54 protein-coding genes and 1 pseudogene (2 of these 55 only partly in view) are annotated in these 55,513 nt (G+C 64.0%); 38 read left to right on the forward strand and 17 right to left on the reverse strand.

The window, feature by feature from the left end; genetic code table 11:
* Window positions 1-228 carry the 3' portion of an Imm45 family immunity protein gene (imm45, locus tag DPM33_RS08675; RefSeq protein WP_112096993.1) on the forward strand. It extends 210 nt beyond the left edge of the window, so 228 of the gene's 438 nt are visible here — the last part of the coding sequence; its start codon lies off the left edge, out of view; its stop codon occupies window positions 226-228.
* Complete coding sequence (locus DPM33_RS08680; protein WP_112096994.1) at window positions 228-1,202, forward strand: WD40 repeat domain-containing protein; 975 nt, start codon at window positions 228-230, stop codon at window positions 1,200-1,202. Before imm45 ends, DPM33_RS08680 begins: the two co-directional genes overlap by 1 nt.
* A 136-nt stretch (window positions 1,203-1,338) precedes the next feature.
* On the opposite strand, the gene DPM33_RS08685 is transcribed toward DPM33_RS08680, so the two are convergent.
* Complete coding sequence (locus tag DPM33_RS08685; protein WP_112096995.1) at window positions 1,339-1,785, reverse strand: hypothetical protein; 447 nt, start codon at window positions 1,783-1,785, stop codon at window positions 1,339-1,341.
* 142 nt (window positions 1,786-1,927) lie between these two features.
* On the opposite strand from DPM33_RS08685, the gene DPM33_RS08690 reads away from it, so the two are divergent.
* The 6 genes from DPM33_RS08690 (at window position 1,928) to DPM33_RS08710 (ending at window position 8,798) form a co-directional block, all read left to right on the forward strand.
* A complete protein-coding gene (locus tag DPM33_RS08690; RefSeq protein WP_112096996.1) occupies window positions 1,928-3,307 on the forward strand; it encodes an aspartate aminotransferase family protein in 1,380 nt (459 codons plus the stop codon).
* Between the two features lie 11 nt (window positions 3,308-3,318).
* A complete protein-coding gene (locus DPM33_RS08695; RefSeq protein ID WP_112096997.1) occupies window positions 3,319-4,725 on the forward strand; it encodes a glutamine synthetase family protein in 1,407 nt (468 codons plus the stop codon).
* A 100-nt stretch (window positions 4,726-4,825) separates the two neighbouring features.
* Window positions 4,826-6,061 (forward strand): putative DNA modification/repair radical SAM protein, encoded by a 1,236-nt coding sequence (locus tag DPM33_RS08700; protein WP_112096998.1) that lies wholly within the window; start codon window positions 4,826-4,828, stop codon window positions 6,059-6,061.
* A 2-nt stretch (window positions 6,062-6,063) separates the two neighbouring features.
* A complete protein-coding gene (locus DPM33_RS08705) occupies window positions 6,064-7,533 on the forward strand; it encodes a UdgX family uracil-DNA binding protein (protein ID WP_112096999.1) in 1,470 nt (489 codons plus the stop codon).
* Window positions 7,534-7,843: 310 nt separating this feature from the next.
* Complete coding sequence (locus DPM33_RS36880) at window positions 7,844-8,230, forward strand: transposase (protein WP_245442054.1); 387 nt, start codon at window positions 7,844-7,846, stop codon at window positions 8,228-8,230.
* Window positions 8,145-8,798, forward strand: coding sequence for an IS630 family transposase (locus DPM33_RS08710; RefSeq protein ID WP_245442055.1), 654 nt, complete (start codon window positions 8,145-8,147; stop codon window positions 8,796-8,798). Before DPM33_RS36880 ends, DPM33_RS08710 begins: the two co-directional genes overlap by 86 nt.
* 34 nt (window positions 8,799-8,832) lie before the next feature.
* On the opposite strand, the gene DPM33_RS08715 is transcribed toward DPM33_RS08710, so the two are convergent.
* The 4 genes from DPM33_RS08715 to DPM33_RS08730 form a co-directional block, all read right to left on the reverse strand.
* On the reverse strand, window positions 8,833-10,092 hold the full coding sequence (locus DPM33_RS08715) for a glycerate kinase type-2 family protein (protein ID WP_112097000.1): 1,260 nt from the start codon (window positions 10,090-10,092) through the stop codon (window positions 8,833-8,835).
* Window positions 10,089-10,592: a heme-degrading domain-containing protein gene (locus DPM33_RS08720; RefSeq protein WP_112097001.1), complete on the reverse strand. Its 504-nt coding sequence runs from the start codon at window positions 10,590-10,592 to the stop codon at window positions 10,089-10,091. The genes DPM33_RS08715 and DPM33_RS08720 overlap by 4 nt, the downstream gene beginning before the upstream one ends.
* A 75-nt stretch (window positions 10,593-10,667) precedes the next feature.
* The gene (gene guaD / locus DPM33_RS08725) at window positions 10,668-11,981 is read right to left on the reverse strand and encodes a guanine deaminase (protein WP_112097002.1); all 1,314 of its coding nucleotides are present in this window, start codon (window positions 11,979-11,981) and stop codon (window positions 10,668-10,670) included.
* Between the two features lie 2 nt (window positions 11,982-11,983).
* The gene (locus DPM33_RS08730) at window positions 11,984-13,210 is read right to left on the reverse strand and encodes a urate hydroxylase PuuD (RefSeq protein WP_112097003.1); all 1,227 of its coding nucleotides are present in this window, start codon (window positions 13,208-13,210) and stop codon (window positions 11,984-11,986) included.
* Window positions 13,211-13,572: 362 nt separating this feature from the next.
* On the opposite strand from DPM33_RS08730, the gene DPM33_RS08735 reads away from it, so the two are divergent.
* From DPM33_RS08735 to DPM33_RS08745, 3 genes are all read left to right on the forward strand, one after another.
* Window positions 13,573-14,493: a LysR family transcriptional regulator gene (locus tag DPM33_RS08735; RefSeq protein WP_112097004.1), complete on the forward strand. Its 921-nt coding sequence runs from the start codon at window positions 13,573-13,575 to the stop codon at window positions 14,491-14,493.
* A gap of 107 nt (window positions 14,494-14,600) precedes the next feature.
* Window positions 14,601-15,572 carry an LLM class flavin-dependent oxidoreductase gene (locus tag DPM33_RS08740; protein WP_112097005.1) on the forward strand — a complete coding sequence of 324 codons (972 nt, stop codon included), beginning with the start codon at window positions 14,601-14,603 and terminating at the stop codon, window positions 15,570-15,572.
* On the forward strand, window positions 15,569-16,819 hold the full coding sequence (locus tag DPM33_RS08745) for an LLM class flavin-dependent oxidoreductase (RefSeq protein WP_112097006.1): 1,251 nt from the start codon (window positions 15,569-15,571) through the stop codon (window positions 16,817-16,819). The genes DPM33_RS08740 and DPM33_RS08745 overlap by 4 nt, the downstream gene beginning before the upstream one ends.
* Here the strand turns inward: DPM33_RS08745 and DPM33_RS08750 are convergent.
* Entirely contained in the window at window positions 16,816-17,664 is an 849-nt protein-coding gene (locus tag DPM33_RS08750) for a PhzF family phenazine biosynthesis protein (protein ID WP_112097007.1), read from the reverse strand. The two genes, DPM33_RS08745 and DPM33_RS08750, sit on opposite strands and share 4 nt — an antisense overlap.
* 230 nt (window positions 17,665-17,894) lie before the next feature.
* Here DPM33_RS08750 and dps point away from each other — a divergent pair, with 230 nt between their 5' ends.
* Window positions 17,895-18,383: a DNA starvation/stationary phase protection protein Dps gene (dps, locus tag DPM33_RS08755; protein WP_112097008.1), complete on the forward strand. Its 489-nt coding sequence runs from the start codon at window positions 17,895-17,897 to the stop codon at window positions 18,381-18,383.
* 34 nt (window positions 18,384-18,417) lie between these two features.
* On the opposite strand, the gene xdhC is transcribed toward dps, so the two are convergent.
* The 4 genes from xdhC to uraH all read right to left on the reverse strand — a co-directional run bounded on the left by xdhC (window position 18,418) and on the right by uraH (window position 23,683).
* Complete coding sequence (gene xdhC, locus DPM33_RS08760) at window positions 18,418-19,419, reverse strand: xanthine dehydrogenase accessory protein XdhC (RefSeq protein ID WP_112097284.1); 1,002 nt, start codon at window positions 19,417-19,419, stop codon at window positions 18,418-18,420.
* A 62-nt stretch (window positions 19,420-19,481) separates the two neighbouring features.
* Complete coding sequence (gene xdhB / locus DPM33_RS08765; RefSeq protein WP_112097009.1) at window positions 19,482-21,830, reverse strand: xanthine dehydrogenase molybdopterin binding subunit; 2,349 nt, start codon at window positions 21,828-21,830, stop codon at window positions 19,482-19,484.
* Window positions 21,830-23,305, reverse strand: a complete 1,476-nt coding sequence (gene xdhA, locus DPM33_RS08770; protein WP_112097010.1) for a xanthine dehydrogenase small subunit — start codon at window positions 23,303-23,305, stop codon at window positions 21,830-21,832. Before xdhA ends, xdhB begins: the two co-directional genes overlap by 1 nt.
* 3 nt (window positions 23,306-23,308) lie before the next feature.
* On the reverse strand, window positions 23,309-23,683 hold the full coding sequence (uraH, locus tag DPM33_RS08775) for a hydroxyisourate hydrolase (RefSeq protein ID WP_112097011.1): 375 nt from the start codon (window positions 23,681-23,683) through the stop codon (window positions 23,309-23,311).
* A 177-nt stretch (window positions 23,684-23,860) separates the two neighbouring features.
* Between uraH and puuE the strand changes: the two genes are divergently transcribed.
* The 14 genes from puuE to DPM33_RS08845 all read left to right on the forward strand — a co-directional run bounded on the left by puuE (window position 23,861) and on the right by DPM33_RS08845 (window position 38,936).
* A complete protein-coding gene (puuE, locus tag DPM33_RS08780) occupies window positions 23,861-25,285 on the forward strand; it encodes an allantoinase PuuE (protein WP_112097012.1) in 1,425 nt (474 codons plus the stop codon).
* 10 nt (window positions 25,286-25,295) lie between these two features.
* Window positions 25,296-26,156: a bifunctional allantoicase/(S)-ureidoglycine aminohydrolase gene (locus DPM33_RS08785; RefSeq protein ID WP_112097013.1), complete on the forward strand. Its 861-nt coding sequence runs from the start codon at window positions 25,296-25,298 to the stop codon at window positions 26,154-26,156.
* The gene (locus DPM33_RS08790) at window positions 26,153-26,644 is read left to right on the forward strand and encodes an ureidoglycolate lyase (protein ID WP_112097014.1); all 492 of its coding nucleotides are present in this window, start codon (window positions 26,153-26,155) and stop codon (window positions 26,642-26,644) included. The genes DPM33_RS08785 and DPM33_RS08790 overlap by 4 nt, the downstream gene beginning before the upstream one ends.
* Window positions 26,645-26,655: 11 nt before the next feature.
* Window positions 26,656-27,249: a nucleoside deaminase gene (locus tag DPM33_RS08795; protein WP_112097015.1), complete on the forward strand. Its 594-nt coding sequence runs from the start codon at window positions 26,656-26,658 to the stop codon at window positions 27,247-27,249.
* Window positions 27,250-27,314: 65 nt separating this feature from the next.
* Complete coding sequence (locus tag DPM33_RS08800; RefSeq protein ID WP_167448997.1) at window positions 27,315-27,734, forward strand: type II toxin-antitoxin system MqsA family antitoxin; 420 nt, start codon at window positions 27,315-27,317, stop codon at window positions 27,732-27,734.
* A gap of 79 nt (window positions 27,735-27,813) precedes the next feature.
* On the forward strand, window positions 27,814-29,799 hold the full coding sequence (locus DPM33_RS08805) for a CocE/NonD family hydrolase (protein ID WP_112097016.1): 1,986 nt from the start codon (window positions 27,814-27,816) through the stop codon (window positions 29,797-29,799).
* Window positions 29,800-29,949: 150 nt separating this feature from the next.
* A complete protein-coding gene (locus DPM33_RS08810; RefSeq protein ID WP_112097017.1) occupies window positions 29,950-31,536 on the forward strand; it encodes an ABC transporter substrate-binding protein in 1,587 nt (528 codons plus the stop codon).
* Between the two features lie 16 nt (window positions 31,537-31,552).
* Window positions 31,553-32,512 (forward strand): ABC transporter permease, encoded by a 960-nt coding sequence (locus tag DPM33_RS08815; RefSeq protein ID WP_112097018.1) that lies wholly within the window; start codon window positions 31,553-31,555, stop codon window positions 32,510-32,512.
* Window positions 32,513-32,524: 12 nt separating this feature from the next.
* On the forward strand, window positions 32,525-33,349 hold the full coding sequence (locus tag DPM33_RS08820) for an ABC transporter permease (protein ID WP_112097019.1): 825 nt from the start codon (window positions 32,525-32,527) through the stop codon (window positions 33,347-33,349).
* The gene (locus tag DPM33_RS08825; RefSeq protein ID WP_112097020.1) at window positions 33,349-35,004 is read left to right on the forward strand and encodes an ABC transporter ATP-binding protein; all 1,656 of its coding nucleotides are present in this window, start codon (window positions 33,349-33,351) and stop codon (window positions 35,002-35,004) included. The genes DPM33_RS08820 and DPM33_RS08825 overlap by 1 nt, the downstream gene beginning before the upstream one ends.
* A gap of 137 nt (window positions 35,005-35,141) precedes the next feature.
* Complete coding sequence (locus tag DPM33_RS08830) at window positions 35,142-35,981, forward strand: alkaline phosphatase family protein (protein WP_112097021.1); 840 nt, start codon at window positions 35,142-35,144, stop codon at window positions 35,979-35,981.
* Between the two features lie 273 nt (window positions 35,982-36,254).
* Entirely contained in the window at window positions 36,255-36,821 is a 567-nt protein-coding gene (locus DPM33_RS08835) for a sigma-70 family RNA polymerase sigma factor (protein ID WP_112097022.1), read from the forward strand.
* Window positions 36,818-37,486 carry an anti-sigma factor gene (locus DPM33_RS08840; protein WP_112097286.1) on the forward strand — a complete coding sequence of 223 codons (669 nt, stop codon included), beginning with the start codon at window positions 36,818-36,820 and terminating at the stop codon, window positions 37,484-37,486. The genes DPM33_RS08835 and DPM33_RS08840 overlap by 4 nt, the downstream gene beginning before the upstream one ends.
* Complete coding sequence (locus tag DPM33_RS08845) at window positions 37,476-38,936, forward strand: S8 family serine peptidase (protein WP_112097023.1); 1,461 nt, start codon at window positions 37,476-37,478, stop codon at window positions 38,934-38,936. Before DPM33_RS08840 ends, DPM33_RS08845 begins: the two co-directional genes overlap by 11 nt.
* Before the next feature lie 105 nt (window positions 38,937-39,041).
* On the opposite strand, the gene DPM33_RS36145 is transcribed toward DPM33_RS08845, so the two are convergent.
* The 5 genes and pseudogenes from DPM33_RS36145 to DPM33_RS08865 form a co-directional block, all read right to left on the reverse strand.
* Entirely contained in the window at window positions 39,042-39,212 is a 171-nt protein-coding gene (locus DPM33_RS36145) for a hypothetical protein (RefSeq protein WP_167448999.1), read from the reverse strand.
* 91 nt (window positions 39,213-39,303) lie between these two features.
* A complete protein-coding gene (locus DPM33_RS08850) occupies window positions 39,304-39,855 on the reverse strand; it encodes a hypothetical protein (protein ID WP_112097024.1) in 552 nt (183 codons plus the stop codon).
* 404 nt (window positions 39,856-40,259) lie between these two features.
* Window positions 40,260-40,536, reverse strand: a pseudogene (locus DPM33_RS36885) (transcriptional regulator); the annotation flags it as partial.
* Window positions 40,537-40,562: 26 nt separating this feature from the next.
* A complete protein-coding gene (locus DPM33_RS08860; protein WP_112097025.1) occupies window positions 40,563-41,909 on the reverse strand; it encodes an NAD(P)/FAD-dependent oxidoreductase in 1,347 nt (448 codons plus the stop codon).
* A gap of 146 nt (window positions 41,910-42,055) precedes the next feature.
* A complete protein-coding gene (locus DPM33_RS08865; protein ID WP_112097026.1) occupies window positions 42,056-43,078 on the reverse strand; it encodes a LacI family DNA-binding transcriptional regulator in 1,023 nt (340 codons plus the stop codon).
* A 45-nt stretch (window positions 43,079-43,123) separates the two neighbouring features.
* Between DPM33_RS08865 and DPM33_RS37390 the strand changes: the two genes are divergently transcribed.
* From DPM33_RS37390 to DPM33_RS08890, 6 genes are all read left to right on the forward strand, one after another.
* Window positions 43,124-43,255, forward strand: a complete 132-nt coding sequence (locus DPM33_RS37390) for a hypothetical protein (RefSeq protein ID WP_281004789.1) — start codon at window positions 43,124-43,126, stop codon at window positions 43,253-43,255.
* 184 nt (window positions 43,256-43,439) lie between these two features.
* Window positions 43,440-44,795, forward strand: a complete 1,356-nt coding sequence (locus DPM33_RS08870) for an ABC transporter substrate-binding protein (protein ID WP_112097027.1) — start codon at window positions 43,440-43,442, stop codon at window positions 44,793-44,795.
* Between the two features lie 192 nt (window positions 44,796-44,987).
* Entirely contained in the window at window positions 44,988-46,001 is a 1,014-nt protein-coding gene (locus DPM33_RS08875) for a carbohydrate ABC transporter permease (RefSeq protein ID WP_112097028.1), read from the forward strand.
* 1 nt (window position 46,002) lies between these two features.
* Window positions 46,003-47,157, forward strand: coding sequence for a carbohydrate ABC transporter permease (locus DPM33_RS08880; protein ID WP_112097029.1), 1,155 nt, complete (start codon window positions 46,003-46,005; stop codon window positions 47,155-47,157).
* A 4-nt stretch (window positions 47,158-47,161) separates the two neighbouring features.
* Entirely contained in the window at window positions 47,162-48,826 is a 1,665-nt protein-coding gene (gene bglA / locus DPM33_RS08885) for a beta-galactosidase BglA (protein ID WP_112097030.1), read from the forward strand.
* Window positions 48,827-48,861: 35 nt separating this feature from the next.
* A complete protein-coding gene (locus DPM33_RS08890; RefSeq protein WP_112097031.1) occupies window positions 48,862-49,974 on the forward strand; it encodes an ABC transporter ATP-binding protein in 1,113 nt (370 codons plus the stop codon).
* Window positions 49,975-50,048: 74 nt separating this feature from the next.
* Here DPM33_RS08890 and DPM33_RS08895 read toward each other — a convergent pair whose 3' ends face one another.
* Complete coding sequence (locus DPM33_RS08895) at window positions 50,049-50,279, reverse strand: DUF680 domain-containing protein (protein WP_112097032.1); 231 nt, start codon at window positions 50,277-50,279, stop codon at window positions 50,049-50,051.
* Window positions 50,280-50,346: 67 nt separating this feature from the next.
* Window positions 50,347-50,553 (reverse strand): DUF680 domain-containing protein, encoded by a 207-nt coding sequence (locus DPM33_RS08900; protein WP_112097033.1) that lies wholly within the window; start codon window positions 50,551-50,553, stop codon window positions 50,347-50,349.
* Window positions 50,554-51,160: 607 nt separating this feature from the next.
* On the opposite strand from DPM33_RS08900, the gene DPM33_RS08905 reads away from it, so the two are divergent.
* The 6 genes from DPM33_RS08905 to DPM33_RS08930 form a co-directional block, all read left to right on the forward strand.
* Window positions 51,161-51,589: a PqqD family protein gene (locus DPM33_RS08905; RefSeq protein WP_112097287.1), complete on the forward strand. Its 429-nt coding sequence runs from the start codon at window positions 51,161-51,163 to the stop codon at window positions 51,587-51,589.
* A 37-nt stretch (window positions 51,590-51,626) separates the two neighbouring features.
* Window positions 51,627-52,673, forward strand: a complete 1,047-nt coding sequence (locus DPM33_RS08910; RefSeq protein ID WP_112097034.1) for a serine kinase — start codon at window positions 51,627-51,629, stop codon at window positions 52,671-52,673.
* Window positions 52,673-53,425 carry a glycosyltransferase family 2 protein gene (locus DPM33_RS08915; RefSeq protein ID WP_167449000.1) on the forward strand — a complete coding sequence of 251 codons (753 nt, stop codon included), beginning with the start codon at window positions 52,673-52,675 and terminating at the stop codon, window positions 53,423-53,425. The genes DPM33_RS08910 and DPM33_RS08915 overlap by 1 nt, the downstream gene beginning before the upstream one ends.
* A 64-nt stretch (window positions 53,426-53,489) precedes the next feature.
* Window positions 53,490-54,242 (forward strand): glycosyltransferase family 2 protein, encoded by a 753-nt coding sequence (locus DPM33_RS08920; protein ID WP_112097035.1) that lies wholly within the window; start codon window positions 53,490-53,492, stop codon window positions 54,240-54,242.
* Window positions 54,242-54,919: a glycosyltransferase family 2 protein gene (locus tag DPM33_RS08925; protein ID WP_112097289.1), complete on the forward strand. Its 678-nt coding sequence runs from the start codon at window positions 54,242-54,244 to the stop codon at window positions 54,917-54,919. The genes DPM33_RS08920 and DPM33_RS08925 overlap by 1 nt, the downstream gene beginning before the upstream one ends.
* Window positions 54,919-55,513, forward strand: partial view of a nucleotidyltransferase family protein gene (locus DPM33_RS08930; protein WP_167449001.1) — the beginning only. It continues 878 nt past the right edge of the window; only the first 595 of its 1,473 coding nucleotides appear in the window; the start codon lies at window positions 54,919-54,921; its stop codon lies beyond the right edge, outside the window. The genes DPM33_RS08925 and DPM33_RS08930 overlap by 1 nt, the downstream gene beginning before the upstream one ends.

The following is a 55,513-nucleotide window of genomic DNA, read 5'->3' on the forward strand; positions in this document are numbered from 1 at the left end:
GGCCTGCCATTCCTGTATTTTCCCAAAGAGAGCCAGGGAAGCGGCAAACTGTCCCTGGAGACCAGCTGGCTCCTCAAAAACTGGGACAAATGGTTTGTGTATAGCTATCACACCGACGAAAACGAGAAACTGATTGCCCTTCCCCTCGAAGGCACACTGATTGCCCTTCCCCTCGAAGGCACATTGATCAAAAGACGGTCCAAACCCGCGCCACGATTAAAGATCTGATGCCCACAGTTGCCCCCCTTGATCTCGAAGGCCATTGCGTCGCCGCCGTCTTCCTAAACGACGTGCCGCATTTCGCCGTGGCCGACGGCGCTATCCATCGCCTGGACAATGGGCATAAGACGGTGCAGGCCAATGACGGGCTGCTTGCCGCTTTCCATGACGCGGCCAACGACCGGCTGATCAGCGGCGGCGAGGACGGCAAGGTGTTTGCCGTAAGGGCCGGCGGCGAGGTGAGCGAACTGGCCAGCGCCGGCAAGAAGTGGGTCACTAGCGTCACCACCGGGCCGCAAGGCACAATCGCCTATGCCTCGGGCAAGACCGCTTTCGTGCGTTTCGCCGACGGCAAGATCAAGGAATTCAAGCATCCGCGCTCGGTGGAGGGGCTCGCCTTCTCACCCAAGGGCATGCGCTTCGGTGTCGCCCGCTACAATGGGGCGACGCTGCATTTTCCGGCGGCGGAGGGCAAGCCTGTCGAGCTCGAATGGGCCGGCGCCCATACCGGCATCACTTTTTCGCCGGATGGGGCCTTCCTCGTCACCACCATGCAGGAAAACGCGCTGCATGGCTGGAAGCTCGCCGACGGCAAGCACATGCGCATGAGCGGTTACCCCGGCAAGGTGAAGAGCCTGTCGTGGAGCGTGAAGGGCAAATGGCTGGCAAGCTCCGGCGCGCCGGCGGCGATCGTCTGGCCCTTCTCAGCTAAGGACGGCCCGATGGGCAAGGCGCCGCTGGAGCTCGGCACGCGCGGCAACACGATGGTGACCTGCGTCGCCTGCCATCCGAGCCAGGATGTCGTGGCTGTCGGCTATGAGGACGGCATGGTGATCGCGGCGCGTTTCGCCGACGCCAAGGAAGTGCTGCTGCGCCGCCCGGGCAAGGGCGCCATCACGTCGATGATGTGGGACAAGGAGGAGCGCCGCGTCGTCTTCGGCAGCGCCGCCGGCGATTGCGGCGTCATCGATATTACTGCGTAGGCAATAGGCAGTAGGCAGTAGAAAGAGAGACCCTACTGCCTACTGCCTACTGCCCTACTGCCTACTGCCTACTGCCTACTGCCTACTGCCTACTGCCTACTGCCTACTGCCTACTGCCTCAACGGTTGCGGTTTGATCATTCGGCGCCGCAGGAAACATCGCCCTTGAATTGCACGGGATCGCTGCTCATGCCGGCCGTGCCGTCATTGACCGACAGCGTGTAGTGTCCGTCATAGGTGCCTTCATCCTTGGCCTTGGTCATGATCGTCAGTTCCACCGAACGGTAAGTGTCCTTGGCTCCATGCTCGCGGTAGACGAGCAACCGCAAATCCTCGCCGGCCAGCCAATATTGCGCCAGGTTCTGGTCCTCGAACACCGTCTTGCGCAGGCTGTCGGCGGCGGGACGGTCCTTGATCTCCAGGTCGCCGCGGAAGTTGAAGGTCGGCCCGCCAAGACCCCGGGTCACGCCGGCGTCGAGCTGAAAGGCAACCTTGGGGTCATCGACCGAGCACCAGAGAGCGCCGGAAGCGAAACCGGCATCCGCTGAAGCAAGCAGCGCAGTAGCGCAAAGAACAGTCCGCATTTCCCCCTCCTCCATGCCTGCCCCATTGAGGCCCTTACGGCAATGCTTGGTCAAGACCGCTGATCCAACACCCACCCCCGGCGCGGCCAATTGCGGTTTTGCCAACCGGTTGGCAGAGTGCCGCGCCAACAGAGGGGTTTTCATGCAGGCATCGGATTCACGGACTTCCATCGGCGGCATCGACATCGCCCGCATCGCCGAATTGCGCGAGGCGGAGGCGGCCGCCTTCCGCAAGGCTCGGCCGAAATCCGAAGCGAAATTGGGCAACGGCATTGCCGGCTTCCTCGGCGGCGTGCCGATGCATTGGATGACCGACTGGCCGACGCCGTTCCCGATCCTCGTCGACGGCGCCAAGGGCGCCACCATCACCGATGTCGACGGCAACAGGCTCGACGATTTCTGTTTGGGCGACACCGGCTCGATGCTCGGCCATTCGCCGCCGGCTGTCGCGCGCGCCATCCGCCGGCAGGCAGCGCGCGGCCTGACCTATATGCTGCCCAGCGAGGATGCGCTGGAGATCGGAACGCTGCTGCAGCGGCGTTTCGGCCTGCCCTATTGGCAGATCGCCACCACCGCGACCGACGCCAACCGCTTCGCGCTGCGCGTCGCCCGCGCCGTGACGGGACGCGAAAAGATCTTGGTCTTCAACGGCTGCTACCACGGCTCGGTCGACGAGACGATGGTGCGGCTGATCGACGGCAAGCCGGTGAACCGCCCTGGACTGGCGGGCGAATTCCGCGACCTGACGCGCGCGACGAAGATCGTCGAGTTCAACGACATTGCCGCGCTCGAAGCCGCACTTGCGGATCGCGACGTCGCCTGCGTCATCACTGAGCCGGTGCTGACCAACTCCTGCATGGTGCTGCCGGAAGCCGGCTTCCACGACGCGCTGCGGCGGCTGACCCGCGCTGCCGGCACGCTGCTTCTGATTGACGAGACGCACACGATTTCGACCGGTCCCGGCGGCTACACGCGCAAATACGGGCTGGAGCCGGACCTGTTCGTGCTCGGCAAGCCGGTGGCGGGCGGCGTGCCGGCGAGCATCTGGGGCATGAGCGAGGAGGTCGCCACCCGCTACGGCGCCTACAACCGGACCAAGGAGCCCGGCTATTCCGGCATGGGCACGACGCTGTCGGCCAACCCGCTGCAATTCGCGGCGATGCGCGCCACGCTGGAAGAGGTGATGACGGAGGAGGCTTACGCGCATATGGACCGGCTGGCGCGACGGCTCGATGCGGGGCTTTCCGCCGTCATCCAGCGCAACAAGCTACCCTGGCATGTCGCGCGTGTCGGAGCGCGCGTCGAGTTCATCTGCGCGCCCGGGCCGCTCAAGAATGGCGGCGAGGCGGAAAAGGCGCATGCGCCGGAACTGGAAGCCGCCATCCATGTCGCGCTGGTCAATCGCGGCGTGCTGATCGCGCCGTTCCACAACATGATGCTGATTTCGCCGACAACGACTTCCGCGCAAGTGAGCCGGCTGGTCGCCGCCTTCGCCGCGGTTGCGGCCAGGCTTACGGCATGAGACAAGCGGCGATGGACAACCCGAACGCCGTTACCACGTCCCCTTCCGGCTCGACGCCCGCCGAGGCCAAGGCCTTTCTCGACGCGCATCCCGAGATCGAGGCGTTCGACATCGTGCTGACCGACGCCAACGGCATCGGGCGCGGCAAGATCGTTCGCCGGCACGAGTTGATGGGCATTTTCGAGAACGGCCGGCATCTGCCGATCTCGATCCTCGGCCTCGACATCACCGGCGAGGATGTGCACGAGACCGGACTGGTGTGGGACACCGGCGACGGCGACCTGCGGGCCTGGCCGATCCCCGGCACGTTGGTGCCGCTCTTCGGCACCAACCCGCCGCGTGGCCAGGTGCTGATGTCCATGCATCATCTCGACGGCCAGCCGATGACTTCCGATCCGCGGCTGGTGCTGGCAAGACAGGTGGAACTGCTGGCGGCGCGCGGCCTGCATCCGGCCGGCGCCTTCGAACTCGAGTTCTTCCTGTTGTCGAACGAACGCGACGCGGACGGCAAGGTGCAGCCTGCCCGCGCGGTGCTCGACGGTCGACGTTCGGCGAAGACCGAGGTCTATTCGGTCGACCACCTGCACGGCATGGAGCCGCTGTTTTCCGACATCTACGCCGCCGCCAGGGCGCAAGGCATTCCGGCCGAGACCGTGATCTCCGAATACGCACCCGGCCAGTACGAACTGACGCTGAACTACCGCAAGGACGTGATGCGGGCGGCCGACGACCTCGTCTTGCTGAAGCGGCTGGTGCGGGCGCAGGCGCGGCGGCACGGCGTCACCGCCTGCTTCATGGCCAAACCGATCGAGGCCTATGCCGGATCCGGCATGCATTTCCATGTCTCGCTGCAGGACGATGCCGGCCGCAACGTCTTCACCGAGGCCGCCGGCGAAAAATGGTCGCCGAAGCTGCTCAACGCGCTAGGCGGCCTGATCCAAACCATGGCGGAATCGATGCTGGTCTTCGCGCCGCACGCCAATTCCTGGCGCCGTTTCGTCTCGCAATCCTACGCGCCGGTGGCACCGACATGGGGCGTCAACAACCGGTCGGTGGCGTTGCGCGTGCCGGCGGGCGACGCCAAAAACCGTCGCATCGAGCACCGGCCGTCCGGCGTCGACGCCAATCCCTATCTGGTGGCGGCGACGGTGCTGGCCGGCATCATCAAAGGCCTGGACGAAAAGCTGGATCCGGGGCCTGAGACAACCGGCAACGGCTACGAGCAGGCAACCGAGAAATCCAGGATGCCGGCCGACTGGCGCGCCGCGATCGAGGCGGCCAGGACCTCCGATTTCCTGAAATCGGCGCTCGGCGCCGACCTGCATCGCACCTTCGTGGCAATCAAGCAGGCGGAATATCTGCGCGTCGCGCGCACCGTCAGCGAGCTGGATTATCACCTCTATCTGCATGAGGTGTGAGCTCTCCCCAAAATGACATTAGAGCGCGCGGCGATCACAAATTGCCGCGCCCCTATCAAAAGCTATAGCCAACGCGCAATTGAGAACATATCATGAACAAATGACTGCGCTATCCCTTCGCGAGAAACTGGCGATCCTGTCCGATGCCGCCAAATATGATGCTTCCTGCGCCTCTTCCGGTTCGGCGAAGCGCGACTCGCTGAAATCGGGCGGCATCGGTTCGACCGAGGGGTCCGGCATCTGCCATTCCTACGCTCCGGACGGGCGCTGCATCTCGCTCTTGAAAATCCTGCTGACCAATTTCTGCATCTACGACTGCAGCTACTGCATCAACCGCTCGTCCTCGAATGTGCGGCGCGCCCGCTTCAGCGTCGACGACGTGGTGCAACTCACCATGGATTTCTATCGGCGCAACTACATCGAGGGGCTGTTCCTATCGTCAGGTGTCATCCGCTCGCCGGACGAGACGATGGGCGAGATGGTCGAGGTGGCGCGGCGGCTGAGGATCGAGGAAAAGTTCGGCGGCTATATTCATCTCAAAACAATCCCCGAAGCCTCGGCCGGATTGATCGAAATGGCCGGTCTCTACGCCGACCGGCTGTCGATCAATGTCGAACTGCCGACCGACGAGGGCGTGAAGAAGCTGGCGCCGGAAAAGAAACCGGAAACGATCCGGCTTTCGATGGCGAAACTGCGCCGCAAGATCGAGGAGAAGGCCGAGCCGACCTTGCAGAGCCGCAAGCGAGAGCGTTTCGCGCCGGGCGGCCAGTCGACGCAGATGATCGTCGGCGCCGACAGGATGTCCGATGATGGCATCCTGCGCGCCAGCGCCCGGCTCTATGGCAGCTATCATCTCAGACGCGTTTACTATTCCGCGTTCAGCCCGATCCCGGATTCGTCGTCATCGCTGCCGCTGCAGAGGCCGCCGCTGATGCGCGAGCATCGGCTTTACCAGGCGGACTGGCTGATGCGCTTCTACGGCTTCTCGCAGCCGGAGATCCTGGCCGGCAGCGCGGACGGCATGCTGGACCTTGCGATCGACCCCAAGCTTGCCTGGGCGCTGCGCAATCGTGGCCGGTTCCCGGTCGACGTCAACCGCGCCGAGCGCGAAGCGCTGCTGCGCGTTCCGGGCCTTGGCACCAAGGTCATCGACCGGATCATCGAGACGCGTCGCTATCGCCGGCTGCGGCTCGAGGATGTCGGCCGCATCTGCCACTCGGTCGCCAAGCTGCGGCCCTTCATCATCGCTGAGGGATGGTCGCCGGGCGCGCTGACCGACAAGGCCGGTTTGCGCCAAGTGATCACCGGCTCCTGCGAGCAGCTGTCGCTGTTCTGACCATGGCACGGATCCAGCTCGACCTCGCCACCCATCTCGTCCGGCTCGACAGCGAGACCGACTTTGCCGGCTGGCGCGACGCGGCGCGCCGGCTGGCGACGAACGACATCGCGCCGGAGGATATCGCTTGGCAGGTCGTGCTCGAGGATGACTTTCGCGGCGATGATTTGCCGACTGCCAAGCCTGAAGCGCGGTTGGTCGTGCCGCGCGACTTCGTCGAGCGGGCCGAGACCGTCATCTGCCATTGCGACCCCGAGCGCTTCGGCCTTCTCTACCGACTGCTTTGGCGACTGCGTTCCGAGCCGAAGCTGCTTTCGATCGCTTCCGACCCGGATATCCGGCGGCTGGAGGCGATGGAAAAGGCGGTCGGCCGCGACATCCACAAGATGCGCGCCTTCGTGCGCTTCCGGAAGATCGGCGAGGGTGAGGACGATCGCTATGTCGCCTGGTTCGAGCCGGAGCATTTCATAGTCGAGCGCAATGCCGATTTCTTCGCGCGCCGCTACACCGGCATGCGCTGGACGATTCTCACCCCGCACGCTTCGGCCGACTGGGATGGGGAACGTCTGGCGATCGGCCCCGGCGCCGGCAAGCGCGATGCGCCGGCCGAGGACGACGCCGAAACCCTGTGGCGGACCTATTTCGAAAACATCTTCAACCCGGCGCGGCTCAAGGTGAAGGCGATGCAGAAGGAGATGCCTAAGAAATATTGGCGGAACCTTCCCGAGGCCTCGCTCATTCCAGACCTGATAGCAGGAGCGGACAAAGCCGCGTCAGCCATGATCGCCCGTATGCCCAGCACGCCAGCACCGCACCACGCCAAGGTCCAGGCCAAGCACTGGCCGACGCCCGCGCCTGCCGACGCGAATGAATCTGATGGCGCCGAGACGATCCCGGAACTGCGCGCATTGGCGAAAGGCTGCCATCGCTGCCCGCTCTGGCGCGACGCCACGCAGACCGTGTTCGGCGAAGGACCGGAGAGTGCCGATGTGATCTTCGTCGGCGAGCAACCCGGTGACCAAGAGGACCTTGCCGGAAAGCCGTTCGTCGGCCCGGCGGGCAAGGTGTTCGACGCTATCCTGGACGACGCCGCGATCGACCGCCGCAAGGTCTATGTGACCAATGCGGTGAAGCATTTCAAATTCGAGCCGCGCGGAAAAAGGCGCATCCATTCGAAGCCGAATGCCGGTGAAATCCAGGCCTGCCGCTGGTGGCTGGACAAGGAACTCGACCTCATCGAGCCGAACCTCGTGGTGGCGCTCGGCGCAACGGCCGCGCAGTCACTGCTCGGCAAGGCGGTCCCGATCACCAAGATGCGCGGCGAGGTGGTCGAACGCGAGGACGGGTTGCGCGTGTTCCTCACCATCCATCCGTCTTTCATCCTGCGTATCCGCGAGCCGGAGGACAAGGAGGCCGAGCGGGAGCGGTTTTTGGATGATATGCGGAAGGTGAAGGAGTTGATGGCTGCGTGATAGCGCGCTTCCAGTCGCTTCGCTTCTCTTCAATCACTCATGCAATACCGACTAAGCGGCGACCCATCTGCGCTGCCCCTCATTGCCCTGCCGGGCATTTCTCCCCGTATAGTGACGGGGAGAAAGGGCTGTCGCGCAGCGCTTCGCTAATCGCCGGCGTAGCGCGGCCTTCGCCTTCTCCCCGTTCACGGGAGAAGGTGCCCGAAGGGCGGATGAGGGGCAGCGCCGACGCTCGTTAAAGCGTCTGACGTGATTCAGGATTCCCATTGAGGTGGTTGCATGATTCATTGCGGTTCGAAGGAGAACCGCGATGGGCAAGCCGTTAGCGATGGCGTTGCGTGAGCGTGTTGCTGCGTATGTCGATGAGGGTCATGGACATCGGGAGGCGGCCCGGCATTTTCGTGTTTCGCCTCGGTTCGTGAACGAACTGATGAAGCTGCGGCGGGCGACTGGTTCGCTGGAGCCGCGCCGCCAGGGCCATGCGCCGGGCTTTGGCAAGCTTGCGCCGCACGCCAGCTTTGTGCGGGAGCGAATGGCGCAAGCCGGCGAACTGACGCTGGACGAACTGTGCGTCGAGCTGGAAGGCCGCGGTGTCGTCGTCCACCGCTCCAATGTCGGCCGTCTGCTGCACCGTCTCGGGCTCAGCCATAAAAAAAACGCTGCAGGCCAGCGAGCAGGAACGTCCCGACATCCGTAAGGCGCGCGAACTGTGGACCGCGCGGCGCAAGCGCTTCTTCGCCAAGGCCTTGCCGCGCCTCATCTTCATCGACGAGACGTCCACCAACACCAGGCTGACCAAGCGCACCGGCTGGTCGCCCAAGGGCAAGCGCTACAGGACGCACGCTCCCTTCGGCAAATGGCACACGCAGACCTTCATCGCCGGTCTGCGCTGCCACGGCATGGTCGCGCCGTGGATCGTCGACGCGCCGATGAACGCCCGGCGCTTCGAGACCTGGATCGAGACGCAACTGGCGCCCGAGCTTCAGCACGGCGACATCGTCATCCTCGACAATGTCGGCTTCCACAAAAGCGAGCGGGCGGCCGAACTGGTGCGCCGGCGCGGCGCGTGGCTGCTGTTCCTGCCGCCATACTCCCCCGACCTCAACCCGATCGAGATGGCCTTCTCAAAACTCAAAGCCTTGCTACGCAAAAAGGCAGCTCGAACCTTCAAGGCTCTCTGCGACGCCCTCGCCGACATCTGTGACCTGTTTGACCCCACACAGTGCAGAAACTTCTTCAAAGCTGCCGGATATGAGGCAAATTAAACGCGACACGCTTTAGACGACACGGCGCCGTCGTCTAACGAACCAGAATGGCCCTTAAATCATTCACATTCGTGCCCGTCGGCCCAGGCACGAACAAATCTCCAACCGCAGTGAACGCCGTCCAGGCGTTGTTGCCGGCGAGCATCGCCTTGGCGTCGATGCCGGCCGCACGCATGCGCGCCACGGTCGAGCCATCGGCGAAAGCCCCGGCGTTGTTTTCCGAGCCGTCGATGCCGTCGGTGTCGGCGGCCAACGCGTGGATACCGTTCACGCCATCGATGCCGATGGCGAAGGCGAGCAGGAATTCGGAGTTGCGGCCGCCCTTACCTTTTGCCCGCAAGGTCACCGTCGTCTCGCCGCCAGAGAGGATCAGTACCGGCTTGCTGAAGGGCCGGTTGCGGGCCGCCACTTCGCGGGCAATCGCGGCGTGGACGCCGCCGACTTCGCGCGCCTCGCCTTCGATGGCGTCCGACAGGATGACAGCCTCGATGCCTTGCCTTTTTGCCTCGGCAGCGGCGGCTTCAAGCGAGACGCCGGCCGAGGCGGTCAGATGCACTTCATTGCCGGCGAAGCGACGATCGTCGGGACGCGGCGCATCCGCCGCCGGCGAATTGATATGCGCCATGACGGAAGCCGGTAGCTTCATGCCATAGGCAGCGATCGAAGCCAGCGCGTCGGCGCGGCTGCCGGTGTCAGGAACGGTCGGTCCCGAGGCGACCAGCGCCGGATTGTCGCCGGGAATGTCGGAGACGACCAGCGACACCACGCGCGCCGGATGCGCCGCGGCGGCAAGGCGGCCACCCTTGATGGTAGAGACATGCTTTCGGATGGTGTTCATCGCCGATATCGGCGCGCCGGAGGCAAGCAGCGCCTCGTTGACGGCGATCTCGTCGGCCAAGGTCAGACCGGGCGCCGGCGACGGCAGCAGCGCCGAGCCGCCACCGGAAATCAGCGCCACCACCAGATCGTCGGCTGTCAGACCCTGTACTTTCTCCAGCAAGCGGCGCGAGGCTTCGAGGCCGGCGGCATCCGGCACCGGATGCGCCGCCTCGATGATCTCGATGCGCTCGCATCTGGCGCCATAGCCGTAGCGAGTGACGACCAACCCATCGATCGGTCCGTCCCAGACCTTCTCGAAGGCCGCCGCCATCTGCGCCGAGCCTTTGCCGGCGCCGATGACGATGGTGCGGCCCTTGGGCTTTGCCGGCAAATGATTGCGGATCGTCTTTTCCGGATCGGCAGCGGCGACGGCGGCGTTGAAGATCGAAATGAGGAACGATTTAGGATCGGTCATTTTTCTTCCGGCGGCAGCACGAGCCCGTTGGCATCGATGTTCAGATACGCGCAGAGCGCATCGACCACGACGCCATGGTCCTCGCGCTCGGGCAGGCCCGAGACAGCGATGACGCCGATCACGCCGGCGCCCTTGACGGTGACCGGAAAGCCGCCGCCGGCCAGCACATAGTCGGCGATATCCAACCCTTCGCCTACCTTGAAGGTGCGGTCCGGCCGCTGCTGCTCCAGCACAAGACGATAAGTGCTTCTGAGATAGCGCTTCACGACATTGATCTTGCGCCGTGCCCAATCGGGATTGGAGGCATTCGAGCCCGGCATCGCCGCGTAAAACAGCGGCCGGTCCCACAGCCTGATGTCGACGATAATCGGCAGGTTTTCCTTCAGCGCCCGATCCCGGATCGCCGAGCCAATCTCGAAGGCCACGGCCTCGTCGAAGGCCGAAAAGACCAGCGTCGCTTCCTGTGTCTTGATCAGAGCGATGTCGTCGGCGGCAGGCATAGCGTTCCCCTGTCAAATGTCGACGCACGCTTTGGCCGATGGCTGACGCGGGGTCAAGCGAAGAGCGCCCTTTATCTATGCGACAATCGCGCTCTTCGCCGGCCGGCCCGCCACATAGACCTCGCGCACGGCGCGGTCGTCGCCCAGCGTCTGCAGCAGGAAAAGCTCTTCCGCCAGCGTCTCCACCGTCTCCATCCTCAGCCGCATTGCCGGCGTGGCATGGGCGTCGAGCACGACGATGTCGGCGTCGGTGCCTTCATCCAGCGTGCCGACCTTGTCTGCCACCGACAGCGCCTCGGCATTGCCGCGCGTCAGTTGCCAGAAGGATTGGAACGGGTTGAGCTTCTCGCCGTTCAGCGCGATCACCTTGTAGCCTTCGTCCATGGTGCGCAGCATCGAATAATTGGTGCCGCCGCCGACGTCGGTGGCGGCCGCGATCCTGAGCGGCTTCTCGCGGCGGCGGAAGCGCTGGTAGTCGAACAGGCCCGAGCCGAGGAAAAGGTTCGAGGTCGGGCAGAACACCGCCACCGAGCCCGACCGCGACAGCGCGTCCGCCTCACGCTCGGAAAGATGGATGCAGTGGCCGAACAGGCTCTTTTGGCCGAGCAGGCCGTAACGCTCATAGACGTCGGTATAATCGCGCGACCAGGGATAGAGCTCCTGGGTGAAGGCGATCTCGGCGTGGTTTTCCGACAGATGCGTCTGCATGTGGAGATCGGGATATTCGCGGCAGAGCGCGCCGGCCATCTCCATCTGCTCGGGCGTGGACGTGATGGCGAAACGCGGTGTGACGGCATAGAGCTGGCGGCCCTTGCCGTGCCATTCGGTGATCAGCGCCTTGGTATCGTCATAACCGGTCCGCGGCGTGTCGAGCACGCCTTCCGGCGCGTTGCGGTCCATCATCACCTTGCCGGCGATGTTGAGCATGTTGCGCTCATGCGACTCGGCAAAGAAGGCTTCAGCCGAAGCCTTGTGCACCGAGCAATAGGCAGCGACCGTCGTCGTGCCCTGGCGCAGCATCTCGTCGAGGAACAGCCTGGCGATGCGGCGCCCGTGCTGCGCGTTCTGGAATTTCGACTCTTCGGGAAACGTGTATTTGTTCAGCCAATCGAGCAGTTCGGCGCCGTAGGAGGCGATGATCTGCATCTGCGGCACATGGACGTGGGCGTCGAGGAAACCCGGCAGGATGAGGTGCGGGCGATGGTCGATCGTCTCGACACCGGCACCGGCCTTCTTCAGGACGTCCGCATAGGAACCGGCGGCAATGATCTTGCCGTTGTCGATCAGCAGCCCGCCATCCTCCTCGTAACGCCAGGCGGAATGGTCATCGACCGTGTCAGGCCAACGCAGGAAGGACAGCGTGCGGCCGCGCAGAAGGTTTGAGGTCATGCTTACTTTCCGGCCCCTTCGAACCAGGCGACCAGCAGGGCGCGTTCCTGGTCGGTGATCTGGGTGACGTTGGCGGGCGGCATGGCATGCGCCCGGCCGGCCTGGATGTAAATCTCGCGGGCATGCTCGGCGATGCGCTCATCGGTGTCGAGCAGCACGCCCTTCGGCGCATGGTAGATGCCTTCATACGCCGGCTCTTCCGTATGGCACATGGAGCAGCGGCCAAGCACGGTGTCGCGCACCGCCGGGAAATGCGCCGAGGCGATGTAGACCTGGGCGGCGGCCGACGCGGCGGAAGCCTTCGGCTCGCCGGTCAGCACCTTCGGCACTGTCGACAGCCAGATGATGATCATGAACAGCACCGCCGCGCCCAGCCACGTCCAGTGCGGGTTGCCCTTCCTGGCATGCACCGTGTTGAAATAGTGCCGGATCAAGACGCCGATGATGAAGACCAGCGAGGCGATGACCCAGTTGAACTCGGTGCCGAAGGCCAGCGGATAGTGGTTCGACAGCATCAGGAACAGGACCGGCAAGGTCAGGTAGTTGTTGTGCAGCGAGCGCTGCTTGGCGATCTTGCCGTATTTCGGGTCCGGCTTGCGGCCGGCGATCAGGTCGGCGACGACGATCTTCTGGTTGGGGATGATGACCATGAAGACGTTGGCCGACATGATCGTGGCGGTGATGGCGCCGAGATGTAGGAAGGCGGCGCGGCCGGTGAACAGATGCGTCAGTCCCCAGGCGATGAACACCAATACGCCGTAGAGCACCAGCATCAGCCCGGTGTCGCTATTGCCGAGCGGCGAGCGGCAGAGCAGATCATAGACGATCCAGCCGACGCCGATCGTTGCCAACGACAGCAGGATGCCGACCGGCACCGAGACGTTGAGCACATTCGGGTCGATGAGGAACAGGTTGGCGCCACCATAATAGACGAGGCAGAGCATGGCGAAGCCCGACATCCAGGTGGCGTAGGATTCCCATTTGAACCAGGTGAGATGCTCCGGCATTTCGGCCGGCGCCACGAGGTATTTCTGGATGTGGTAGAAGCCGCCGCCATGCACCTGCCATTCCTCACCGAAGGCGCCGGCCGGCAGGCCGGGACGCTGGCGCAGGCCGAGATCGAGCGCGACGAAATAGAAGGACGAGCCGATCCAGGCGATGCCGGTAATGACATGCAGCCAGCGGACGGCGAAGCTCAGCCAGTCCCAGAAAATCGCGAAATCCATCATTGTGTCGCCCCTGGGAGATCGCCCCTGCCGATGAGAGCGACTTTACGGTCTGCCGCGCAGACGAAAAGAGGCGAGGTACGCGATGACTTTCAAAAAAAAATGGAAAATAGTACGCTTGCTCAAGATGTGCTGAGATTCAGGTCAGGCCGAGCCGAAAATGACGGGTTTCGAGAACCGGCCTACGCCGGCCGTAGCCTTCATAGGGCGGAGACGCTTATGAGGGCTTCGGCCGGCGAAGGCCGGAGCGGAACGTACTTCAGGTACGTGAGCACCGGAAGCGCAGGAACCCGGCGTTTGCAGGCTGGCATCACCTGAATATCGACGCATCTGGACGCAGCCGTTTGAGAGCCACGTGACCCGCCATGGCCTATCTCGACAACATCGCCGTCTTCGTGCGCGTCGTGGAGCTCGGCAATCTGTCGGCCGCGGGACGCGATATGCGCCTGTCACCGGCGGTTGCCTCGAACCGCATCAAGGAACTGGAGAAGCATCTTGGCGTGCGGCTCTTCAACCGCACGACAAGGCAGTTGATGCCGACGGAGCACGGCACGGTGTTCTATACCGGCGCCAAGCAGGTGCTGGATGCGATCACCGAGGCGGAGGCTGCGGTGGCGGCGCTTTCGGGCCAGCCGCGCGGCACGATCCGAGTTATGGCACCGCTCGGCCTCGGCCGACGGCTGATCGCCTCCGGCATCCCCGACTTCCACGACAAATATCCCGATATCGAGGTGCGGCTGAGGCTCTCCGACCACAATGTCGACATCATGAAGGAAGGCATCGACGTCGCCTTCCGGCTCGGCATCATCGAGGATTCCAGCCTGCGCATGCGCGGCGTCATGGAATGCGAACGCGTGCTGGTGGCGGCGCCGAAATATCTGGAAACACGCGGCGAGCCGCTGGAGCCACAGGAACTGGTCGGCAAGAAACATGACTGCCTGATGCTGCGCTACGCCGGCACGCGCGAATTCGTCTGGACGCTGCAGACGCCGAGCGGCGTGCAGAAATTCGAAGTGCACGGTCCCTACGACACCGACGACGGCGATGTGCTGACCGGCTGGGCGCTGTCGGGGCGCGGCATCATCAACAAGCCGCGTTTCGAGGTCGAACCTTTCATCCGCGACCAGCGGCTGAAAGTGATCCTGGCCAAGACGCCGCCGACGCCGGTGCAGCTTGCGGCCGTCTATCCGCACAAGAAACTGCAGGATCCGAAGGTGCGGTTGCTGCTCGACTTCATGGCCGAGCGCTGCCAGCGGCTGATCAAGGACATTCTGGCCGGCAAGTAGGTCGCTGGCCGGCACGTGGCAGGCTCGTGGCCCATCCGGGCCGGTTGTCTTGCGCGAGAGCCAGCCTAGGTTGGTAGCGACATCGCCGGCAGCCGATTGGGCACCACATGCATCTCGCCGTCTCGCTCGACATTGCTTCCGTCACGGGGCGGGCTGGCCTGACATTGGCAGAGATCGCCGGCTTCGTGCGTAAGGTCGAAGCGGCCGCTGTCGACATGGTCGCCATCTCCGACTCATGGCCAAGCGGCAAGCCGTCCACCAGCCCGTTCGAAGCGACCACGCTCATCGCCGCGCTGGCGACGGTGACCGAAAAGATCGGCCTCGTCGCCAGCGCCTCGACGCTCATGCACCAGCCCTACAATCTGGCGCGCCGTTTTGCTTCGCTGGACATCATCAGCCATGGCCGGGTCGGCTGGAACGCGACGATGCGGCAGAATCCGCGCGAGGCAGTGAATTTCAGCCGCCCGGAAGGTTTCTCCGACGCAGATTTTCGCCGTCGAGCGCAAGAATATATCGGCATTGTCCAGGGGCTGTGGCGCGGCTGGGACGCGGACGCCTTGCTGTTCGACAAGGCGGGCGGCCGGTTCCACGATCCCGGCAAGATGCATATGCTCGACCATAAGGGCGAGTTCTTCTCGGTGCGCGGGCCACTGAACATCGCCCGCTCGCCACAGGACACGCCGGTGCTGGTCATGTCCGGCCTTGTGGAAGCGGAGTTCGATTTCGCGGCCCGCTTCGCCGACGTCATCCTGCTCGGCGATGGTTCACCGGCGAACGTGAAGGCCGCTTGCGACGACTTGAAACCGCGCGCGATCGCCGCCGGACGCGAGCCGAAAGCGCTCAGGGTATTGGCTACTATCCTTCCTGGACCTCAACTCACGGCCGACAGGCTGGATGACTGGTTCGAAACGGAACCCTGCGACGGCCTCAACTTTACCTTGCCGGCCGATCTTTCGGCGCTCGACGACTTCGCCGATCGCATCCTGCCGAACCTTCGCCGCCGCGACCTCGCCCGCCCTGCCCGTACCGGCGCGACGCTGCGTGGCAATCTTGGGCTCGGCACGGGAGGCGAACGATGAGCGCGCGCCAGATGAAGCTAGGCCTGTTCCTGTGGGCGACCGGCCACCACATCGCCGCCTGGCGCCATCCGGACGCACATGTGACGGCTGGCATCGACATCGACCATTACATCGCGCTGGCGCGGACCGCCGAAGCGGGGAAGTTCGACATGGTGTTCTGCGAGGACGCCGCCGGCCTGCGCGAGGCCAATGTCAACATCGCCAGCCAGACCTCGCGTTCGATCGGCTTCGAGCCGATCAGCCTGCTTTCGGCACTGGCCGCGCGGACCGAGCGCATCGGCCTCGTATCGACCGCTTCGACCAGCTACAACGAGCCCTACGGGCTGGCGCGGACCTTCGCGTCGCTCGACAATCTGAGCGGCGGGCGCGCAGGGTGGAACCTCGTCACTTCGGCCAGCCCCATCGAAGCGGCGAATTTCGGCGCGACGGGTCTCAGGCCACATGCCGACCGTTATGCGCGGGCGCGCGAATTCGCCACCGTGATCACCGGCCTGTGGAACAGGCGCGCCGCCGGCCATGACGGGGAGAGCTTTTCGGTTCGTGATCCGCTCGACATACCGCCCTCGCCGCAAGGCGCGCCGGTGATGGTGCAGGCCGGCGCCTCCGACGACGGCAAGGATCTTGCCGCGCGCACCGCCGATGTCGTGTTCTCGGCGGCGCAGACTTTCGAGGAGGCCAAGGCCTTCTACGACGACCTCAAGGCTCGGCTCGCCGCCTACGGACGCCAGCCGGACGACGTGAAGATCATGCCCGGCGTGGCGCCGATCGTGGCGGCAACGAAAGCCGAGGCGCAGGCCAAATATGACGCGCTGCAGGAGCTGATTCCCGACGATGTCGGCGTGGCGCTGCTTTCCAGCTACCTCAGCATTTCCGATCTTGGGCGCTATCAGATTGACGGGCCGCTGCCCGAACTGCCGGAGAGCGAAGGCATGAAAAGCCGGCAAGCGCTGGTCATCGAGCAGGCGCGCCGCGACGGCCTGTCGATCCGCGAGCTGGCGCGCTATTTTGCCGGCGCTCGCGGCCATTGGCGGGTCGTCGGTACGGCTGCGCAAATTGCCGACGAATTGCAGGCGCGTTTCGAAGGCGGCGCAGCCGACGGCTTCAATGTCATGCCGTCCTGGTTTCCTGGCGAGCTCGACGCCTTCGCCACGATGGTGGTGCCGGAACTGCAGCGGCGCGGCCTGTTCCGCAAGGACTATGAAGGCCGCACGTTGCGCGAGCATCTCGGCCTTAAACGATCGGTTTAAGCCGCTTCGGCCCGCGAATCCATCAGGCGGGCCGTCCCGGACACCCTGATCGAGCTGCCCGGCGCCGACGGAATATCGGCATGGAGGCGTGAGCGCATGCCCATGTCCTCGCCCTGGACGATGTCGATCGCGCCGCCATGCGGCCAGCCGAGATCACGCAGATAGCCGGCAAAGGCAGCGGTCGCGGCACCCGTCGCCGGGTCCTCATAGACGCCGCCGGAGGCGAAGGGATTGCGCGTGTGGAAGCGGCGCGGCGCCTCGGCACAGGCGAGCAGGATAGTGACCAGGCCTTCGCGCCGCATGAAGGCCTGACCCTGTTTCAAGTCATAGGCCATGGCGGCCAATGCTTCGCGTGACTTGAGCGCCAGCACCAAGTGATCGGCGCCGCCATGGATCAGCGCCGGCGGAATGGCCGGGTCGAGATCGCCCGGCTGATAGCCGAACAGCGCCAAGGCCTCGCCGGCAAGTTCCGATGAAGCCGGCCGGCTGCGCGTCGGCGGCGACTGCAACGCGGCGGCGAAATTGGCGCCGGCGCGAAACCCTTCGACGGTGATGTCGGCCTGGTTGAGGGTGAGCCTGAAAATACCGTCGCCGAACTTTCTGACCAGCGCCGCGCCCAGCGCGATGGTGGCGTGGCCGCAAAACGGCACCTCCGACTCCGGCGAAAAATAGCGCACGCGCCAGCCATCGCCGGCGGGCGCCGCAAAGGCGGTTTCGGAAAAACCGACTTCGGCCGCGACGCGCTGCATGTCCGCGGTATCGGGCAGCGCCTCGCCGATCACCACGCCGGCGGGATTGCCGCCGGTGTTCCCATCCGAAAATGCCGCTATGCGCAATACGTCCATATCGTCGCCTCGTGTTCATCGCTCTTGTTCGTCAGGCGCGCAGAAAAACACGGTTCGGCCACGTTTGAGAAACGAAGAAAACGACGAGGAGCTGTGAGCGGGAGTCATACCTTCGGATAGGTGTCCTCGGCGGAACGAAACCCGGCCATCGCCGTTTTGCAAACCGACGGCCGCGCCGGCCGCCTCGATACCAATCCTCAGCAATCGACCCAGCGCGACAGGAGCCGACCATGGACGCCATCGTCACCAAGAACGACCTCAAATCCGATGCCAAAAAGGAATCGATCGACCTGCTCAACGCCCGGCTTGCCGACGCCATCGACCTGGCGCTGATCACCAAGCAGGCGCATTGGAACGTCAAGGGACCGCAGTTCATCGCCATCCACGAGATGCTCGACGAATTCCGCGAGGAGATCGACGGCCATGTCGACATCATCGCCGAGCGCGCCGCCCAGCTTGGTGGCACCGCGCACGGCACCTCGCAGGACGTGGCGAGGACGACGAAGTTGAAGCCCTATCCGACCGACATCCACAAAACAAAGGATCATCTGGCGGCGCTGATCGACCGCTATGCCGCGGCGGCCAAGCTGACCCGCGAGGCGATCGACGAGGCGGACGAGGCCGGCGACCGCGACACCGCCGACATCTTCACCGCCTATTCGCGCTCGCTCGACAAATTGCTGTGGTTCCTCGAAGCGCACACGCAGGAAAAAGAATAGCCAAGCCAGCTTCCCGAGATGGCCGGTTGTTGGATCAGCCGGCCATCGCCTTATCGGCTCCGGCTGAGCGTGGCGCTTCCACGGCGTGCGACACCAGCGCCGTCATGATCTCGGCGGCGGCAAGTGCCGCGATCACCGGCGGGCGCTTGTCCTTCACGGCGCTGCCGCCGATCGGCGAGACGAGCCGGCTGAACTGCGCTTCGCTGCCCTCGGCCGACTTCAGGAACCAGTTCCGGAAGGTGGCTTTCTTGGTCTTGGAGCCGATCATGCCGACATAGGCGGTGTCGTCGCGTTTCAGCGCCTCGGCGACGATCAGGAAATCCAGCGCATGGTCGTGGGTGAGGATAGCGAAGGCGGACCTGGCCGGCGCTTCGCGCACCACGGCCTCGGGCATCGGCGTCAGCCGCGCCTCGACCGTTTCGGGCATGCCTTCCAGTGCCTCCGATCGGGTCTCGACGACGACGACGTGGATCGGCAGCAGCGAAAGCGACGCGGCGAGCGCCTGGCCGACATGGCCCCCGCCAAAGAGGTAGACATTCGGCAGGCGCGCCTCTTCCGATTGAGCGTTGGCGATCAACTGCCGTTCCAGCGAGCCATCGACCAGGCGGATCAGCACCTCGACGCGGCCGCCGCAGCATTGGCCGATCTCCGGCCCGAGCGGCACGTCTAGCGTGGCGCAGACCTCGTCGACCTCGATGCGGGCTTCCCCCCCCCTTGAGGGGAGGGTGGCGGCGGAGCCGCCGGGTGGGGTCGCTGCGGCAGTGCTCGACGCCTTGCCGGTGCCTTCTGAGACGCCCCCCTCTGGCCGCTTCGCGGCCATCTCCCCCTCACGGGGGGAGAGCATCTGCCGCGCCTTGTCGATCGCCATATATTCGAGCTGGCCGCCGCCGATGGTGCCGAAAATCGACGATGCCGAGACAAGCATGAAGGCGCCGGCCTCGCGCGGCGTCGAGCCCTTGGTGGCCGCGACCTCGACCAGCGCGATCCGGCCGGCATGGCCAAGAAACGCCCTCAACTCTTGCACCTTCGAGTTCATCGTCTGCATTTCCACGTTGGAAATATAGCGTTTTTCGTCCCGATTTGCACGTTTAGCCTGATTCAGATCGGCTTTGCCGCTTCCCGCTTCAACCTTTCGATAGCCATCAGCACCCGCTCCGGCGTCGCCGGCGCATCGAGGCGCGGGCAGATCTCGTGATCCGCGACGCTCGCGACGGCATCGGAGAGCGCGTGCAGAACCGACATGCCGAGCGGGAAAGGCGGTTCGCCGACGGCCTTGGAGCGATGCACGGTCGGCTCGTTCGCTTCGGACCAGTCGGCCAGCGCGACATTGAAGATTTTCGGACGGTCGGAGGCGAGCGGAATCTTGTAGGTCGACGGCGCATGGGTGCGCAGCCGGCCCTTGTCGTCCCACCACAATTCCTCGGTGGTCAGCCAGCCCATGCCCTGGATGAAGCCGCCCTCGATCTGGCCGAGGTCGATAGCGCGGTTCAGCGAACGGCCGGTCTCGTGCAGGATGTCGGTGCGCTCGACGACATATTCGCCGGTCAGCGTGTCGACCGACACTTCCGAGCAGGAAGCGCCATAGGCGAAATAATAGAAAGGGCGGCCCTCGCCCTTGTCGCGGTTCCAGTGGATTTTCGGCGTCTTGTAGAAACCGGCCGCCGAAAGCTGGATGCGGGCCATATAGGCCTGCTTGACGAGGTCGCCGAACGGTATCTCCTGGTTGCCGATGCGCACCCGGTTGGGCAGGAATAGCACCTGGTCGCGCGGCACTTGGTATTTTTCCGAGGCGAAATTGGTCAGCCGGTCCTTGATCTGGCAGGCGGCGTTCTGCGCCGCCATGCCGTTGAGGTCGGAGCCAGAGGATGCCGCGGTGGCCGAGGTGTTCGGCACCTTGCCGGTGGTGGTCGCGGTGATCTTCACCTGGTCGAGGTCGATCTGGAATTCCTCCGCAACCACCTGCGCCACCTTGAGATAAAGGCCCTGCCCCATCTCGGTACCGCCATGGTTCAGATGCACCGAACCGTCGGTGTAGACATGCACCAGCGCGCCGGCCTGGTTGTAGTGCGTGGCGGTGAAGGAGATGCCGAACTTGACCGGCGTCAGTGCCAGCCCGCGCTTGATGAGGCGGCTGTTGTTGTTGAAGGCGCTGATCTCGCGCCGGCGCCGCGTATAGTTCGAGCTCGCCTCCAGCTCGGCGATGATGCGCTGGATGACATTGTCCTCGACCGTCTGGTGGTAGGGCGTGACGTTGCGGTCAGTGGTACCGTAGAAATTCTTCTTGCGGATCTCGAGCGGATCCTTGCCGAGCGCGAAGGCCACTTCGTCGATGACGCGCTCGGCGCCGACCATGCCTTGCGGACCGCCGAAGCCGCGGAAGGCGGTGTTCGAGACCGTGTTGGTGTAGAGCGGCGCCGACTGGGCATGCACCGCCGGCCAGAAATAGGTGTTGTCGCAGTGGAACAGCGCGCGGTCGGTGACCGGGCCTGAGAGATCCGACGAGAAGCCGCAGCGCGCGGCGAACATGAAGTCGACGCCGAGGATGTTGCCGTCGTCGTCGAAGCCGACCTCATAGTCGATGAGGAAATCGTGCCGCTTGCCGGTCGCGGTCATATCGTCATCGCGGTCGGGCCGGATCTTGACCGCGCGATGGTGGCGCTTGGCGGCGATCGCGGCGAGTGCGGCGAACTGGTTGCCCTGCGTTTCCTTGCCGCCGAAGCCGCCGCCCATGCGGCGGATTTCCACCGTGATGGCGTTGCTCGGGATACCCAGCGCATGGCTCACCATATGCTGGACTTCGCTCGGATGCTGGGTCGAGGAATAGATGGTGACGTCCTGGTCCTCGCCGGGGACGGCCATGGCGATATGGCCTTCAAGATAGAAGTGTTCCTGGCCGCCGAGGCGCATCTTGCCCTTGAGCTTGCGGGGCGCTGCCTTGATCGCCGCCGCCGCATCGCCGCGCTTCAGCGTCAGCGGCGGCGTGACCAGCTTGTCCTTCTTCGGGTCGAGCGCGCCGATGTCGGTGACGAAGGGCAGATGCTTGTATTCGACCTTGGCCAGCCGGGTGGCGCGGCGGGCTTGTTCGCGCGTCTCGGCGATGACGCAGAAGATCGGCTGGCCGTAGAACTCAACCTTGTCATCGGCGAGCACCGGCTCGTCATGGCGGCCGGTGGGCGAAATGTCGTTCTCGCCAGGTACATCCTTCGCCGTGAGCACATCGACGACGCCGGGGGCGGCGCGCACTGACGAGAGGTCGATCTTCGTGATCGTCGCATGCGTCGCGGCCGACAGGCCAAGGCAGCCGTGCAGCGTGCCCGCCGGCTCCGGCATGTCGTCGATATAGACCGCCGTGCCGCTGACATGCTTGTGCGCGGAATCGTGGCGCTGGTCGCTGGCGACGCCGCCGGAGATCTTCTGCGCCTTGAGGTTGGGGACATGCTTGGTCATCAGGCGGCCTCGTAGCGGGAGACCTGGAACGGCGCCTTGGTGCCGGTGGTCTCGACATAAAAGCGCAGCAGAAGGTTCTTCGCAGCCAACGCCCGATATTCGGCGCTTGCCCGCATGTCGGTCAGCGGCGTGAAGTCCCTGGCGTATTCGGCCATCGCGGCTTCCACCGTCGCTTCGGTCCAGGCCTTGCCGATCAGCGCCTTTTCGACCGCTGTAGCGCGCTTCGGCGTTGCCGCCATGCCGCCATAAGCGATGCGGATGTCGGCCACGGCGCCGTCCTTGGCCAGGCTCAGGTAGAACGCGCCGAGCGCCGCGGTGATGTCTTCGTCCCGGCGCTTGGTGACCTTGTAGACAGCAAATTTTGCACCTTTTGCCGGCACCGGAACATGCACCGCCTCGACGAATTCGCCGGGCTGCCTATCCTGCTTGCCATAAGCAATGAAGAAGGTTTCGAGCGGGATCGTGCGGCGCTTCTTGCCTTTGCGCAGGGTGAGTTGCGCGCCGAGCGCGATCAGCGGCGGCGGCGTGTCGCCGATCGGCGAGCCGTTGGCGATGTTGCCGCCGATCGTGCCCATGTTGCGCACCTGCTCGCCGCCGATGCGGTCGACCAGTGGGCCCAGGGCCGGGATGCGTTTCGACAGGGTCTCGAAGGCTTCGGTGTAGGTGACGCCGGCGCCGATTGTGATAACGCCGTCCTTCTCCGACATCGTACGCAGGCCGTCGATACCGCCGATGAAGATCGCCGGCGAGATGTCGCGCATATGCTTGGTGACCCAAAGGCCGACATCGGTCGAGCCGGCAATGATGGTGGCGCCCGGCTCCTTCTCGAGCACGGCGGCGAAATCGTCGACATTGGCCGGCACGATCAGCCGCGCCTTGCCGGAGCCAATCTCGACCCTGGCGCCGTCGCGCAATGCCTTCAGCCGCGCCGTGATGTCCTTGCGCTCCACCGCCAGCGGATCCTTGGCCACCTTGCCGTAGCTGGAAATGGCGTGCGCGGCGCGCATGATCGCCTCGTAGCCGGTGCAGCGGCAGAGATTGCCCTGCAGCGCCTTTTCGATCGCCGCATCGGAGGGGTCGGGCGTCTTCATCCACAGCGCATAGAGCGACACCACGAAGCCCGGCGTGCAGAAGCCGCATTGCGAGCCGTGGAAATCGACCATCGCCTGCTGCACCGGGTGAAGTTTTTCGCCATCGCCGCGCAGATGTTCCACAGTGACGACATGGGTGCCGTCGAGCGAGCCCATGAAGCGGATGCAGGCGTTGACGCTTTCATAGACCAGGCCTTCGGCGGAGAGCTTGCCGACCAGCACCGTGCAGGCGCCGCAGTCGCCCTCGGCGCAGCCTTCCTTGGTGCCGCGCAGCGAACGGCTGAGCCGCAGCCAGTCGAGCAACGTCGCGTCGGGTGCGACGTCACCGAGCGCGATGTCGGCACCGTTCAGGATGAACCGTATCTCGTTGCGGGTCTTGGCCATGTCTCAGCTCCCCCGATAGGTCGAGTAGCCATAAGGCGAAATCAAGAGCGGCACATGGTAATGCCGCGCTTCCGCCATGCCGAAGCGGATCGGCACGATGTCGAGGAAGGCTGGCTCAGGCAGGCTGTTGCCCTGGCCGCGCAGATAGTCGCCGGCGGCAAAAACCAGCTCATACTCGCCGGTGCGGAAATCAGCGCCTGCCAAGAGCGGCGCATCGCAGCGGCCGTCGTCATTGGTGGCGACGGTCTTGAGATGTGTGCGGCTCTTTCCCTCGATGCGAAACAGCTCGATCGACAGGCCCTTTGCCGGCCGGCCGGTTGCCGTGTCGAGCACATGGGTCGTCAGGCGACCGCCATCGGCTTTCGACGTTTCTGCCACTGGCCGCCTCCCATCTCGGTACAGTCCAACGTTTTCAAGTCAATTGTGCGCCAATTAAAGGCGATGCATAAGCCCGGGTCGAGCGGAGTGCGGCAAAAAGCACTTTCAAAAATTTTCGGGGGAATGCAGCAGCACTCCTTTCGATATCCTCAACGCAACAATCGGGCAGGAGCGGCAATGCGTTACGAACGGGACATGCGCGGTTACGGGGCCAATCCGCCGGACCCGAAATGGCCGGGCGGCGCGCATGTCGCCGTGCAGTTCGTCGTCAACTACGAGGAAGGCGGCGAGAACTGCGTGCTGCATGGCGACAAGGCTTCCGAAGCCTTCCTGTCAGAGATTGTCGGCGCGGCCCCTTGGATGGGCCAGCGCCACTGGAACATGGAATCGATCTACGAATACGGGGCGCGGGCCGGTTTCTGGCGTCTCTACCGGCTGTTCACGGAGGCCGAGGTGCCGGTGACCTGCTACGGCGTCGCCACTGCGCTGGCACGCTCGCCCGACCAGGTAACGGCGATGCAGGAAGCCGGCTGGGAGATCGCCTCGCACGGGCTGAAATGGATCGACTATCGCGACCACGCGGCCGAGGACGAGCGGCGCGATCTCGAAGAGACGATCAAGCTGCATTACGAGGTGACGGGCGCACGGCCGACTGGCTGGTACACCGGTCGCACCTCGGTCAACACGGTGCGGCTGGTCGCCGAGGAAGGCGGCTTCGACTATGTCTCCGACACCTATGACGATGAATTGCCCTACTGGTTCGATCGCGACGGGCTGGAGAAGCCGCAGCTCGTCATCCCCTACACGCTCGACGCCAACGACATGCGCTTCGCGACGCCGCAAGGCTTCAATTCGGGCGACCAGTTCTTCGCCTATCTGAAGGACAGCTTCGACACGCTTTATGCCGAGGGCAAGGCGGGCCGGCCGCGCATGATGAATATCGGCCTGCATTGCCGGCTGGTCGGCCGTCCGGGCCGGGTGGCGGCGCTGAAGCGTTTCGTCGACTATGTAAAGTCGCATGACAAGGTCTGGCTGACACGCCGCATCGACATCGCCAGGCATTGGCGCGACACGCATCCCTACGAGGCGCCAGGGCTGCGCCCGTCGCGGATGGAGTTCGAGAAATTCGTGCATGCCTTCGGCGGCGTGTTCGAGCATTCGCCCTGGATCGCCGAGCGCGCCTTCGAACTGGAGCTCGGCCCGGCGCATGACAGCGCCGGCGGCCTGCACAACGCGCTCTGCCGCGTCTTCCGCGCGGCGAGCGAAGCCGAGCGGCTTTCCGTGCTCAACGCCCACCCGGACCTCGCCGGCAAGCTCGCCAAGGCGAAGCGCCTGACGCCCGAATCGACCAAGGAACAGGCTTCCGCCGGGCTGGATGCGCTGACCGACAAGGAGCGCGAGCTGTTCTCGAAACTCAACGCCGCCTATGTCACCACTTTCGGCTTCCCGTTCATCATCGCCGTCAAGGGCAAGACCAAGGACGAAATCCTGGCGGAGTTCGAGACACGCATCGGCAACAGCCGCGGCGTCGAGTTCGAAACCGCCTGCAAGCAGGTCGAGCGCATCGCACTGCTTCGGCTCAAAGACATGCTTCCGTTATAGGTTTCAACACATGGATATGATGAAAATGGCCGAGCGAACCTATTATGCGCCGCATGGCGGCCATCCGGGCCAGAACGAGCTTTTGACGGGCCGCGCCGTCTTCACCGAGGCCTATGCCGTCGTCCCCAAGGGGGTGATGCAGGACATCGTCACCAGTCCGCTGCCGTTCTGGGACAAGACGAGGGCCTGGATCATCGCAAGGCCGCTGTCGGGCTTTGCCGAGACCTTTTCGCAATATATCGTCGAAGTCCTGCCTGGCGGCGGCAGCGACCGGCCGGAACTCGATGCGGGCGCCGAAGGCGTGCTGTTCGTCGTCGAGGGCGAACTCACCGTATCGCTTGCCGGCAAAAAGCACCTGCTTGCCCCCGGTGGCTTCGCCTTCCTGCCGCCGGCGAGCGGCTGGACGGTTCGCAACGAGAGCGGCGCCGCCGTGCGCTTCCACTGGATCCGCAAGGCCTATGAGGCCGTCGACGGGCTCGACGTGCCGGAAGCCTTCTTCTCGAGCGACCGGGACGTTGCGCCGAGCCCGATGCCTGGCACGGAAGGCCGCTGGGCGACGACCCGCTTCGTCGACCCGGCCGACATGCGCCACGACATGCATGTCACCATCGTTACGCTGAAGCCGGGCGCGGTCATTCCCTTCGCCGAAACGCATGTCATGGAGCACGGGCTCTATGTGCTGGAAGGCAAGGCCGTCTACCGCCTCAACCAGGATTGGGTCGAGGTCGAGGCCGGCGACTTCATGTGGCTGCGCGCCTTCTGCCCCCAGGCCTGCTATGCCGGCGGCCCAAGCAATTTCCGCTATCTGCTCTACAAGGACGTCAACCGTCACGCCAAGCTTGGCGGCACCCTTGGGGGCAACGCGCGGTGAGCCGCATCGTCGCCCGGCCGCTGACGCGTGAAGATTTCGCGCCTTTCGGCGACGTCATCGACATGGGCGGCGACAACCGCTACCCGATCAATGGCGGCCGAGCGATGCGCTATCACGACCTCGCCACGGCTGAAGCCGCCGGCCCGAATGCGCGGGTGCTGATCTCGATGGTGCGCGGCACGCCTTACGAAATGCCACTGAAGCTCACCATGGTCGAGCGCCATCCGCTCGGCAGCCAGGCTTTCATCCCGCTGTCGCCGCGGCCCTTTCTGGTGGTCGTATGCCATGACGCCAAGGACGGGCCGGGCGAGCCGCAGGCCTTCCTCGCCGCGCCCGGACAAGGCATCAACTACCGCCGCAATCTGTGGCACGGCGTGCTGACGCCGATCGGCGAGGAACAGGATTTCATCATCGTCGACCGCGGCGGCGACGGCTCCAATCTCGAAGAGTTTTACTTCTCGCACCCTTACGAGATCCACCTTCCCTGAAAGCCTTTCCCATGACCGACGTTTCGCTGATCGACCGCCTGCTCGACGTGATCGAGCACGACATCGTGCCAAAGACCGCCGAAGGCGTCGCGCACGGCAACAAGCTATTCGGCGCCGCCATCCTGAGGAAAGGCGACCGCTCGCTGGTGCTGGCCGAGACCAACAACGAGATTGAGAACCCGCTGTGGCATGGCGAGGTGCACTGCCTGAAGCGCTTCTACGAGATGCCGAAGGCCGAGCGCGTCGACACCAGGGACGCGCTGTTCGTCGCCACGCACGAGCCCTGCTCGCTCTGCCTGTCGGCGATCACCTGGACCGGCTTCGACAATTTCTACTATCTCTTCAGCCACGAGGATTCGCGCGACAGTTTTGCAATCCCGCATGACCTGAAGATCCTGAAGGAGGTCTTCACCCTCGATCCCGGCGGCTACAATGCCGAGAACGCCTATTGGAAAAGTTCTTCGATCCGCCGGCTGGTGCGGGGTCTGCCGGAAGCTGAGCGCGAGCGGCTGGAGGCGCGCATCGGTAAGATCTCTGCACGCTATGACGAATTGTCGGACACTTATCAGGCAAGCAAGGGCGATAACGACATTCCGCTGAACTAACTTAGTTCTAGGTCAGTCGCGCCCTCTTGAGTTGCCCCCTTTATGGTGGCAAACTTGACGCCGACATGGCGATGAACAAAACCCCTAAACCCACGACCATGATCTCTCCCGAAACCGGAGAAACGCTGACGCGCGGCGTGCGCCCATTCACCGTTGCCTGCAAGGGCGAGAGCATTACGGTCGACCTGCCCGGCTACTATCCGGCTTCGGATGGCGAGAGTGTGCATGTCGGGGAGGACATGGCTGCCGTCGATGCCGCGCTGCGTTTGCTCAAGGAGAAGATCGACGGCGTCCCGGCTCCGGCAACCATTCGGCGCATGCGCACAAAACTCAAGCTGTCCCAGCGCGAGGCGGGGTCCCTGTTCAAGGTCGGCGAGAATGCGTTCGACAAATATGAAAGAGGCCTTATCGAGCCGAGTGGCCCGACCATTCAGCTGATGACATTGCTAGAAAAACACCCCGAACTGATCGACGAATTGCGCTAGCGGCCCAGGTCGCATTTTTTGATGCTCCAGTCGCGAATGGCGATTGAAAGTCGCGGCGCCGCGGAGCGTTATGCGGCCCATGAAAACCGTCACCGAATTCCTCCGCAAAGTCGTCGAAATTCCCGATATGGGCATCGTCATGCCGGATGGCTGCCGGCTGTCGGCGCGCATCTGGATGCCGGAGGACGCGGTGGACAATCCGGTGCCCGCGATCCTCGAGCACCTGCCCTACCGCAAGCGCGACGGCACCATCTTCCGCGATCAGCTGACGCATCCCTATTTCGCCGGGCACGGCTACGCCTCGATCCGCGTCGACATGCGCGGCAACGGCGATTCCGAAGGGCTGATGGGCGACGAATATTCCGAGCAGGAATTGCAGGATGCCTGCGACGTCATCGCCTGGGCGGCGGCGCAGCCCTGGTGCAACGGCAATGCCGGCATGATGGGCATTTCCTGGGGCGGCTTCAACTGCCTGCAGGTGGCGGCCAAGCGGCCGCCGGCGCTGAAAGCGGTGATCAGCCTCTGCTCGACCGTCGACCGCTATGCCGACGACATCCATTACAAGGGCGGCTGCCTGCTGCTCGAAAATTTCGGCTGGGCCTCGACGATGCTGTCCTATTCGTCGCGGCCGCCGGATCCGCTGATCGCCGGCGGCAATCGCTGGCGCGACCTGTGGCTCAGCCGGCTCGAGAACCAGCCATTCCTTTTGCCGCTGTGGCTCAGCCACCAGCATCGCGACGCCTATTGGAAACGCGGCTCGATCTGCGAGGACTTTTCGGCGGTCAAGGCGGCCGTGCTGTCGATCGGCGGCTGGCATGACGGCTACCGCAACACGATCTCGCACCTCGTCAGCAACATCCAGGCGCCGGTGAAAGGCATCGTCGGTCCCTGGATCCACAAATACCCGCATTACGCCGGACCTCAGCCGGCCATCGGCTTCCTGCAGGAGGCGCTGCGCTGGTGGGACCGCTGGCTGAAGGGCGCTGAGACCGACGTCGAGAACGATCCGGACTATCGCGCCTATCTGATGGACAGCGTGCGGCCGGCGCGCTGGCACCCGGAGCGACCGGGCCGCTGGGTGGCGGAGCAGGAATGGCCGTCTGCCAACATCAAGGTCGAGGCGATCGAGCTCATTTCCGACGGCGCCAAGCCCGCGATCGTCGCCTCGCCGCAGACCTGCGGACTTGCCGGCGGCGAATATTTTCCGTTCACCTTCGGCCCGGAACTGCCGGGCGACCAGCGTCCCGACGATGCGCTGTCGGTTTGTTTCGACGAGCCGGAACTCACCGAAGCGATCGACATCGTCGGCGCGCCGGAGCTCGAGGTCCGAATTGCCTCCGATCGGCCCCAGGCCAACATCGCGGTGCGCCTCTGCGACGTGCATCCTGACGGCGCCTCGGAGCTGATCTCCTACGGCGTGCTCAATTTCACGCACCGCAACTCGCATGAATTCCCGCAAGCGCTGGTGCCGGGCGAGACCGTTTCGGCGCGCGTCGTGCTGGACCAATGCGCCTACCGGGTGCCGGCCGGCCACAAATTGCGAATCGCCGTTTCGACCGCCTATTGGCCGATGATCTGGCCGTCGCCGGAGCCGGTGACGCTCGATGTGTCGAAGGCGACGCTCCGGCTGCCGTTGCGACCGCTGGCAAAGGCCAGCGAGGTTTCCTTCCCCGAGCCGGAAGGCGCGACGCCCTGGGCGACAGAGACGGTTCGGCCCACCAGTTCGGAACGGCATATCGACCGCGACGAGAAGACCGGCGTCGTCACGCTTTCCATAAGCGATGATTTCGGCGAGGTGCGCGACCTCGACCATGGGCTCGTCCATGGCAGCATCGTCAGGGAGAGATGGGTGATCCATCCAGACGACCCGCTGTTCGCCAAAGGCAGCACACACTGGTCGCAGACTTTCTCGCGCAACGAATGGTCGGTGCGGACCGAAACTTTCGCCGACATGCGCTGCGACGCGCAAAATTTCATCCTCAGCGCCAGAATCGAGGCCTATGAGGGCGAGAATCTCGTTTTTGAACGAGATTTCGAGCAGAAAATTCCTCGCGCCCTCGTCTGAGGGCTGACGGGATTGGTCCAAATGCGACGCGCGATTTACGCCACGGCATGTCGCATTCGGTCTTGCTTACAGCTTTCCGTTGCGGTCATTATCTCCTCCAAGAAGCAAGAAACGACCATAAGGTCGAACAATCCAGAGTGAGGAACCATAATGTCTAACGAACTCGACTATCTCAGCCGTCGTGTCGCCGCCGGCAAGCTCAGCCGTCGCGATTTTCTCGGTCGCGCCGCAGCGCTCGGCATCTCCGCTCCGTTCGCCAACTCGCTGCTTTCCAGCGCGGCCCGCGCGGCCGGCCCCGTCAAGGGCGGCACGCTCAAGGCCGGCCTGGTCGGTGGTGAATCCACCAACAGCCTCGACCCGGCGCTGATGATGACGCAGGTGCCGTTCGCCTTCGGCAAATGCTGGGGCGAAATGATCGTCGAGCTGTCGCCCGAAGGCAAGCTCGAGAACCGCATCGCCGAGGAGATCGGCTCGTCCAAGGACGCAAAGGTCTGGACCCTGAAGATCCGCGACGGCGTCGAGTTCCACAACGGCAAGACGGTCACCGCCGAAGACGTCGCCGCGACGCTCGAGCGCCATTCGGACGAGAAGTCGAAGTCCGGCGCGCTGGGCTACATGAAGGGCATCGACACCATCAAGGCCAACGGCAAGGAAGTCGTGCTGACGCTCAAGGAAGCCAATGCCGACCTTCCTTACCTCCTCAGCGACTACCACCTGATCGTCCAGCCGAATGGCGGCAAGGACAAACCCGACGCCGGCATTGGCGCCGGCCCCTACAAGGTCAAGGTCAACGAGCCCGGCGTGCGCCATGTCGGCGAGCGTTTCGCCAATTACTGGCAGGGCGACAAGATGGGCCATGCCGACCAGGTCGAAGTCGTCGTCATCAACGACGCGACGGCGCGCACGGCGGCCCTGCAGGGCGGCCAGGTCAACATGATCAACCGCGTCGAGCCGAAGATCGTCGACCTGATCAAGCGCGTGCCCGGCGTCACCATCCGCAACCATTCCGGTCCCGGCCACTACGTGTTCATCATGCATTGCAACACGGCGCCGTTCGACAACAACGACCTCAGGATGGCGCTGAAGCTGGCGATCGACCGCGAGGAGATGCTGAACAAGGTGCTGCGCGGCTACGGCTCGCTCGGCAACGACTTCCCGATCAACGCGTCCTATCCGCTGTTCACCGAGATCGAGCAGCGCAAATACGATCCGGACAAGGCCAAGTTCCACTACAAGAAGTCGGGTCACGACGGTTCGGTGCTGCTCAGGACCTCGGACGTTGCCTTCCCGGGTGCTGTCGACGCGGCCCAGCTCTACCAGCAGAGCGCCGCCAAGGCCGGCATCAAGCTGGAGATCAAGCGCGAGCCCGGCGACGGCTACTGGAACGAGGTCTGGAACAAGCAGCCCTTCTGCGCCTCCTACTGGGGCGGTCGCTCGACCCAGGACCAGATGTACTCGACCGCCTATCTGTCGACGGCCGATTGGAACGACACACGCTTCAAGCGTCCGGACTTCGACAAGATGGTGCTTGCGGCGCGCGCCGAGCTCGACGAGGCCAAGCGCAAGGCGATGTACCATGACATGGCCGTCATGGTGCGCGACGAAGGCGGCCTGATCCTGCCGATGTTCAACCAGTTCATCGACGCGACGGGTCCCAAGGTCGCAGGTTGGGTGGAGGATCCGCATCAGGAGCTTAGCAACGGCTACGCCCTCGCGAAGTGCTGGCTGGAAGCCTGAGCACGGCCTTGCGGAGATGTCCTCACCCATCGTGAAACTGGTGGCCCAGCGCATTGCGCTGGGCGTCGTCCTTCTGTTGGCCGTTTCGGTCCTGATCTTCGCCGGCACGCAGATCCTGCCCGGCGACGTCGCGCAAGCCATTCTGGGACAATCGGCGACGCCGGAGTCGCTCGCCAACCTGCGCGAGCAGCTCGGGCTCAACCAGCCTGCCTATATCCGCTATTTGCATTGGCTGGGCGGCGTGCTGACCGGCGACCTCGGTACAGCCATGTCGAGCGGGCAGGACATCGCGACGTCGATCAAGTCGCGGCTGTGGAACACGCTGTTCCTGGCCTTCTGGGCAGCGATCGTGGCCATCCCGCTGGCGATCACGCTGGGTCTGATCGCGGTGCGCTACCGCAACGGCTGGGTCGACAAGCTGATCTCCGGCGTGGCGCTCGCCTCGACCTCCTTCCCGGAGTTCTTCATCGGTTATCTGCTGGTCTTCTACTTCGCGGTCCAGCACCAATGGTTTCCGGCGATCTCGACCGTCTATGACGAGATGTCGTTCGGCGAGCGCATGCAGGCGATCGCGCTGCCGGCCGCGGCGCTGACGCTGGTGGTGCTCGCCCATATGATGCGCATGACACGCGCGGCGATCCTCAACGTCATGCAGTCGGCCTATGTCGAGACGGCGGAGCTCAAGGGCCTTTCGGCCTTCGCCGTCATTCGCAAGCACGCGTTCCCGAACGCGATCGCGCCGATCATCAACGTCGTCATGCTGAACCTCGCCTATCTGGTGGTCGGCGTCGTCGTGGTCGAGGTGATCTTCGTCTATCCGGGCATGGGGCAATATCTCGTCGACCACGTCACCAAGCGCGACGTGCCGGTCGTACAGGCGGTCGGCCTGATCTTCGCCGCCGTCTATATCACCCTCAACATCATCGCGGACATTGCGGCGATCGTCGCCAATCCGCGACTCAGACATCCGAAATAGGGGGCGGCCGATATGCTCGATATCAGACGCATCCCCATCGCGTCCCTGATCGGCCTGGTGCTGACGAGCCTGTTCGTGCTGATGGCCGTCTTCGCGCCCTTGATCGCGCCGCACGGCAACGCCGAGATCGTCGGCGACGTCTGGGAGCCGATGTCGGCCGCCCATTGGCTTGGCACCGACAACCTCGGTCGCGATCTGCTGTCGCGCATGATCTACGGCGCTCGCATCACGCTGTTCATCGCCGTGCTGGCGACGGCACTGTCTTTCTCGCTCGGCGCCATCCTCGGCTTTTCGGCGGCGGTGTTCGGCGGCTGGTACGACACACTGCTCTCGCGCCTCGTCGACCTTCTGATGTCGATCCCGACGCTGATCATGGGTCTGGTGGTGCTTTCGGTGCTGCCGTCCAACCTGGTGACGCTGATCCTGGTGATGGGCATCCTCGATTCGACCCGCGTCTACCGGCTGTCGCGCGCGGTGGCGGTCGACATCAACGTCATGGATTATGTCGAGGCGGCGAAGCTGCGCGGCGAAGGCAGCGGCTGGATCATCTTCCGCGAGATCCTGCCCAATGCGCTGTCGCCGCTGGTCTCGGAACTCGGCCTGCGCTTCATCTATGCGGTGCTGTTCCTGTCGACGCTGTCCTTCCTCGGCCTTGGCGTGCAGCCGCCGGATGCCGACTGGGGCGGCATGGTGAAGGAGAACAAGGACGGCATCGTGTTCGGCATTCCGGCGGCGCTGATCCCGGCCGCGGCGATCGCGGCGCTGGCAATCTCGGTCAATCTCGTGGCCGACTGGGTGCTCAACCGCACGACCAGCCTGAAGGGAGGGCGCGGCTGATGGCCGACGGCAAAGCAAAGTCGGGCCTGCTCCTCGACATCCGCAACCTGCGCATCGAGGCGACGGTCTATCCACCGGGCGAGGCGCCGAAGACGATCACGCTGGTCCACGACGTCTCGCTGACCTTGGAAAAGGGCAAGGTGCTCGGCCTGATCGGCGAATCCGGCGCCGGCAAGTCGACCATCGGCCTGTCGTCCATGGGCTACGGCCGCGGCGGCGTGCGCATCACCGGCGGCGAGGTCATCCTCAACGGCCGCGACATATTGAAGGGCGGCAAGGAAGGCTTCCGCAAATTGCGTGGACGCGAGGTCTGCTATGTCGCGCAGTCGGCGGCCGCCGCCTTCAATCCGGCGCACCGGCTGATGGACCAGGTGGTAGAAGCGTCGCTGCTGCATGGCACCGCGACCCGGGCCGAAGCCGAGAAGCGCGCCGTCGCGTTGTTCAAGAAGCTCAGCCTGCCCAACCCCGAAACCATCGGCGAGCGCTTCCCGCACCAGGTCTCCGGCGGCCAGCTGCAGCGCGTGATGACGGCGATGGCGCTGTGCTCGGAGCCCGACCTGATCGTCTTCGACGAGCCGACCACGGCGCTCGACGTGACGACGCAGATCGACGTGCTGGCGGCGATCAAGGACGCCATCCGCGACACGCATGTGGCGGCTTTGTACATCACCCACGACCTCGCCGTCGTCGCCCAGGTGTCGGACGAGATCATGGTGCTGCGCCATGGCCGGCTGGTCGAATGGGGTGGCACAAGGCAGATCATCAAGGAACCGCGCCAAGAATACACCAACGCGCTGGTTTCGGTGCACGAGATCGAGCATCGCGAGCAGCAGCCCGGCACGGCGCCGATGCTGTCGGTGAAGAATGTGACGGCCGCCTATGGCGGCGGCCACGTCAAGGTGCTGAAGAACGTTTCGGTCGACATCTTTCCAGGCCAGACGCTGGCCGTGGTGGGCGAAAGCGGCTCCGGCAAGTCGACGCTGGCGCGCGCCATCACCGGCCTGTTGCCGCCGGAGCAGGGCAGCGTCGTCTTCGACGGCCGCACGCTTGGCAACAAGCTCTCCGACCGGCCGAAGGAAGACCTGCGCCAGCTGCAGATGATCTACCAGATGGCCGACGTGGCGATGAATCCGCGCCAGACGGTCGGCACCATCATCGGCCGTCCGCTGGAATTCTATTTCGGCATGAAAGGCCGCGAGCGCGACAAACGCGTCAACGAGCTGCTCGACGAGATCGAGATGGGCAAGGGCTTCATCGACCGCTACCCGGCAGAACTGTCCGGCGGCCAGAAGCAGCGCGTCTGCATCGCCCGCTCGCTCGCCGCCAAGCCGAAGCTGATCATCTGCGACGAGGTGACATCGGCGCTCGACCCGCTGGTCGCCAACGGCATCCTCAAGCTCCTGCTCAATCTGCAGCAGCACGAAAAGGTCGCCTATCTGTTCATCACCCATGATCTGGCGACGGTGAAGTCGATCGCCGATTCCATCGCGGTGATGTATCGCGGCGAGGTGGTGCGCTACGGCTCCAAAAGCAAGGTGCTGACGCCACCCTTCGATGCCTATACGGACCTGCTCTTGTCCTCCGTCCCCGAGATGGAGATAGGCTGGCTGGAGAAGGCGATTTCGGGCCGTCGCATGGCGAGCGCCGGCAACTGACCTGCCAGAACCATTGCGGACGGCTACGCGCTCGGCGAGTGCTGGCTGAACGCCTGACAACAGGCTAGTGCTTTACAAGCGCCGCGTGTCCGCGCGACACGCGGCGCTTTCGTTTCTGGCAATCATAGGAAGCTGGCGTGGCGCTCAAATCCAAACTGCTGCTCATCGTCCTCGACGGCGTGCCCTACCGGAACTGGCGCCGGCTGATGGGCAATCTCGAAGGCTGGGCGCAGTCGGGCGAAGCGCAGGTCTGGAAGATGCGCTCGGTGCTGCCGTCGACCTCGGCCTGCTGCTACGCCTCGATCCATACCGGCGTCACGCCGCAGGTGCATGGTATCCTTTCCAACGAAAACCGCTTTCGCGTCACCCAGCCGGATATTTTCTCGGAGGTCAGCAAGGCTGGTGGCAAGACCGGCGCCGTGACCCATTCCTACTGGTCGGAATTCTTCCGCGGCTACCCGTTCGACCTCGTCGAGGACTTGGAGTTCGACGATCCAAGCGGGCCGATCACTCATGGCCGCTTCCACAGCATGACCGGCTACAATCTCAAGAACCAGATGACGCCGAGCGACGTCGACCTGTTCGCGACGCTGACCATGCTGTCCAGGCGCCACGGCATCGATTACGGCATCCTGCACACCTGCACGCTGGATTCCATGGGCCACCGCTTCGGCCATGACTGCATCGAGATGGATCATGCCTGCTATGCCATGGACGGCATGCTGGCCGCCTTCCTGCCTCTGTGGCTCCAAGCCGGCTACGAGGTGATCGTCACCGCCGACCACGGCCAGACCGACCGCGGCCATCACGGTGGGCACGATGACGAGATGCAGGATTTCGCGCTCTATTATTTCGGCCCCGCCAAAGGCCCCGAGGCCGACACGCTGCTCGACCAGTTGCAGCTGGCGCCGACGGTGCTGAGCCGGCTCGGCGTGGCGATACCCGAGACGATGAAGGCGAAGGTGTTTTTGGTTTAGCTCCCCCTTCTCCCCTTGTGGGAGAAGGTGTCGCCGAAGGCGACGGATGAGGGGTGCTCCAGGGAAAGCCAGCGTCTCACTCCGCTGGAACACCCCTCATCCGTCTCGGCGCTATCGCGCCGATCCACCTTCTCCCACAAGGGGAGAAGGAAAAGCGCTCCTCTGGCAACCTCCCCGCTCTTCGGTTAGCCTCCAAAGAATCCTTGGCGGAGGGTGAACCTTTTTGGACCGATCAGCGACAGAGCTACGAGGAGCCAGGCGGCTCGACCGGCCATGAACGCGGCGACGGAAACCGATCGCGCGCTTGTAGACCGGGTCGCAAAGGGCGACCGGGCCGCCGTTCGGCTCCTGTTCATGCGTCACCACGCGCGGATCTACCGCTTCGTGGCGCGCCAGACGGGATCGGAAATGATGGCCGACGATATCGCAAACGAGGTTTTCCTGGAGCTGTGGAAACAGGCGCCCAGCTTCGAGGGGCGTTCTGAAGTTTCCACGTGGCTGCTCGGCATAGCCCGCTTCAAGGCGCTGTCGATGCTGCGCAAGAAGAAGGAAGACTGGATCGACGACGACGACGCGGCGCAAGTTCCCGACGGCGCCGACACGCCGGAAGTCGTCACCATGAAGGAGGACAAGGCCGCCGCCTTGCGCCGCTTCGTCGATGCCTTGCCGGAAGAACACCGCACGGTGATCGACCTGGCCTATTACCATGGGCAGTCGGTGACCGAGATCGGCGAGGTGCTCGAGATTCCGGTCGCGACCGTCAAGACCAGGATGTTCTACGCCCGCAAGAAACTCGGCGAAGCGCTCAAAGCCGCCGGTTACGACAGGGGGTGGCCATGAGCGCCGCTGAAAAGATGTCGCGCCGCGACGAGATGGAGACGCTGCTGCCGTTCTACCTGAACGGCTCGCTGGAAGGCGCCGAGCTGGAGGCCGTCGAGGAATGGCTGGCCACCGATCCGGCGGCGCTTGCCGCACTTGGCGAGGCGGAAGCCGAATTCTCCGGCACCGCCGCCGCCAACGAGGCGATCCGGCCGCCGGCCGATGCGCTGTCGCGCTTCGCCAAGGCGCTCGACGCTGAAGCGGGTCCGGCGCGCGCGCCGGCTGGCCAGTCCTGGCTCGCCAAGGTTTTCGGCCGGGTGACGGCCATGCCGGCCGGCGTCGCCTGGGCGGCTGCCGCGGCGTTGCTCGCACTCGTCCTCGTGCAGTCCTTCGAACAGCCGGGCGGCGAGGGCAACGACTTCGAGGTGGCCGGCGCCCAGGACGATCTGGCGAAGCTGCCTTTCGCCCTGGTCAAGTTCAAGCCGGACGCCAGGATGGCCGACATCGCCGCCTTCCTCGGCCAGAACGGGTTGAAGATCGCCGGCGGGCCGACCGCCGACGGCGTCTTCCACCTGACGATCCCGGCCAGCACGGCGGCCGACTACGACCGGATTGTCGGCCTTGTTGCCGCCCAGCCTTTCGCGGATGCTGTGATCCAGGGAAGGAAACCAGCCGATGGCGGCTAAAGCGGTCATTTTGCATGTGGCGCTCCTCGCTGCGGCGGCATTTGTCGCCGCGCCTGCGTTTGCGCAGACCAACGATCCGAACCTGACGCAAAAGCAGGCCGACTGCCTGGACCGCACGAACGCGGCGGGTGCGGGCTGCGACAAGGACGGCGGCGCCAAGGGCAACGGTGGTGGGCCGGGCAACGGCGCGGCCACGGGTAGCGCAGTGTTCCTGCCGGCGCTGATCGTCGACCTGTTCCCGAACCCGCCCGCGGGCGCCGGCCCGCAAACGCCCGCGCCGTCCGGCGGAACATCGTCATCGAACGGCTCCGCCAACACGCCGACACCTCCGCTAACGCCGAGCGGGCCGGTCACGGTGCCGCAAGGCCTCAATTTGGCCGAGCCGCCGCGCGCGATCACCGGCGAATTCGTGCCCGACGAAGTGCTGGTGACGGTCGACGGCGATGCCGGCGTGGTGCAGCAGATCGCCAATTCCTTCGGCCTGCAGGTGCGCTCGCAGCGCCAGTCGCGGCTGCTCGGCACCACGCTGGTGCGTTTCGGCATCACCGACGGACGGCCCGTCGGCGTGGTGCTGGCGCAGCTTGCCGCCGACGGGCGCACACAGCGGCGCGAGCCCAACCATATCTACACGCTGCAGCAGGCAGCCGGCATCGTGAACTATGCCTTCGACCGCATCGCGCTCGATTCGAAACAGGCGAGCGGCGAGAATGTGCGCATCGCCGTCATCGACACCGGCATCGACGATACCAACCCGGCGCTGAAGGGCGTGATCGCCGAGCAATATGACGCCATGCCCAACGTGCCGATCGAGAAGCGCGACCACGGCACCTCGGTCGACGGGCTGATCGCCGGCGTCGGCGGGCTGGAAGGCATGGCGCCGGGCGCCAGGATTTTTCACGCGCGCGCCTTCGAAGGCGGCAAGTCGACCATGGACGTCATCCTGTCGGCGCTCGACTGGGCGGCAAGCCAAGACGTGCGCATCATCAATATGAGCTTCGTCGGCCCGAAGAACGACCTGCTCGGCACAGCCTGCCGCAATGCTCGCGCGATGGGCATCGTGCTGGTGGCCGCGGCCGGCAATAACGGGCCGAAAGCACCCTATGGCTACCCGGCCGCCTTCGACGGCGTCATCGCGGTGACCGCCACCGACGCCAAGGACGGCTTGATGCCGCAGGCCAATCGCGGCGCCTATGTCTTCATCTCCGCGCCGGGCGTCGAAATGTTGGCGCCGAGCGGCGCCGGCTCCGACGTGGTGACCGGGACGTCCTTTGCCGCCGCAATCGTCAGCGGCGCCATTGCCAACCTGATCCATGCCGCGCCGGATCGCACGGCCGACGACATCGAGAAGGCGCTCGCGGCAACCGCCAAGGATCTTGGGCCTAAGGGACGGGACAATGATTTTGGTTATGGGTTGCTGGACATCAAGGCGGCGGAAGCGGCGAAGGAATAGGTCTGACGCCTAAACGCTTCTGCGTTTATAGTCGAAACTCAATCAGCTGGCGCCACCGATGGCCGTAATGGGTGGGCAGCGGACTGGCCGCTCCTGGGCTGGTGATCACTCGGCGTTGCTTTTGATTGACGTCCTTGTTGCCATAGGAACAGGCTGCCGCCTCCCGAACCGCAGGACGAGGATGATCGCCAGCACCAGTCCTGAGGCGGCGAGCACGCCATAGAAGCCCTCCGCAGCGATGGCGAAGCCCCAGAAATCCACGCTGATTTTGTCCATAGCCTCTTCGCCTCCTCCCGCCGATTTTGCGAGTTGAGCCTAACCCTTTGTATTCCGTGTTACGTTTTTGCAGGCGATGCGTGCCGCCTGACTAGAAGCCGATTCCCTTTGGGAACATCCGCTCGATCATCTCCTGCTGCTCGCGGATGCGTCGCATGAACTCGGGTTCCTGCATCGCCTTGTAGAGCGGCGAGTCGATATAGCCCATTACAGCCTTCTGAAAAGTGGACATCCGAGCTGGATCATAAAGCTTCGCCATTTCCTCCGCCTTGCGAAAGGAGTCGGCGACAGCGTCGGCCTTACGGAACGTCTCCAGCACGCGATCCATCGCACTAAAGCCGCGATAGCCGCCGCCTGAAGCTGAGCGACGCACGGTGACCGAGGGTTGCCGCTTCGCCTTGGCCTTCTCGGTATAGCGTGCCGACCCAACCCTCCAGCGAGACTGCCAGCGCCGCAAAATGGTTCGATCACCTTCTTCGGTGGTGGGTGGCATGGTGCGCAGCACTTTCCGCATCGCGGTGGTGGGCTTCATCTGCGGCTGGTCGAGCAGGATCTCGGCTACGCGGATGAGAGGCGGGTCATCATCTATCATGCCGCTACCGGCGGGTCGGCCGACGTGGCGCTTGGTCTGTTTCTGTTCCATCTTCTAGCTCCTAAGCAGGTGTGGGAGTCACCCGCTACTGTGCCGATTCTGACGCCAACTGCGAAAAGCGCAAGCGCGTTAAATGACTCATGTTCCTAAATGAGCGCGGGAAATCAGTGGCTTCGCACCTTCAAGCGCGATTAATTGCCCGTCAGCCGAATTTTCCGCGCTATTTCGCGCTTGACAGGTGTCGAGCGCGGGAAATTGCAAAAATATACTCAGCTCAAAAACAAGCTAAACTGATACTCCGAGGCCGCCTGCGCTTTTTCCATCCCGGCTTTCTCGCTTCATGGTCCAGCCAAGCTAGGCGGCCGCCCGCTTCCGACCCTCTTTTGCGGCTCCCGTGGAGCCGAACAAATGGCAAGTTTCAGACGGCCAAACGACCACGATAGGTCGAACTCGGTTCACCGTAGTTGGTATTGACGCTTAGACTGGCGTGCGGCCACCGATCCTCGCACCACCAGATCGACCGGCCAGACCTCGTCGCGTGCACCCTCTTCCAGCCCCGATACCCGTGCCGCCAGCCGCTCGGCCACGCGCGCCGGCAAGCCGGATCGAGGACCGCGTCCTCGGCAGCGGCACCGGAAAACTCTGCGGCCGCAGCCAGGGGAAGACATCGTCAAAGGCGACCAGCGAGAGACCGCCCGGGATGGTTAAGCTAGAGTCGCGCGGGGCGTACACTGCCGGCGATCCTCGGCCACATGCGCTTACAGGGCCGGCCCCAACCGGACAGGGCTGCCATCGTAGAAGCGCTGCAGCCGGAAGCGGCTGAGATCGTGCCCGATGTCGTTTCCCTGGATCATGTCGGAGACGACGCGGCCTATGCCGGGCCCGATTCCGAAGCCGTGGCCGCTCATTCCGGTCGCGACGAAGAGACCGCCGACCGCCCGGACTCGGTCCATGACGGGGACGACGTCTGGCATGGCGTCGATCATGCCGCCCCAGCCGACCTTCAAGCGAGCTTTCTCGAACTGTGGAAAGAGCTGTTTGAAATTGCGTTCTATCGCGCGCAGCCGCACCGGTTCAGGGGCCGGGTTGAGCACCCGCATTCTTTCGAAAGGACTCGTGGAATCCGGCGCCCAATCGCGCGGCGTCGACCAGCCATCCGGATAGCCTGACGGAGCGAACGGGAAATAGCGCGCTCCGAACGGATCGTTCCTGAGGGCGGGAATATATTTGATGGCGTGGCGGAAGGCGTCAGGCCCCAGGTAAAGCAAGTGGCTGCCGCCTCCCGCGAGCGTGTATCCGCAATCCTGTCTGCGCCTGAAAGCGATGTGATCGTCGGCGGCCGCGCCTGCATAGATTTCGGGCAGGGGCTCCGTTGCGGCCACGGTTACTCGGACGCTGAGCTGCGGGATGGAGACGCCATGCCTCGCCAGGAACAGGGACGACCAGACGCCGCCCGCGACCAGCACGGTGGATGTCTCTATATATCCGGCCTCGGTCCACACGCCCTTGATCCTGCCGGCCGCGATGTCGAGGGTTCGCGCCGCGCAATTCTCAATTATTCTGGCGCCCTTTCGCACGGCAAGCCGCGCCAGCGCAGGCACCGCCAACCAAGGTTCCGCGCGCATATCTGAGGGCGTCGTCATCGCGCCCTTGAACCTGCGCGACATGCCGCTGATCAGTTTGGCGGTTTCGTCCGCATCCAGGAGACGCGTGTCGAGGTCATGGGTCGCGGCGATCTTCATGAACGCCTCGAAGCCGGCCATGTCCTTGTCGGCGTTCGCCAGATAGGTCACGCCCGTCTGGGTGAGCCCGATGTCCTCGCCGCTTTCCTCGGCCAGTTGTCGCCACAGGCGAATGGCCTCGATGACGATCGGCAGTTCATCGGCGTCTCGTCCCTGCTTTCTGATCCAACCCCAGTTTCGGGAAGACTGTTCGGCCGCGACGCGGCCTTTTTCCAGCAGCGTCACCGGGATGTTCCGGGAGGCAAGGAAAAGGGCCGTCGTCACGCCGATAATGCCGCCACCGACAATCACCACCGCCGAGGTCTTCGGCGGCGGGCCGGGGTGCCGGATCGGATCCGCCTCGGTGAACGGGAATACGGGCAAATGACACCCCTGAGGACTGGTTGACGGTTCTGGCTTACCCGTTGCCACTTTCCAAAATCAGGAGCAGGTGCAGGCGGACCGTTGTCCCACGAGAGTAACGCGGCCCATGAGGAAGGAGGCGGCCGGCGACGCTGTTGGGTCTTGACCTATGCCGGCGCCCCAGCGACCGACCCCCTGACCACCAGATCGACCGGCCAGACTTCGCCGCGCGCGCCCTCTTCCAGCCCCGATATCCGGGCCGCCAGGCGTTCGGCGACGCGGGCGCCGGCGAGGCGGATCGAGGAGCGCGTGGTCGACAGCGGCACCGGGAAATTCTCCGGCCGCAACCAGGGGAAGACGTCGTCATGGGCGACCAGCGACAGGTCGCCAGGAATGGTCAGGCCGAGGTCGCGCACGGCGCGCACGACGCCGAGCGCCATGATCAGGCTGGAGCAGGCGATCGCCGTCGGCGGCTCGCTGTCCTCGAGCAGGCGGCGGGCGGCGCGGTAGCCGTTCTCCTCGGTCATGGTCACTGAGCAGATATGGCGCTCGCCCAGCGTCAGGCCGCTGGCGGCAAGCGCCCGGCGCATGCCGCGCTCGCGATGGATGGCGAAGGTCTCGCGGTCGTCGCCGTTGATCAGCGCCAGCCGCTTGTGGCCGAGCTGGAGGAGCAGGCGCGCCGCCTCGTGAAATGCGCCCTCATTGTCGATGTCGAGATAGGAGTAGTCGAAGCCGAAGCCTTCGCTGCGGCCATGGACGATGAAGGGGATGCCCAGCGTATTGACCAGCGCCAGCCGCCGGTCGGCCGGACGCGGCGAGGAAATATAGACGGCATCGACCTGGCGGTTGGCGACGATGCGCCGATAGGTCGTCTCTTCGTCGTCGGCATCGGCCGGCGAGAGCACGAGATCGAGCTCGTGCGAACGGGCATAGTCGCCGAGGCCGGAGAGGAATTCGACGAAGTGCGGATCGATGTCGACGGCGTTGCCGGTGGGCAGCACATAGCCGATCATGCCCGACTTGCCGGTGGCCAGGCGTCGCGCCGACGGGTTCGGCCGATAGCCGTGGCGCTTGGCGGCGTCCATCACGCGGCGCCGCGTTTCCTCGCTGACCTCGGGGTAGCCGTTCAGCGCCCGGCTCACCGTGGTCTGCGAGAGCGACAGCATATGCGAGAGTTGCTTGAGGTTCATCGGAGGCCCTCCAGCCTCAAAGCGCTTTAAATTTTAATCGATCCGATGATTGCGGCGATCGTCGCCGGCTGCATCGACCTTAGAGCCGCTTCCGAGCAGTTTGAAGCAAAATTGCTGCTGCATCGCCAAAAAAACATGCTGCAACGCAGTAATTTGACGACCTCGGCGAACTTTTAAATCGATTAGCTAAGTGAGCCTCTTGACTTCCGCGCGATTCAGTGGCGAGATCAAAACAGCCAAAGCGCTTTGGAGCACTCTTCGAAAGGTTGCGGTTGCCTTCTCGCTGAGTCACAGTTCCGTGGGCGTCGGCGGACGAGATTGGAGGTCTCGTCCCAACTGTTTCACCACTGGGAGGAATGCGATGAAGAAGATGCTTCTCTTGGGTGCCGCGTTCGCCGCGCTCACCCTTGGCCTGCCGGCACATGCCGAATTGAAATTCAAGCCGGGTGAGGATTCGAAGTTTCACTGGGCGAATTACGACGACCTGAAGAAGGTCGACCTCAAGGGCGAAACGCTGACCATCTTCGGTCCGTGGCGCGGCGAGGATGAGACGCTCGTCCGTTCGGTGCTCGACTATTTCCAGGAAGCGACCGGCGCCGAGGTCAAATACTCCTCGTCCGAGAATTATGAACAGCAGATCGTCATCGACACACAGGCCGGCAGCCCGCCCAACATCGCCGTCCTGCCGCAACCGGGACTGATCCAGGACCTTGCTTCCAAGGGTGTGCTGACCCCGCTGGGCGACGACGTCGCCGCCTGGATCAAGGAAAACTACGCTGCCGGCGACTCCTGGGCCAAGCTCGGCACCTATACGGGCAAGGACGGCAAGCAGGGCTTCTATGCCTTTCCCTACAAGATTGACGTGAAGGGCCTGGTCTGGTACTCGCCCGACAATTTCGAGGAGGCGGGTTACAAAGTTCCAAAGACCCAGGAAGAACTGGCCGACCTCGAGAAGAAGATCATCGCCGACGGCGGCAAGCCATGGTGCATCGGACTGGGTTCGGGCGGCGCCACCGGCTGGCCGGCGACCGACTGGGTCGAGGACATCATGCTGCGCACGCAGCCGCCGGAAGTCTACGACAAATGGACGAAGAACGAGATCCCGTTCACCGATCCGGCCGTGGTCAACGCCCTCGACATCTTCGGCAAGATCGCAACCGACGACAAGATGGTCGACGGCGGCGCCAAGGCCGTCGCGGCGACCGACTTCCGCGACAGCCCGAAAGGCCTCTTCACCGTGCCGCCCAAGTGCTACATGCACCATCAGGCATCGTTCATTCCTTCCTTCTTCCCGGAGAACGTGAAGCTCGGCCAGGATGCGGACTTCTTCCCCTACCCGCCCTACGCCTCCAAGCCGGAACTTGGCACGCCGTTGGAAGTGGCCGGAACGCTGGTGATGATCACCAAGGATTCCAAGGCTTCGCGTGAGTTCATCAAGTTCCTGCAGATGCCGCTCGCGCATGAATTGTGGATGGCGCAGAAGAGCTTCGTCACCCCCTTCAAGGCAGCCAACAAGGATGCCTATGGCAGCGACGCGCTGAAGAAGCAGGGCGAGATCCTGGTCGGGGCCACCACGGTGCGCTTCGACGGCTCGGACCTGATGCCCGGCAAGGTCGGCGCAGGCTCCTTCTGGACCGGCATGATCGACCTGGTCGGCGGCAAGTCCGCCCAGGACGTCGCGGCCGACATCCAGAAGAGCTGGGACGCCATCAAGTAGGCATCTGGCAAACAGGCCGCCGCGCGCGGCCTGAGACTTTCCTCATCCTCCACCTGGATCCGGGCTACGGCCCGGGTCCGACCGGCGGCGCACGCCGGAAAGCCTTCGCGTCTCATTGTTCCGAACAACTCGAAAGTCGGTGCATGCGGCCGCCAGCATTGCCTGGCCGGCTATGCGCAGGGAGAGGGACCCATGGCGGCTCAGATTTTCTCGGCCATATTCGTCATCATCATCGGCGTCGGCGGCTGTGTCGCCTATTTCTGGGGCGCCAACAAACTGCTCGATCTCGTCTTCCCGTCGCGCGGCGTCTCCGGCAGCGCCGCCGTCGACAATCTGCGCCGTCAGGGCCTGGTGCGGCCGTGGCTGTTCGTCGGCCCGGCGATGATCATCCTGACGATCTATCTGATCTATCCGGTGATCGAGACGCTGCGGCTTTCCTTCCTCGACCGCGGCGGCGAGCATTTCGTCGGCCTCGCCAATTACCAATGGGCGCTCGGCGACCATGATTTCCGCAATTCGATCTTCAACAACATCCTGTGGCTGGCGGTGGTGCCGGCGGCCTGCACCTTCCTCGGCCTGATCATCGCCGTGCTCACCGACAAGATCTGGTGGGGCACGATCGCCAAGAGCCTGATCTTCCTGCCGCTGGCGATCTCCTTCGTCGGCGCCAGCGTGATCTGGAAATTCATCTACGAGTATCGCGGCGAGGGCCAGGTGCAGATCGGCCTGCTCAACGCCATCATCCAGTATTTCGGCGGCCAGCCGCAGGTGTGGATATCGCTGCCGTTCTGGAACAATTTCTTCCTGATGATCATCCTGATCTGGATCCAGACCGGCTTTGCCATGGTGATCCTGTCGTCGGCGCTGCGCGGCATTCCGGAAGAGACGCTGGAAGCGGCCGTGATCGACGGCGCCAACCCGTTCCAGATTTTCTGGAAGATCATGGTGCCGCAGATCTGGGGCACGATCGCGGTTGTGTGGACCACCATCACCATCCTGGTGCTGAAAGTGTTCGACATCGTTCTGACCATGACCAACGGCCAGTGGAACAGCCAGGTGCTGGCCAATCTGATGTTCGACTGGATGTTCCGCGGCGGCGGCGATTTCGGCCGCGGCGCCACGATCGCCATCATCATCATGATCGCGGTCATTCCGATCATGGTCTGGAACATCCGCCAGGCCAACAAAGAGACGGGAGGGCATTGAGATGGCCGCGTCCACCGGAAAGTCCTTCGTCAACCGCTTCGGCGTTCATATCGCGGTGCTGATCTTCGTCGTCATCTGGACCATTCCGACGCTCGGCATTCTGGTCTCGTCGCTGCGCGACAAGGACCAGATCATCGCCTCGGGCTGGTGGAATTCCTTCTCGAGCTCCAGCCAGACCGAGGCCGGCCGGTTGCCGCCTGCTTCCGCGCAAACCCAGAAGGACGGCAAATACGTCATCGAGGGCAACGTCTTCGGCGACGGCGCCAAGCGCGCGATCAGCGCCTTCGGCACCAAGGCGGCGGCACCGACGCAGTACAAGGCCGGCACGGCTGCCGATCTCGGCGACGGGGTGTCGCTGCAGGTCAACGGCGACGGCAGCTTCGTGCTCGCTTCGCCGAAAGCCTTCGAAGGCGACCGTGGCCAGCGTGTCTACTATGCGTCATCGGCGCCGCCGAAATTCACCACGGACAACTACGATGCCGTGCTGTTTTCGGAAGGCATCGGCCGCTCCTTCATGAACTCGCTGACGGTGACCATTCCCTCGACGATCATCCCGATCCTGATCGCGGCCTTCGCCGCCTACGCGCTGGCCTGGATGCGTTTTCCCGGCAGGGCGCTGCTGATCGCGGTCATCATCGGCCTGCTGGTGGTGCCGCTGCAGATGTCGCTGATCCCACTGCTCAAACTCTACAACGGCGTCGGTACGTTCTTCGGCGTGCCGTCGAAAACCTACCTCGGCATCTGGCTGGCGCATACCGGCTTCGGCCTGCCCTTCGCCATCTACCTGCTCAGGAGCTATATCGCCGGCCTGCCGCGCGAGATCATGGAATCGGCGCGCATCGACGGCGCCAGCGATTTCGAGATCTTCGTCAAGATCGTGCTGCCGCTGTCCTTCCCGGTGCTTGCCTCCTTCGCCATCTTCCAATTCCTGTGGGTATGGAACGATCTCTTGGTGGCGATGGTTTTCCTCGGTACGGCACCCGACCAGATCGTGCTGACGGCCAAGCTCAACGCGCTGCTCGGCTCGAGAGGCGGCAATTGGGAGATCCTGACGACATCGGCGTTCATCACCATCATCGTGCCGCTGATCGTGTTCTTCTCGCTGCAGCGCTATTTCGTCCGCGGGCTGCTTGCCGGCTCGGTGAAAGGAGGTTGAGATAATGCAATCGGCTTTGAAGGCGACTTCGAGACCCGACCCCGCCATCGATCGCGACTGGTGGCGGGGCGCGGTGATCTACCAGATCTATCCGCGCTCCTATCAGGACTCGAACGACGACGGCATCGGCGACCTGAAAGGCATCGTGCGCCGCCTGCCCTACATCGCCTCGCTCGGCGTCGACGCCATCTGGATCTCGCCCTTCTTCAAATCGCCGATGAAGGATTTCGGCTACGACGTGTCGGATTATTGCGATGTCGATCCGATGTTCGGGACGCTGGCCGATTTCGATGCGCTGGTGACGGAAGCGCACCGTCTGGGGCTCAAGGTGATGATCGACGAGGTGCTGTCGCACACCGCCGACATCCACCCCTGGTTCAAGGAAAGCCGGTCCAACCGCACAAACGCGAAAGCCGACTGGTATGTGTGGGCGGACGCCAAGCCCGACGGCACGCCGCCCAACAACTGGCTGTCGATCTTCGGCGGCTCGGCCTGGCAATGGGACACCAGCCGCCAGCAATATTACATGCACAATTTCCTGGCCGAACAGCCGGACCTCAACTTCCACAACAAGGAAGTCCAGGACGCGTTGCTCGACATCACCCGCTTCTGGCTGGAGCGCGGCGTCGACGGTTTTCGCCTCGACACCATCAATTTCTACTTCCACAGCCAGGGGCTGGAAAACAACCCGCCGCTGCCGCCGGAAGAGCGCAACGACCAGACCGCACCCGCCGTCAACCCTTACAACTATCAAGACCATATCTACGACAAGAGCCGGCCGGAAAACCTCGGCTTCCTCGAACGCTTCCGCGCGCTGCTCGACGAATATCCGGCACAGGCCGCGGTAGGCGAGGTCGGCGATTCCCAGCGCGGCCTCGAAGTGGTCGCCGCCTACACCGCCGACGGCAAGCGCGTGCATATGTGCTATTCCTTCGACTTCCTGGCGCCGGAGAAGATCAGCGCGGCGAAAGTGCGCGCGGTGCTGGAGGCCTTCGGCACCGTCGCCCGCGACGGCTGGTCATGCTGGGCCTTCTCGAACCATGACGTGATGCGGGTGGCCTCGCGCTGGGCCGCCAAAGAGGCTGATCCGACCGCCTATCTCAAGGTGATCTCGGCGCTGTTGATGTCGCTGCGCGGCTCGGTTTGCATCTATCAGGGCGAAGAGCTCGGCCTTGGCGAAGCGGAGCTGAAATTCGAGGACCTGCAGGATCCCTACGGCATCCGCTTCTGGCCGGAATTCAAGGGGCGCGACGGCTGCCGCACGCCGATGGTCTGGGACGCGGCCGCCAGGAATGGCGGCTTCTCGGCCGCCAAGCCCTGGCTGCCGGTGCCGGGCAAGCACCTGTCGCAGGCCGTCAACGTGCAGCAGGGCGACGCAAGCTCGCTGCTCGAGCATTACCGCCGCTTCCTCGCCTTCCGGCGCCAGCACCCGGCGCTGGCCAAGGGCGACATCGACTTCATCGAAAGCGACGGCGACACCGTCGCCTTCACGCGTCGCGAGGGCAATGAGCGGATCGCCTGCGCCTTCAACCTCGGCGGCAAGTCCGTCGAGATCAATCTCGGCCAGGGCGCGCTGCAACCCTTGCCCGGGCATGGCTTTTCGGGACAGACTGGCAGCGGGCCGGTCCGCCTCGGCGGTTACGGCGCCTGGTTCGGGCGCATCGACTGAACTTGCAAAACAAAGCTCAACGGGAGGAGAGAACCATGGCCGATGTCACGCTCAACCAGGTGAAGAAATCATACGGCAACCTCAACATTCTCCACGGCATCGACCTCGACATCAAATCGGGCGAGTTCATCGTCTTCGTCGGGCCATCGGGCTGCGGCAAGTCGACCCTGCTGCGGTCGATCGCCGGTCTGGAGGAGATCACTTCGGGTGAGCTCAAGATCGGCGGCGAACTGGTGAACGACGTGCCGCCATCGAAGCGCGGCATCGCCATGGTGTTCCAGTCCTATGCGCTCTATCCGCATATGACCGTCTACGACAACATGGCCTTCTCGATGAAGATCGGCAAGGAAAGCAAGGCCGAGATCGACAAGCGGGTGCGCCAGGCGGCCGAGATCCTGCAGCTGACCAAATATCTCGACCGCCTGCCCAAGGCGATGTCGGGCGGCCAGCGCCAGCGCGTCGCCATCGGCCGCGCCATCGTGCGCAATCCGAAGGTGTTCCTGTTCGACGAGCCGCTGTCGAACCTCGACGCGGCCCTGCGCGTCGCCACCCGCATCGAGATCGCCAAGCTCAAGGAATCGATGCCGAACACGACGATGATCTACGTCACGCACGACCAGGTCGAGGCGATGACGCTGGCTGACCGCATCGTGGTGCTGAAGGAAGGTGTTGTCGAGCAGGTCGGCACGCCGATGGAGCTCTACAAGCGGCCGGGCAATCTGTTCGTGGCCCAATTCATCGGCTCGCCGGCGATGAACATCCTGCCGGCCAAGATCGACAAGGCCGGCAACCCGACCGTGGTCAGCCATGTCGGCGGCCGCAAGGCGACGGTGCCGATCGCGACGCCGGCTTCGGCGAATGGCGCGGCGGTGAGCTTCGGCGTGCGGCCGGAAGATCTCGCGATCGCCACCGGCACGGACTTTTTGTTCGAAGGCAAGGTCGACTATATCGAGCAGCTTGGCGAGGTTCAGCTCGTCTATGTCGATATCGGCCGCGCCGACCTGCCGCTGGTGGCCAAGCTGCCGGGCAATGTCGAGGTCAAGCGCGGCGAGACCCTGCGGCTCAACGCCGGTGCTGGCGATCTGCACATATTCGACGCGGACGGCCACTCCTTCACCTTGCATCGCGAGGAAGCCAAGGCGGCCTGAGCACGCAGAGCCGCTACCGCAAAGAAAAGCGGCGGGCCCTGGCCCGCCGCTCCTGTTATAATCAACGTCGGCTGTTAGCGATTGCCGAAGTGGTCGCGGTCGCTGCCCTGCTGAGCCGACTTCTGCGCGTCGCCCGAGTTCAGCAACTTGTAGACCGTCGAGTCGGTGCCAATCGACGACGTGCGGGTGGTGTCGACGGCCGGAGCCGGCTGGTTGACGCCGCTGTTGTCGTAGTTGTCGCTGCCGGCAAAAGCAGCCGTGGAAACGGCCATCAGGGCCGTGGCGGCAAGAATGATCTTTTTCATTTTAGGTACTCCTGAATTTTGTCGAACCGATGCGACGGGCGAGCCGCCGCCGGTTCGAAATCGGCAGTTAGTTGTTGCCGAAGAGGTTGCGGTCGGCGCCCGTCTTGACCGGAACCTGCGCGGCCGGCTCCGCCTTGCGAACCGAAGCCGTGTAGGAAGAGTCAACCGTGGCGGCGGGCGGATTGGCAGCCTGCGAGTTGTAATTATCGCTACCCGCGAAGGCGCTGCCGGAAATGGCCAGAAGGGCGGCGGCAGTGAGAACAATCTTTTTCATTTTTGCTACTCCAGTATCTTTATTCCGTCCGTCTATCGGCGTGTGTCGGGAATGAAATCGCGTCGTTCGGACAGCGCTGATTTGGGTGAGCCGACTGCCGGATTCCAATCACGAAGTTTTTCCGCCTGGACCATGTCTTTGCGTCTTGAAATTGCGCTCCGCATTTCTACAACTCTGGTAAAATTAAATAATATCAATATCTTATATGTATCGCTCAGATGCCTCACCAAATATATCGGGGTGCCAATGTTCACACCGTCCTGCACGCATCGTCAACAGAAACGAACCGTTCGGTTCGACTTTAGAGTCTCCTAATGGTCACTTTTCGATACTGTTAACCAATCCACCCCGGTCGAATGGTCGATTCGGCGTGCTCGAGGGATGGAATCGGACTCGTCTTTAGGCCACGAAACAGTCGCTGCCGCCCCATTGTCGGCGGTGGAAATCGAAGCCTGAATCGCGATGATTCTCCCAAAATGATCGACAGGACGTCGGCCCGCCTCGCCTTGCCAAGCTGGAGCCGAGTGTTTACAGGCGTTGTCCAGGGGTCAGGCAATGATGCGGCCGGCAGAGCCGCCGGCTGGAGTTGCAGAGCGGGGTCGAGAGCATGCCTCTTTCCAACGTCTACGCCATTGCAAGCAAGGATATCGTTTTTGAATCCTTCGACGGCGAAGCCGTCGTGCTCGACCTCTCCAACGGCAAGTATTTCGGCTTTTCCGATTCCGGCAGCAAAGTGTGGCAGGCGCTGTCCTCGGGTGTCGGCACGGAAGCGCTGATCCAGTCGGCCGCGGGCACAGCGACGATCGACGCCGCCGCGATCGAGACATTCATCGCGCAGTTGGTCGAGTTCGGGCTTTTGGCGCCCTCCAGCGCAACGCCGCTTCCGTCATCCGATGATTTGCCGGCAGCGCTGGCGGCGGCGAGCGAGCCGCTCAATGTCAGCGTCCATGACGACCTCGCCGACCTCATCATCGTCGACCCGATCCACGAGGTCGAGGAACCGCTCGGCTGGCCGGCCGTCAAGCAGGTTTCCTGAGCGACCTGGGTCAGGCCGAGCCAGGCTGGAACGAACCATGCCACGCGTGACGCTCGAGACATTGCCGGACTACGCACGGTTTCTCATCGCCGCCGCTGAAAGCGCGCCCGAGCGGTTTCCGATCCAGCGAACCGTCCGCCTGCCCGGGCTGGAATTGCTCGCGCATCTCGGCCCCGGTGTGCTTGCGGATGCCCTTGGCCAGGCCTTCATCGAAGTCAAGGACGATCGGCGGGACATCCGCAAATGCCGTATCTTCATCGGTCATCCCGGTATCGCCGGCATGCCGGAGCCGGCAAGCTGGGGCGATGCGCACTTCACCGAACACAGCTTTGCCCGAAAGCTCGCCGAAGCAGGGCTGCGCGGCCATCATTTTCACGATCTGGATTTCTGGCAAGTCTACGACCCCGAGCGGCGCGCCGGCGTCCAGCTGATGCGGTCGGCCGACGCGTTTCCGCCGTGGGAGCCCGGCGCGCCGTTACGGGCTTTCCTGCATTGGGAATACGCCGCACGGGGCATGCGGCTTACCCATGCCGGCACGCTGGGTCTCGGCGGCGAGGGCGTGCTGCTGGCCGGCGCCGGGGGCGCGGGCAAATCGGGCACCGTCGTTGCCGGCCTGCTGAACGGCCTGGACAGCGTCGGCGACGATTATGTGCTGATCGACCTCGACGGGGGCGTGAGGGCGCGGCCACTTTTTTCGACGTTGAAGCAGGATCCCAGGGGGTTCGCGCGGCTTGGCCTGGAAGGGCGGTTGGGGACCGGACGGCCGCTCAACTGGCAAGGCAAGCACGTCTTTCACATTAGCGAGATCGCACCTCGCCCGGTAAGTGCAAGCATGGACATCTCTGCGTTGATGGTGCCACATATCGGCGACAGCAAGACGAGTTCGATCGAGCCGATGCCCCGCAAGGACGCCATCATCGCGCTGGCGCCGTCGGGCATCGCGCAGATGCCTGGCGAGCGGGAAAGCGGCTTTCGGTTCTTCAGCGATCTCACGCGCTTCCTGCCCTGCTACAGGCTTTCCCTCGGAACGCATCCCGACGAGATCGCCGGCACAATTCGGGATTTCCTCGCACGGGCCGCTTGATGAAACTGAGCGTGATCATGCCTGTCTTCAACCGCGAACGCTACGTCGTGCCGGCATTGCGCTCGCTGGTCAGGCAGCATGATGCCGCCGACCTCGACATCATCGTCATCGATGACGGCTCGAGCGACGGCTCCGCCGAAGCGGTGCGTTTTGTGATGCGCGAGCATCCTTGCATCCGCCTGTTTCAGCAGCGCAATCTGGGCGTCGCCAGGGCACGCAATGCCGGGCTGCGGCAATTGCCGGCGGATGCCGGCTTCGTGTCCTTCCTCGATTCCGACGACATTTCACTTGCCGGACGCTTCAAGGCCGATCTTGCCCGCTTCGAGGCCGACCCCGGTCTCGAGCTCACCTATTCGCTGATGACCATGGCGGATCGGATCGACGACGAGAGGCTGGAGCCGACACCCGACAGCCGCACCATGACGCTTCGCGGAATCTCGCTGACGACCGCCCTGTTCAGTCGCGCGCTCGTCGAACGCATCGGTTTTTTCGACGAGGAATTCGAACAGGCCGAGGACACGGATTATCTGCTGCGCGTGTTCGAGAGCGGCCCGACATATGAGCTGCTGGACAGCGTCGCCGTCTACTACCGGCGGCATACCGACAATTTAACCGGGGAGCATGCCAGCAGGGTCCGCAATCATTTGAGGGCCATCCACAAATCGATGCGGCGTCGCCGGGCGGATCCGTCGCTCAGCGCCGTGCGGGGCATTTTCGAGCTGAAGAGCCCGCCCGAGTGGCAAATGATGTGAATCCCGGGCACAATGGGATCAGCTCGTATGGGGGATCGGCTTGGGTGGTTCTTTGAGGTCGCGGATGCGGCTGAGCGTCATCATGCCCGTGTACAATCGCGAGGCCTATGTCGGCGCGGCGCTGCGTTCGCTGCTTCGGCAACGCGATGCCGCCGATCTCGACATCATCGTGATCGATGACGGCTCTACCGACGGCTCGACTGACGCCGTGCGCGCGATGATGGACGAGGCACCTTGCATCCGGCTGTTCCGGCAGGAAAACGCGGGCGTGACCCGAGCGCGCAACAGCGGGCTCAGGCAGCTCAGGCCGGAGACGGAACTGGTGTCCTTTCTCGATTCGGACGACATCTCGCCGGCCGGACGCTTCGAGGCGGATGTGGACCTTTTCCGGAAAAACCCCTCTCTCGAGCTCACCTATTCCAGGATGATGCTGGTCGACAGGATCGACGAGGAGACGCTGGAGCCGACCTCCGACAGCAACAGCATCACCGTTCGCGGCATTCATCTTTCGGCCGCGATCTTCTCGCGCCGTCTGGTCGACCGGATCGGCGGTTTCGACGAGGATTTCATCCAGGCCGAGGATACGGACTTTCTGCTGCGCAGCTTCGAGGTCGGCCCCCGCTACCTGCTGCCGGACACGCTGGCGCTTTATTACCGGCGGCATCCCGGCAACATGACAAGGCAGGAAGATGTCCAGTCGCGCGAATTCTTGCGCGCCGTCTATAAATCGATGAAGCGCCGCAGGGCCGACCCGTCGCTGAGGCCCATCGAAGGCATCTTCGAATTGAAAAAGCTCGCTGACTGGCGGTTCATGTGATGGGCAGATACGGCGTCGTCATTCCGGCCTACAACGCCAGCGCAACGATCGCGGAGACGCTGCGATCGGTGGCGGCGCAGACGCTGCCGCCCGAACTGGTCGTGGTGGTCGACGACGGCTCGAGCGACGATCTCGCCGCCGCTGTCAGCGGCATCGACCTGCCGCTCAGGCTCTTGCGCCAGGACAATACCGGGCCGGGCAGCGCGACCAACCGCGGCATCGCCGCGCTGTCGACGCCCTTCATCGCCACGCTCGATGCCGACGACCTTTGGCTGCCGGGAAAGATCGCGGCGCAGCTGGCCCATCTCGAACGGTTTCCCGCAACGTCCGGGGTCTTCACCCATATGCGCAGTTTCCGCGATGGAGAACCCGACGCGATGGCTCCGACCGCAGTGGCCGGCTGGGTGCGTTCGACGATGCTGATCCGCCAGGAGGTGGCCCAGAGCATCGGGGCGATGGTCGATCCGCCAGGCGGCCGCGGCGAGATGATCGACTGGATCTCCCGGGCCCGCGAGGCCGGCTTTGTCCTCGACATGCTCGACGAGACCCTGGCGCTGCGGCGCATCAGGCCAGGCAGCCTGTCCTATGGCAGAGACACCGCGCGCGACCGCGGCTACCTGGAAGTGGCGCGCCTGGCCATGCTGCGGCGGGCGCAAAGCAAGGCCGGTTCCAGCTGATGGCGAAGATCCGTCGCATCGGCAGGCGTTTTCCCGACTATGGCTGGTCCTGGCCAACGGGATCGCTCGACCAGTTGCTCAAGGCGGCACTTCTGCCCGACGAGGAGGCGGCACGCCTTTGCGCCGCGGACTGGCTCAACGAGAACGACATCGACCATGTCTCCTTCCGGGAACACCGGCTGCTGGCGGCGATTTCCGACAGGTTCGGACGCAAGCTTGCCGGCCACGCCGCCTATCCACGCCTGGTCGGCCTGCAGAAGATGCTGTGGACCAAGTCGCGCATGGCCATGCGCGAGGCCGAGCCGACCTTGAAAGCGATGGTCGACGCCGGCTGTTCGGTGATGCTGATCAAGGGCGCCAGCCGCATCGCGCTCGATGCCGCCGCGCAGCGCGGGCGCGTGGCGCATGACATCGATATCCTGGTACAGCCGCAGGATATGCAGCCGGCTTTCGACGTGCTGCGCGACCGCGATTGGCAGAACGCCACCGGCGTCTCGCCGCAGTATCTGCGCACAAGGCTGGCGTCGCTGCGCTCGATGAATTTCTTCAAGGGGAATTACGGCGACATCGACCTCCACCAGCTCGCTTATGACG

Source organism: Mesorhizobium hawassense (assembly GCF_003289945.1).
Lineage (GTDB): Bacteria > Pseudomonadota > Alphaproteobacteria > Rhizobiales > Rhizobiaceae > Mesorhizobium > Mesorhizobium hawassense.

Bases quoted from the DNA above. Each gene is read 5' to 3' on its own strand.
- DPM33_RS08680 (WP_112096994.1), top strand. From the start codon at position 228: ATGCCCACAGTTGCCCCCCTTGATCTCGAAGGCCATTGCGTCGCCGCC.
- DPM33_RS08685 (WP_112096995.1), bottom strand. From the start codon at position 1,785: ATGCGGACTGTTCTTTGCGCTACTGCGCTGCTTGCTTCAGCGGATGCC.
- DPM33_RS08690 (WP_112096996.1), top strand. From the start codon at position 1,928: ATGCAGGCATCGGATTCACGGACTTCCATCGGCGGCATCGACATCGCC.
- DPM33_RS08695 (WP_112096997.1), top strand. From the start codon at position 3,319: ATGGACAACCCGAACGCCGTTACCACGTCCCCTTCCGGCTCGACGCCC.
- DPM33_RS08700 (WP_112096998.1), top strand. From the start codon at position 4,826: ATGACTGCGCTATCCCTTCGCGAGAAACTGGCGATCCTGTCCGATGCC.
- DPM33_RS08705 (WP_112096999.1), top strand. From the start codon at position 6,064: ATGGCACGGATCCAGCTCGACCTCGCCACCCATCTCGTCCGGCTCGAC.
- DPM33_RS36880 (WP_245442054.1), top strand. From the start codon at position 7,844: ATGGGCAAGCCGTTAGCGATGGCGTTGCGTGAGCGTGTTGCTGCGTAT.
- DPM33_RS08710 (WP_245442055.1), top strand. From the start codon at position 8,145: ATGTCGGCCGTCTGCTGCACCGTCTCGGGCTCAGCCATAAAAAAAACG.
- DPM33_RS08715 (WP_112097000.1), bottom strand. From the start codon at position 10,092: ATGACCGATCCTAAATCGTTCCTCATTTCGATCTTCAACGCCGCCGTC.
- DPM33_RS08720 (WP_112097001.1), bottom strand. From the start codon at position 10,592: ATGCCTGCCGCCGACGACATCGCTCTGATCAAGACACAGGAAGCGACG.
- guaD (WP_112097002.1), bottom strand. From the start codon at position 11,981: ATGACCTCAAACCTTCTGCGCGGCCGCACGCTGTCCTTCCTGCGTTGG.
- DPM33_RS08730 (WP_112097003.1), bottom strand. From the start codon at position 13,210: ATGATGGATTTCGCGATTTTCTGGGACTGGCTGAGCTTCGCCGTCCGC.
- DPM33_RS08735 (WP_112097004.1), top strand. From the start codon at position 13,573: ATGGCCTATCTCGACAACATCGCCGTCTTCGTGCGCGTCGTGGAGCTC.
- DPM33_RS08740 (WP_112097005.1), top strand. From the start codon at position 14,601: ATGCATCTCGCCGTCTCGCTCGACATTGCTTCCGTCACGGGGCGGGCT.
- DPM33_RS08745 (WP_112097006.1), top strand. From the start codon at position 15,569: ATGAGCGCGCGCCAGATGAAGCTAGGCCTGTTCCTGTGGGCGACCGGC.
- DPM33_RS08750 (WP_112097007.1), bottom strand. From the start codon at position 17,664: ATGGACGTATTGCGCATAGCGGCATTTTCGGATGGGAACACCGGCGGC.
- dps (WP_112097008.1), top strand. From the start codon at position 17,895: ATGGACGCCATCGTCACCAAGAACGACCTCAAATCCGATGCCAAAAAG.
- xdhC (WP_112097284.1), bottom strand. From the start codon at position 19,419: ATGAACTCGAAGGTGCAAGAGTTGAGGGCGTTTCTTGGCCATGCCGGC.
- xdhB (WP_112097009.1), bottom strand. From the start codon at position 21,830: ATGACCAAGCATGTCCCCAACCTCAAGGCGCAGAAGATCTCCGGCGGC.
- xdhA (WP_112097010.1), bottom strand. From the start codon at position 23,305: ATGGCCAAGACCCGCAACGAGATACGGTTCATCCTGAACGGTGCCGAC.
- puuE (WP_112097012.1), top strand. From the start codon at position 23,861: ATGCGTTACGAACGGGACATGCGCGGTTACGGGGCCAATCCGCCGGAC.
- DPM33_RS08785 (WP_112097013.1), top strand. From the start codon at position 25,296: ATGGATATGATGAAAATGGCCGAGCGAACCTATTATGCGCCGCATGGC.
- DPM33_RS08795 (WP_112097015.1), top strand. From the start codon at position 26,656: ATGACCGACGTTTCGCTGATCGACCGCCTGCTCGACGTGATCGAGCAC.
- DPM33_RS08800 (WP_167448997.1), top strand. From the start codon at position 27,315: ATGGCGATGAACAAAACCCCTAAACCCACGACCATGATCTCTCCCGAA.
- DPM33_RS08805 (WP_112097016.1), top strand. From the start codon at position 27,814: ATGAAAACCGTCACCGAATTCCTCCGCAAAGTCGTCGAAATTCCCGAT.
- DPM33_RS08810 (WP_112097017.1), top strand. From the start codon at position 29,950: ATGTCTAACGAACTCGACTATCTCAGCCGTCGTGTCGCCGCCGGCAAG.
- DPM33_RS08815 (WP_112097018.1), top strand. From the start codon at position 31,553: ATGTCCTCACCCATCGTGAAACTGGTGGCCCAGCGCATTGCGCTGGGC.
- DPM33_RS08820 (WP_112097019.1), top strand. From the start codon at position 32,525: ATGCTCGATATCAGACGCATCCCCATCGCGTCCCTGATCGGCCTGGTG.
- DPM33_RS08825 (WP_112097020.1), top strand. From the start codon at position 33,349: ATGGCCGACGGCAAAGCAAAGTCGGGCCTGCTCCTCGACATCCGCAAC.
- DPM33_RS08835 (WP_112097022.1), top strand. From the start codon at position 36,255: ATGAACGCGGCGACGGAAACCGATCGCGCGCTTGTAGACCGGGTCGCA.
- DPM33_RS08840 (WP_112097286.1), top strand. From the start codon at position 36,818: ATGAGCGCCGCTGAAAAGATGTCGCGCCGCGACGAGATGGAGACGCTG.
- DPM33_RS08845 (WP_112097023.1), top strand. From the start codon at position 37,476: ATGGCGGCTAAAGCGGTCATTTTGCATGTGGCGCTCCTCGCTGCGGCG.
- DPM33_RS36145 (WP_167448999.1), bottom strand. From the start codon at position 39,212: ATGGACAAAATCAGCGTGGATTTCTGGGGCTTCGCCATCGCTGCGGAG.
- DPM33_RS08850 (WP_112097024.1), bottom strand. From the start codon at position 39,855: ATGGAACAGAAACAGACCAAGCGCCACGTCGGCCGACCCGCCGGTAGC.
- DPM33_RS08865 (WP_112097026.1), bottom strand. From the start codon at position 43,078: ATGAACCTCAAGCAACTCTCGCATATGCTGTCGCTCTCGCAGACCACG.
- DPM33_RS37390 (WP_281004789.1), top strand. From the start codon at position 43,124: ATGATTGCGGCGATCGTCGCCGGCTGCATCGACCTTAGAGCCGCTTCC.
- DPM33_RS08870 (WP_112097027.1), top strand. From the start codon at position 43,440: ATGAAGAAGATGCTTCTCTTGGGTGCCGCGTTCGCCGCGCTCACCCTT.
- DPM33_RS08875 (WP_112097028.1), top strand. From the start codon at position 44,988: ATGGCGGCTCAGATTTTCTCGGCCATATTCGTCATCATCATCGGCGTC.
- DPM33_RS08880 (WP_112097029.1), top strand. From the start codon at position 46,003: ATGGCCGCGTCCACCGGAAAGTCCTTCGTCAACCGCTTCGGCGTTCAT.
- bglA (WP_112097030.1), top strand. From the start codon at position 47,162: ATGCAATCGGCTTTGAAGGCGACTTCGAGACCCGACCCCGCCATCGAT.
- DPM33_RS08890 (WP_112097031.1), top strand. From the start codon at position 48,862: ATGGCCGATGTCACGCTCAACCAGGTGAAGAAATCATACGGCAACCTC.
- DPM33_RS08895 (WP_112097032.1), bottom strand. From the start codon at position 50,279: ATGAAAAAGATCATTCTTGCCGCCACGGCCCTGATGGCCGTTTCCACG.
- DPM33_RS08900 (WP_112097033.1), bottom strand. From the start codon at position 50,553: ATGAAAAAGATTGTTCTCACTGCCGCCGCCCTTCTGGCCATTTCCGGC.
- DPM33_RS08905 (WP_112097287.1), top strand. From the start codon at position 51,161: ATGCCTCTTTCCAACGTCTACGCCATTGCAAGCAAGGATATCGTTTTT.
- DPM33_RS08910 (WP_112097034.1), top strand. From the start codon at position 51,627: ATGCCACGCGTGACGCTCGAGACATTGCCGGACTACGCACGGTTTCTC.
- DPM33_RS08915 (WP_167449000.1), top strand. From the start codon at position 52,673: ATGAAACTGAGCGTGATCATGCCTGTCTTCAACCGCGAACGCTACGTC.
- DPM33_RS08920 (WP_112097035.1), top strand. From the start codon at position 53,490: ATGCGGCTGAGCGTCATCATGCCCGTGTACAATCGCGAGGCCTATGTC.
- DPM33_RS08925 (WP_112097289.1), top strand. From the start codon at position 54,242: ATGGGCAGATACGGCGTCGTCATTCCGGCCTACAACGCCAGCGCAACG.